Source organism: Rhodococcus sp. MPR-R1B (assembly GCF_058793255.1).
In genome coordinates this window covers 1-57,671 of record NZ_JBXAFO010000032.1, presented here as the reverse complement: position 1 = coordinate 57,671, position 57,671 = coordinate 1, and the positions used below count along the sequence as shown (strand labels likewise).

At 60.8% G+C, this 57,671-nt stretch carries 50 protein-coding genes; 30 read left to right on the top strand and 20 right to left on the bottom strand.

The window, feature by feature from the left end:
- Positions 1-130: 130 nt before the first annotated feature.
- Positions 131-619, top strand: coding sequence for a DinB family protein (locus tag AC1Q61_RS28760; protein WP_064112179.1), 489 nt, complete (start codon positions 131-133; stop codon positions 617-619).
- A gap of 75 nt (positions 620-694) precedes the next feature.
- On the opposite strand, the gene AC1Q61_RS28755 is transcribed toward AC1Q61_RS28760, so the two are convergent.
- The 3 genes from AC1Q61_RS28755 to AC1Q61_RS28745 all read right to left on the bottom strand — a co-directional run bounded on the left by AC1Q61_RS28755 (position 695) and on the right by AC1Q61_RS28745 (position 3,702).
- Positions 695-1,138 carry a hypothetical protein gene (locus AC1Q61_RS28755; protein WP_143542642.1) on the bottom strand — a complete coding sequence of 148 codons (444 nt, stop codon included), beginning with the start codon at positions 1,136-1,138 and terminating at the stop codon, positions 695-697.
- Positions 1,139-1,278: 140 nt separating this feature from the next.
- Positions 1,279-2,544, bottom strand: coding sequence for a zinc-ribbon domain-containing protein (locus AC1Q61_RS28750; RefSeq protein ID WP_075835706.1), 1,266 nt, complete (start codon positions 2,542-2,544; stop codon positions 1,279-1,281).
- Between the two features lie 66 nt (positions 2,545-2,610).
- Entirely contained in the window at positions 2,611-3,702 is a 1,092-nt protein-coding gene (locus AC1Q61_RS28745) for a hypothetical protein (RefSeq protein WP_047269110.1), read from the bottom strand.
- 1,185 nt (positions 3,703-4,887) lie between these two features.
- Here AC1Q61_RS28745 and AC1Q61_RS28740 point away from each other — a divergent pair.
- The 6 genes from AC1Q61_RS28740 (at position 4,888) to AC1Q61_RS28715 (ending at position 11,575) form a co-directional block, all read left to right on the top strand.
- Positions 4,888-5,871, top strand: coding sequence for a DUF6884 domain-containing protein (locus AC1Q61_RS28740; RefSeq protein ID WP_232354265.1), 984 nt, complete (start codon positions 4,888-4,890; stop codon positions 5,869-5,871).
- A gap of 520 nt (positions 5,872-6,391) precedes the next feature.
- The gene (locus AC1Q61_RS28735; RefSeq protein ID WP_125053040.1) at positions 6,392-7,582 is read left to right on the top strand and encodes a hypothetical protein; all 1,191 of its coding nucleotides are present in this window, start codon (positions 6,392-6,394) and stop codon (positions 7,580-7,582) included.
- A gap of 125 nt (positions 7,583-7,707) precedes the next feature.
- On the top strand, positions 7,708-8,022 hold the full coding sequence (mihF, locus tag AC1Q61_RS28730; protein WP_047269107.1) for an integration host factor, actinobacterial type: 315 nt from the start codon (positions 7,708-7,710) through the stop codon (positions 8,020-8,022).
- A 137-nt stretch (positions 8,023-8,159) separates the two neighbouring features.
- Positions 8,160-8,885: an HAD family hydrolase gene (locus AC1Q61_RS28725; protein WP_052959772.1), complete on the top strand. Its 726-nt coding sequence runs from the start codon at positions 8,160-8,162 to the stop codon at positions 8,883-8,885.
- Positions 8,886-8,970: 85 nt separating this feature from the next.
- Positions 8,971-10,767, top strand: coding sequence for a DNA primase (gene dnaG, locus AC1Q61_RS28720; protein WP_064112191.1), 1,797 nt, complete (start codon positions 8,971-8,973; stop codon positions 10,765-10,767).
- A 610-nt stretch (positions 10,768-11,377) separates the two neighbouring features.
- Positions 11,378-11,575 carry a hypothetical protein gene (locus tag AC1Q61_RS28715; RefSeq protein WP_058228286.1) on the top strand — a complete coding sequence of 66 codons (198 nt, stop codon included), beginning with the start codon at positions 11,378-11,380 and terminating at the stop codon, positions 11,573-11,575.
- Positions 11,576-11,642: 67 nt separating this feature from the next.
- Here AC1Q61_RS28715 and AC1Q61_RS28710 read toward each other — a convergent pair whose 3' ends face one another.
- Entirely contained in the window at positions 11,643-13,949 is a 2,307-nt protein-coding gene (locus AC1Q61_RS28710; protein WP_047269104.1) for a cutinase family protein, read from the bottom strand.
- A gap of 238 nt (positions 13,950-14,187) precedes the next feature.
- Here AC1Q61_RS28710 and AC1Q61_RS28705 point away from each other — a divergent pair, with 238 nt between their 5' ends.
- Complete coding sequence (locus AC1Q61_RS28705) at positions 14,188-15,273, top strand: hypothetical protein (protein WP_047269103.1); 1,086 nt, start codon at positions 14,188-14,190, stop codon at positions 15,271-15,273.
- A gap of 11 nt (positions 15,274-15,284) precedes the next feature.
- Here AC1Q61_RS28705 and AC1Q61_RS28700 read toward each other — a convergent pair whose 3' ends face one another.
- Positions 15,285-16,154 (bottom strand): DUF8176 domain-containing protein, encoded by an 870-nt coding sequence (locus AC1Q61_RS28700; protein WP_064112193.1) that lies wholly within the window; start codon positions 16,152-16,154, stop codon positions 15,285-15,287.
- 88 nt (positions 16,155-16,242) lie between these two features.
- A complete protein-coding gene (locus tag AC1Q61_RS28695; protein ID WP_052959771.1) occupies positions 16,243-17,454 on the bottom strand; it encodes a hypothetical protein in 1,212 nt (403 codons plus the stop codon).
- Between the two features lie 352 nt (positions 17,455-17,806).
- Here AC1Q61_RS28695 and AC1Q61_RS28690 point away from each other — a divergent pair, with 352 nt between their 5' ends.
- Entirely contained in the window at positions 17,807-19,993 is a 2,187-nt protein-coding gene (locus AC1Q61_RS28690; protein WP_075835708.1) for a helicase HerA domain-containing protein, read from the top strand.
- 84 nt (positions 19,994-20,077) lie between these two features.
- Positions 20,078-20,398, top strand: a complete 321-nt coding sequence (locus AC1Q61_RS28685; RefSeq protein WP_047269100.1) for a hypothetical protein — start codon at positions 20,078-20,080, stop codon at positions 20,396-20,398.
- 58 nt (positions 20,399-20,456) lie between these two features.
- Here the strand turns inward: AC1Q61_RS28685 and AC1Q61_RS28680 are convergent, their stop codons facing one another.
- Positions 20,457-21,257, bottom strand: a complete 801-nt coding sequence (locus tag AC1Q61_RS28680; protein ID WP_047269099.1) for a hypothetical protein — start codon at positions 21,255-21,257, stop codon at positions 20,457-20,459.
- A gap of 752 nt (positions 21,258-22,009) precedes the next feature.
- Between AC1Q61_RS28680 and AC1Q61_RS28675 the strand changes: the two genes are divergently transcribed.
- The 4 genes from AC1Q61_RS28675 (at position 22,010) to AC1Q61_RS28660 (ending at position 28,024) form a co-directional block, all read left to right on the top strand.
- Positions 22,010-23,359, top strand: coding sequence for a hypothetical protein (locus tag AC1Q61_RS28675; RefSeq protein ID WP_198174643.1), 1,350 nt, complete (start codon positions 22,010-22,012; stop codon positions 23,357-23,359).
- Positions 23,360-23,472: 113 nt separating this feature from the next.
- A complete protein-coding gene (locus tag AC1Q61_RS28670; protein ID WP_064112196.1) occupies positions 23,473-25,815 on the top strand; it encodes an AAA family ATPase in 2,343 nt (780 codons plus the stop codon).
- 180 nt (positions 25,816-25,995) lie between these two features.
- A complete protein-coding gene (pgfA, locus tag AC1Q61_RS28665) occupies positions 25,996-27,051 on the top strand; it encodes a cell envelope lipid trafficking protein PgfA (protein ID WP_064112197.1) in 1,056 nt (351 codons plus the stop codon).
- A 133-nt stretch (positions 27,052-27,184) separates the two neighbouring features.
- On the top strand, positions 27,185-28,024 hold the full coding sequence (locus AC1Q61_RS28660) for a class I SAM-dependent methyltransferase (protein WP_052959769.1): 840 nt from the start codon (positions 27,185-27,187) through the stop codon (positions 28,022-28,024).
- A 12-nt stretch (positions 28,025-28,036) separates the two neighbouring features.
- Here the strand turns inward: AC1Q61_RS28660 and AC1Q61_RS28655 are convergent, their stop codons facing one another.
- The 5 genes from AC1Q61_RS28655 to AC1Q61_RS28635 form a co-directional block, all read right to left on the bottom strand.
- Positions 28,037-28,984: a hypothetical protein gene (locus tag AC1Q61_RS28655; protein WP_047269096.1), complete on the bottom strand. Its 948-nt coding sequence runs from the start codon at positions 28,982-28,984 to the stop codon at positions 28,037-28,039.
- Between the two features lie 16 nt (positions 28,985-29,000).
- The gene (locus tag AC1Q61_RS28650; protein WP_492654913.1) at positions 29,001-29,555 is read right to left on the bottom strand and encodes a hypothetical protein; all 555 of its coding nucleotides are present in this window, start codon (positions 29,553-29,555) and stop codon (positions 29,001-29,003) included.
- A 2-nt stretch (positions 29,556-29,557) separates the two neighbouring features.
- Positions 29,558-29,968 carry a hypothetical protein gene (locus tag AC1Q61_RS28645; RefSeq protein ID WP_058228294.1) on the bottom strand — a complete coding sequence of 137 codons (411 nt, stop codon included), beginning with the start codon at positions 29,966-29,968 and terminating at the stop codon, positions 29,558-29,560.
- A gap of 5 nt (positions 29,969-29,973) precedes the next feature.
- A complete protein-coding gene (locus AC1Q61_RS28640) occupies positions 29,974-30,678 on the bottom strand; it encodes a hypothetical protein (RefSeq protein WP_052959768.1) in 705 nt (234 codons plus the stop codon).
- Between the two features lie 744 nt (positions 30,679-31,422).
- A complete protein-coding gene (locus tag AC1Q61_RS28635; protein ID WP_492654912.1) occupies positions 31,423-32,577 on the bottom strand; it encodes an AAA family ATPase in 1,155 nt (384 codons plus the stop codon).
- Between the two features lie 201 nt (positions 32,578-32,778).
- On the opposite strand from AC1Q61_RS28635, the gene AC1Q61_RS28630 reads away from it, so the two are divergent.
- From AC1Q61_RS28630 to AC1Q61_RS28610, 5 genes are all read left to right on the top strand, one after another.
- Positions 32,779-34,416, top strand: coding sequence for a hypothetical protein (locus AC1Q61_RS28630; protein WP_157127662.1), 1,638 nt, complete (start codon positions 32,779-32,781; stop codon positions 34,414-34,416).
- A 98-nt stretch (positions 34,417-34,514) separates the two neighbouring features.
- Positions 34,515-35,534 carry a hypothetical protein gene (locus AC1Q61_RS28625; protein ID WP_064112199.1) on the top strand — a complete coding sequence of 340 codons (1,020 nt, stop codon included), beginning with the start codon at positions 34,515-34,517 and terminating at the stop codon, positions 35,532-35,534.
- Between the two features lie 191 nt (positions 35,535-35,725).
- Positions 35,726-38,323 carry a hypothetical protein gene (locus tag AC1Q61_RS28620; RefSeq protein WP_075835716.1) on the top strand — a complete coding sequence of 866 codons (2,598 nt, stop codon included), beginning with the start codon at positions 35,726-35,728 and terminating at the stop codon, positions 38,321-38,323.
- A gap of 12 nt (positions 38,324-38,335) precedes the next feature.
- Positions 38,336-39,433 carry a hypothetical protein gene (locus AC1Q61_RS28615; protein WP_064112200.1) on the top strand — a complete coding sequence of 366 codons (1,098 nt, stop codon included), beginning with the start codon at positions 38,336-38,338 and terminating at the stop codon, positions 39,431-39,433.
- 46 nt (positions 39,434-39,479) lie between these two features.
- Positions 39,480-39,761 (top strand): WhiB family transcriptional regulator, encoded by a 282-nt coding sequence (locus tag AC1Q61_RS28610; protein ID WP_064112201.1) that lies wholly within the window; start codon positions 39,480-39,482, stop codon positions 39,759-39,761.
- A 76-nt stretch (positions 39,762-39,837) separates the two neighbouring features.
- Here the strand turns inward: AC1Q61_RS28610 and AC1Q61_RS28605 are convergent, their stop codons facing one another.
- Entirely contained in the window at positions 39,838-40,623 is a 786-nt protein-coding gene (locus tag AC1Q61_RS28605) for a metal-dependent hydrolase (protein ID WP_064112202.1), read from the bottom strand.
- A gap of 208 nt (positions 40,624-40,831) precedes the next feature.
- Complete coding sequence (locus AC1Q61_RS28600) at positions 40,832-41,464, bottom strand: hypothetical protein (protein WP_156519167.1); 633 nt, start codon at positions 41,462-41,464, stop codon at positions 40,832-40,834.
- A 270-nt stretch (positions 41,465-41,734) separates the two neighbouring features.
- Here AC1Q61_RS28600 and AC1Q61_RS28595 point away from each other — a divergent pair, with 270 nt between their 5' ends.
- A complete protein-coding gene (locus AC1Q61_RS28595) occupies positions 41,735-41,986 on the top strand; it encodes a hypothetical protein (protein WP_064112213.1) in 252 nt (83 codons plus the stop codon).
- Between the two features lie 45 nt (positions 41,987-42,031).
- On the opposite strand, the gene AC1Q61_RS28590 is transcribed toward AC1Q61_RS28595, so the two are convergent.
- The 5 genes from AC1Q61_RS28590 to AC1Q61_RS28570 form a co-directional block, all read right to left on the bottom strand.
- The gene (locus tag AC1Q61_RS28590; protein WP_075835718.1) at positions 42,032-42,247 is read right to left on the bottom strand and encodes a hypothetical protein; all 216 of its coding nucleotides are present in this window, start codon (positions 42,245-42,247) and stop codon (positions 42,032-42,034) included.
- Positions 42,244-42,501: a hypothetical protein gene (locus tag AC1Q61_RS28585; RefSeq protein ID WP_064112205.1), complete on the bottom strand. Its 258-nt coding sequence runs from the start codon at positions 42,499-42,501 to the stop codon at positions 42,244-42,246. Before AC1Q61_RS28585 ends, AC1Q61_RS28590 begins: the two co-directional genes overlap by 4 nt.
- A gap of 30 nt (positions 42,502-42,531) precedes the next feature.
- Positions 42,532-45,162, bottom strand: coding sequence for an FtsK/SpoIIIE domain-containing protein (locus AC1Q61_RS28580; protein ID WP_198174644.1), 2,631 nt, complete (start codon positions 45,160-45,162; stop codon positions 42,532-42,534).
- A gap of 149 nt (positions 45,163-45,311) precedes the next feature.
- Positions 45,312-45,839 carry a single-stranded DNA-binding protein gene (locus AC1Q61_RS28575; protein ID WP_064112208.1) on the bottom strand — a complete coding sequence of 176 codons (528 nt, stop codon included), beginning with the start codon at positions 45,837-45,839 and terminating at the stop codon, positions 45,312-45,314.
- 107 nt (positions 45,840-45,946) lie between these two features.
- Positions 45,947-47,611 carry a hypothetical protein gene (locus AC1Q61_RS28570; RefSeq protein WP_075835722.1) on the bottom strand — a complete coding sequence of 555 codons (1,665 nt, stop codon included), beginning with the start codon at positions 47,609-47,611 and terminating at the stop codon, positions 45,947-45,949.
- A gap of 242 nt (positions 47,612-47,853) precedes the next feature.
- Here AC1Q61_RS28570 and AC1Q61_RS28565 point away from each other — a divergent pair, with 242 nt between their 5' ends.
- Both AC1Q61_RS28565 and AC1Q61_RS28560 read left to right on the top strand, forming a co-directional pair.
- A complete protein-coding gene (locus tag AC1Q61_RS28565) occupies positions 47,854-48,720 on the top strand; it encodes a RusA family crossover junction endodeoxyribonuclease (protein WP_064112210.1) in 867 nt (288 codons plus the stop codon).
- A complete protein-coding gene (locus AC1Q61_RS28560; RefSeq protein WP_064112211.1) occupies positions 48,717-50,105 on the top strand; it encodes a replicative DNA helicase in 1,389 nt (462 codons plus the stop codon). Before AC1Q61_RS28565 ends, AC1Q61_RS28560 begins: the two co-directional genes overlap by 4 nt.
- A gap of 264 nt (positions 50,106-50,369) precedes the next feature.
- On the opposite strand, the gene AC1Q61_RS28555 is transcribed toward AC1Q61_RS28560, so the two are convergent.
- Positions 50,370-51,116, bottom strand: coding sequence for a hypothetical protein (locus AC1Q61_RS28555; protein WP_064112212.1), 747 nt, complete (start codon positions 51,114-51,116; stop codon positions 50,370-50,372).
- Between the two features lie 153 nt (positions 51,117-51,269).
- Between AC1Q61_RS28555 and AC1Q61_RS28550 the strand changes: the two genes are divergently transcribed.
- The 8 genes from AC1Q61_RS28550 to AC1Q61_RS28515 all read left to right on the top strand — a co-directional run.
- Positions 51,270-51,806 carry a hypothetical protein gene (locus AC1Q61_RS28550; protein ID WP_075835724.1) on the top strand — a complete coding sequence of 179 codons (537 nt, stop codon included), beginning with the start codon at positions 51,270-51,272 and terminating at the stop codon, positions 51,804-51,806.
- Complete coding sequence (locus tag AC1Q61_RS28545) at positions 51,803-52,639, top strand: hypothetical protein (protein WP_075835726.1); 837 nt, start codon at positions 51,803-51,805, stop codon at positions 52,637-52,639. Before AC1Q61_RS28550 ends, AC1Q61_RS28545 begins: the two co-directional genes overlap by 4 nt.
- Before the next feature lie 234 nt (positions 52,640-52,873).
- On the top strand, positions 52,874-53,845 hold the full coding sequence (locus tag AC1Q61_RS28540) for a DUF932 domain-containing protein (RefSeq protein ID WP_058228304.1): 972 nt from the start codon (positions 52,874-52,876) through the stop codon (positions 53,843-53,845).
- 172 nt (positions 53,846-54,017) lie between these two features.
- On the top strand, positions 54,018-54,680 hold the full coding sequence (locus tag AC1Q61_RS28535) for a hypothetical protein (protein ID WP_492651307.1): 663 nt from the start codon (positions 54,018-54,020) through the stop codon (positions 54,678-54,680).
- Positions 54,681-54,820: 140 nt separating this feature from the next.
- Positions 54,821-55,336: a hypothetical protein gene (locus AC1Q61_RS28530; RefSeq protein ID WP_157127663.1), complete on the top strand. Its 516-nt coding sequence runs from the start codon at positions 54,821-54,823 to the stop codon at positions 55,334-55,336.
- A gap of 53 nt (positions 55,337-55,389) precedes the next feature.
- Complete coding sequence (locus AC1Q61_RS28525) at positions 55,390-55,614, top strand: hypothetical protein (RefSeq protein WP_099698417.1); 225 nt, start codon at positions 55,390-55,392, stop codon at positions 55,612-55,614.
- Positions 55,611-55,895: a recombinase family protein gene (locus AC1Q61_RS28520; protein ID WP_064112217.1), complete on the top strand. Its 285-nt coding sequence runs from the start codon at positions 55,611-55,613 to the stop codon at positions 55,893-55,895. Before AC1Q61_RS28525 ends, AC1Q61_RS28520 begins: the two co-directional genes overlap by 4 nt.
- 286 nt (positions 55,896-56,181) lie before the next feature.
- The coding region (locus tag AC1Q61_RS28515; RefSeq protein ID WP_492651306.1) for a hypothetical protein at positions 56,182-57,671 on the top strand (1,490 nt) is incomplete at its 3' end.

The following is a 57,671-nucleotide window of genomic DNA, read 5'->3' as shown; positions in this document are numbered from 1 at the left end:
GGAATCCGCCCAGCCCGCCCGGGCCTTTCGCTTCTCCCGCCCAGCGAATTGCCGTTTTGCGTAACCCTCCTCGCCTGATGCCGAGCGACAGATCCTTGGCCGGCCATCTTACTGAATCGAGTGAAAGACCATGTTTAACAACATAATTACTGCCGGAACGGAGCGATCGATCATCGAGAACACGCTCGACCGGAACCGCGAAGCGCTGATCGAGACCGTGCGCGGACTCTCTGAAAGCGATGCCCGGCAACGACTCGTCGTATCGCTGACGACACCGATCTCCTTGATCAAACATGCGGCAGCCGCGGAACGGATATGGTTCCAACGGTTTTGGGCAGGACTCAGCGAATCTGAATGCGATGGTTACTCCCGACGAGACGAAGGTACCTTCGCTGTAGCTGGCGACGAGTCGCTGGCAGATGTCATCGCCGAGTTCGAGCGCGCTAGCCAACGGTCACGTGCGATCGCCTCCCGCTTCGACCTCGACGACACCATGGACACTCCCCGAGAAGGGACCGTCAGCATGCGATGGACGCTGCTTCTGATGATCCAAGAGTTCGCCAGGCACGCAGGTCACGGCGATATCCTCCGCGAACAGATCGACAAGCCGCTACTTTGACAGTCGAACGCAAGACGGATCGTCCTGTTCGCTGCTTGTGCAGTTAAGACTGCTCGGATCCATTGTGCAGGAACATCAGAGCAGAAACCCTCGCTGAGCATCCGCCACGACGGCCGCAGCTACACGCGGTGCCCAACTCTCGTGGCCGAGCAGACTCCACGTCGGATCACGACTATCGAGTGGTGTCGCTGCCAGCTGAACCCGCCGCATAAACCTTCCGACAACAGGGAAGGACAACGCGATCCACCTCCACGAACCATCATCAGAGGCGATACCGAGCCGGCTCATCACGGCAGTCGATAGCACCGACACGTCACCGCCCGCTCCCACAAAAGCGTCCGCCGAGACATTGAGAACAGCCGTCCACGACTGCACCGGCGACTTCGGTCCACGCGGTGACGACTTCAAGCCTGATCTCGCCCGCTGCGGCTTCTCCATCGCAGCTGCCGCCGACTGCGCCCACATCGCATCGTCGCCACGGCTCGCCGGCAACGGATGCGATCGAACATGCTGACGCATCTCGCTACATCCGTCAACGACCTGCACCTCACCGATGGGTTGGGTCGCGAGCAGAAACTGCAACAAAGACCCAACGTCACCTGTTCGGCGTACGTCCGAAAACGCGCCGCCATCGAGACGTCGAGTATGACTACTTCTCGTCACGAGACCTGGCCTTGATCGAACGTGCCGTGAGCCAAAGGGTTCGGCGTGTGTAGCGGATCCGGACGCCCGATCAGCGGGTGATCCGATTTCGGGGCACCGACAATGGCCAGAGCGTCACGATGAAAAGACGCACCGGAGATCGAAGCGACCAATACGACCTTTCGGTCGAAGACAACCAAGGCGGTCGATGACGCCGCGACGTAGTCAGCGCGCAGCTTCCACAGCCCGCGCGCCCGCTCCCACAGCTCTTCCGGTGCGAGGTCCGGCGCATACCCGATGTAGCTCCGTCCGAGAGGATCGTCCATGGCGGCAGGTGTGGATTCGCCCAGCGTCAGTCGCACCGCCGTAATTCGCGGCGAAAACTCCATCGGCCGGAAATGTTGCAGCGTCGCGGACGCGCCCTTTTCTCGGTCGAAGGAAACGTGGTCGAACGTGGGGTAGTGCCTGTCCTTGAGATACACAGGCGGCATCTCACCGTTCGCGGAAAAGCGCTGTTGCTCAAGGAATTGCACCCTATCCTTGATATCGCTACCCAATGGCGTGTCCAGGATATCGAACCCTGCCTTCTTCAACGCCCACTCGATCTCGTGCGGATAGACGTCAGGCATATAGTTCTGACGGAAGTGTCCAGTATCCGCCGGTACGGCCGAATACATCGCCTTCTGACAACTCTGCGGTAGTACCTTGATGATTCGGAGCATGCACGCACCGAGCACCGCTGATTCCGTCCACTTTCGCTGCTGTCGGAACTGCACCTTGTCGATCGCGACGTACAAACAGAGCATCCGAACGAAATACCCTTCTACCAGCGGGAAAATGTGCTCCCACCATTCAACGACCTCGGAGCCCCGGCTACAGAACAACGCGTACAACGCGCTGTTCTCGAGAACACCGATCGCAGTCGGCACATCGTCAGCGTGAGCGTCAAGGATCCGGCGGGCATGCTCGGTGATCTCACACTTGTCACAGGGATGCCCGAGTACCCGAAAGATGGAGTCCTTGCCGGATTGAAACCGGCGATGCCCGCAACTGTTCACTGTGCAACCAGGGGCTACGCAGTACAAGCACGCGTAAATGTCGCCCTGCTTCCACACCATGTCCGAACGACGTTGCAACGGGGTCTCTCGCCATTCGTGGCCGGCCGGGCAGATCCACCACACCATGTCGTTCGACGAGTTCGTTACTGAACCAAGATCAATCCCTGCATTGCGAGTGGGATGCAGCTGACGAAACAACTTCGGATGCTCATCCTTGAGACGCATAGTTCTCCTCCGACTCCTTGGCCCGTTCAACCACGATGAGCACGGCTATGTAGGCAGCACCGCCCGTCAAAGGAGAGTCACCTTGTCGGACGTTTTGATCGGCGCACCTTCCGGTCCCGCGATGTACGTCGAGATCCAGATCGGGTGATGCCGCTGCTCACTCGGGTACCACTGCCGCTTCCAATGGCCCCGAACTGTCCACCGGTGCGAATACACCCGCGACGGTGCTCCATCGTCACCGGTTGCGCGGGCGCCACTGCGAGATCGATACGACAAATACGTCACCAACCCCGGCTGACGACGCCGCCCACTCAATGACGACTTCGCGGTGCGAATCGTGGACGAGTCCACCAACGCTCCCTGTCGAAGCATGTGCGTGAACGAGAGAAATACGGCCAATATCTGCTCAGAACTCCAGCCCTGATAGATGCCCTTTCGGGACCAATCCGGAGCGTCATCGGGCATCCCTGGGGTGTACCCGCCGATATTCTGAAGCGACGGCGGGGAATCACTTTCAGGAGAACTCAATTCCGCCTCGGCAGTTGGGATAGGCAGATACTTGTAATCGCCGAACCTGTATCCCCAGCCCTCCCGAATCTCACCTTGATTCACAATGAAGTCCTGAGCCCCGGTAGTCGGCACCAACTGAACCGAAAGCAGATCATCGACGGTGTTCCACAGCAACACCAGATCGCCCTCCGATTGCGTCAGATAGGCGACACCAGAAGGTGAGGGCAGATCAGCGATCGTGACACCGACTTCCGCTGAGCCCTCACTTCCCGCCAGGATCAGCGCCGTCATTTCCTCGGAGGCAAAGTAAGCGTGCCGGTCCAATGTTGCTCCGCTTGTGCACCGATACCCGCAATAGATGACGATTATCTCCTGCTCGTCCACTGCTTCGTCAGACAAGGCCAGAGCGCCCTTGAACCCGAGATATCGCTCAGGGTTCGCAGAGAGCACCTCCACTGGCTGTCCATAGAATTTGCTCAACCCATTCAACGTCGGGCCGACAACTCCCGACGCGCGGAAACTACGCAACTCCCACACCGAGAAAGCAAATGGTTCCAGATGCTTCATGACCGGCGTAGCTGCCTCGTCGAACGCATCCAACAACAACGGCATCTGCGCTGGCTTCAGCTGCCCCGTCGACAACGCCATTTCTGCTCGCTGCCGAACCGCGAGTCCATGTCGCAGCTGAGCTCCCGGAGTGTGCTTCGGAGGTGCCTCCCGCACAACAACTTTCCTCTTACTCTTCGCCTTACCCATCACGACCCCCTGCGTCGGTTTCCTCTGAAGGACCAGATCCATCCGCGCCTACCGCGACGCTGTCCGGTGGTGCGAACAAGGCCTTTCCTGCCCCAAAGACCTTCCCAACATCATGCCTGATTCGCGAAACTCGAGGACTTCCGACATCGCCCCAGTAGCGTCATCACACACGCCGTGAGCACGAGACAAGGGATACACCGCGCAAGCAGTACGAGTCGCAGGTAGACCTCAACCGCTGGGCATTCTCAGGCGATGTCTGCCCTCGAAACCGGCCATGAACACTGGGCCTGCGGGATTCGCCCAGAGTCTGGCGGCATGCAGCAGGAATCCGGCGTGCAGCCCAGTAACCCACACCGGGCAGGCACCCTGCGCTAGTGCAATGCTGGCCACTCCCAACGGATCATGTCCAGGCGGCCGAGCACTCCAACAACCACGAGGGCGAGCCCACCGCCCCAGAACCGTCGATCCGACCAGTCGCGAGGTTCAGGTAGCCCGTCAATCTCTTCGTGAAATGCCTGAGCCGCAGAGAAGGGGTCGGATCGACTTGACTGGACCTGCTCAGGTAGCCAAGCGAAGTGCCCTGCTGTCGGCGTGTGGGAGGCGTTAGGCATCGCAATCATCCAATTCTTCAGAGGGGGCGCCTCGGTCGTCGAGGTCCTGACTCGATCCGAGTCGATCGAGTGACCCCAGACTGACCGGGCTGGGTGGGAGGTGCGGCACGTAAAGACATCAGCTCGACTGAACCCGAACCTGCTCCTCAGATTCAATGCCGCGCGAGCGAATCCATCCGTGCCGCAACACTTCCACTCCGTTCATAGCGTGTTGAGGACAGGTGCAAGCACATTGCACGAACCAATATCACGGGCGGACGCACCGATGGCACTCTTTACTGCGAAATATAGATACGACGACCCCACACTCACAGCGCCAACACCAGGAGCAGCGCTGATCAACGACGTCGGACTCGTCGTGTCAGTGCCCGGTATCGGTCCGAAGACCGGAGGCCGACATGCAGGGATCCCATTGGCAATTGGACCTGTTCACACCAGAATCTTCCGGCCCCATGACCGTATCGAAATGACTCTGCCGAACACCCAATTGCTTTTGTGGACCGCACCATTCGAGACGGCAGCGTTTCGTGCCGGATATCAGGGTGCACTGGCCAAGCGCGAAGGCTGGCACTGGCTGAACTGGACCATCGCGGAACATATCGCGCACGACCTCGAAGTCGAGACAACGGAACGAGCCGGTTCAGCCGACATCACCCCAGTCGTCGCCGACGGATCACCACTGGTGGTGGTTCCCTGCGGCGCCGTAAAGTCCGCCGTCGCATCACCTGCAGGCGAAATGTATCGAAGCGGATACCACCGGCTCGGGCTCAAAGCTGCACGGGCGCTGACCAGCCCAGAGTCGATCAGAATCCTCTCAGCGCTCCACGGTCTTCTCGCCCTCGACAGGATGGTGGAGCCGTACGACTTGCGGATGGGTAGCCCCGGATCGATCACCGCAGAGCTCAGGCAATCGATCAAGGGCTCTTCGATCATCGCAACGTCGTCGTCCTCGGTGGCCGCAGCTACACCCGTATCGCGCAATCCGTTTGGCCGAATGCCCGCACCCCTTTGGCTGGAACTCGAGGTATCGGAGACCAGCAACATCGCCTTGCCCGCATCGCCGAATGCGGTGCGCAGGCACTCACCTAACCCCACGATGACACCAGGAGTGACCATGACAGTGACCGAAATCCCGGAGGCCTTCGCCAAGGCATTCATCGCGTACGCCAACGACAGCAATGGCGACGCAGATGACCTGGACCTCAGCGTCTCCGAAGATCGACGTGAGCTGTACCTATCGAACGACCATCCCGGATTCTGCCCTTACCTGCAGTTGAGCTCCGACGGCGGTGATTCGGCAACTGCCGAAATCCGATCCGCAGTGAGTGTTCGCCGGACCGATGGCGGCTTCGACCGCACCGAACACCTTGACGCCCAGGTCATCGTCCCGCTCTCAGACTTGGAGGAAGCAGCCCGCCTCGCAGTCGAGTGCTGGATCACGACTCTCTGACCCACGGCCAAAGCATCGGCTATATCGCAGGCCTGCGCCGGCCGATCAAGTCGGTGCCATTGAGCGCAGTCCATTCGAGCCTGGCGCACTCGAATGGACTGCACGTAGAAATCAGCGTTGCTGTCCAACGAAAAGGCTTTCCTTGAAACACTTCCCGCAGATCGTCGAATCCACGAGCTCTGATCAGGGAGGCTCAGCTGGACACCAACGTAACCAGCGCTGAAACCGTCGTCGACGACAACATCACTAGGGTCTACCTACGCCAACGAGGACCCACGTATCCAACGATAGAACGATTCGTTGTGATTGCACCTGACCTGGCGCCATCGAAGGAATCCGAGCACTTCGGCGGATGGTGGAAAGCCACCATCTGAACGCCGCCGGTAGCAGTCAGCACCCGAGCTTCACAAACGTACGCATCTAGGTCGCAGAGAACACGGGCCGGTATGCCGCATGACCGGAAGCCATTATGCGATCCTGAGTCCATCGGAGAATGCACTACAAACACGAGGGGACTTTCGTGTCCATAGCCAACACCATTTCCACGAAGGCCGTCGTCGGCGCCATCAAGGTGATCCACGCGCTGCCTGAGAGAGTCGAAGGCGTCACCATCGCCGTCGACGGAGACACCCTGACAATCGCCGGTCGAGATGCCTGGGGATCTTCGGTGACCGTCCTGACCGCGTTACCTCAAGACGAGACCAAGAGTCCTCGCGAACGCATTGCCCCCGTGTGGGTCGTGGACAACCAAATTCGGACCATCGTAGAGACTTCAAGCTCACGTTCGGACCGAAGTGCGCTGACCTACAGCGATGGGTTCCTTAGGTTCGGCAGTCAATTCAAAGTGCGTGCCAACAAACACGACTCGTCAGACGAGAAGTTGCTCAATACTCAACCAACAGCAGCAGTTTCTCCGACGGAACTAAAACAAGCTTTGGCCGTTCTCGCGCCACACGCAGCGACCACAGGATCCAAACCTGCTGTGAATGTCCGTATTGGCACTGCGGCCGACGGCTCCATCTCTGTCGCAGTCGCCGGCGACTACTCCGCAGGGACCGTCACGCTAAACGCAATTGGCGGCACAAGCCGGCGAGCGGCGATCGGGTATACGGGGATCGGAGTACTGGCCGCGTCAGCGAAACTGCTGAAATCGAGCGCAGACCAATGGACCTTGACGGCAGCGGTCACCGACTCCACCTGCCAGACTGAGATTTCTGACGGCACGACGACGGTCATCCACAACGCTCAAACAGCGGGTATGCCCGATTTCGACGATGCACTCGCTGAGCCAGACGGCTTGCGGTGCTGGGATCTCGATATCGCAGACCTATCCGATTTCGACCGATTCCTCTCGGTACTGCCCCGAGTATTCAGTGCAGACGGAGCATTCATCCAGATCCGAAACACCGGACAATCCCACGGCGCGAAACATCCGATCGAGTTGGTCGCCCGATCGGGCAGCAACCTTGCCGTGGCTGGGGATTTGTTGCGCGGACAGAGCATCCCCATCGTCAACACCACCAGCGTGGACGACGTCGAGGTCGACGTCGCACTGCCACAGATGAGGCAGATCGTCACCAGCGCGATGAACGCAGGCGGCGGAACCGTCACGCTGCGCGGATATTCCCCTTACGAGACGATGGGGAAACTGTTCCTCAGGGGAAAGAACGTCACAGCGGTCACGATCAGTAGGATCCCGCAGCCACTCTGAGCAGCGATCGACAGTGCCGCTACGCCGTAACTGTCACTGCTACAACAGAACTACTCGGCTATACGAAAAGCCAACCAGGATCACGGCAGTGAATCGACTGCCCAACCCAGCAAAGGGAGAAGCCCATGTCGCTACCCGTACTCACCCCTGAACAGCGTGCCGAGAGCTTGAAGAAAGCCGCAGAAATGCGCAAGGCACGAGCAGATCTCAAAGCCAAACTGAAAGCTGGCACTGTGAAGGTCGAGGAAGTACTCGAGCGCGCAGACAGTGACGCCGTCGTTGGCAAAATGAGAGTCCTTCACCTGATCGAATCACTCCCCGGCCGCGGCCGCCAAGGCGCGATCAGCCTGATGGGCAGACTCGACATCTCCGAGGCGAAGCGAGTAAAGGGACTCGGACGTGTTCAGCTCGCACGGTTGCGCACCGAGTTGGTCGCATAGCTATTCAACTGATCCGGCTGTGGCGCCCACGACGAACCGACTGGGCGCCACAGCGACGTTCAGGCAACCAATCGAGAAACGCCGCACACACCCCAACTAGCAGGCGATCCTTCCTGTCCGGGATACTGTCAGATGCTATGTCACCGACCCCGCGACAGCCCGAATCACGATTCCGGCCGACACCCTGGAAGAACAAGCCGGCCACTCCCGGCGCGTTCGCAGTGATCGACATTGACGGGGTACTCGCGTCGATGGCGGAGTTCGAGCCGTTACTGAACACGGAGCGATCGCAAGATCGGGACTGGCATACTTTCCACCGGTCCTACAGCCGCGCAAAGGTGATCCGGGCTGGGCGAAAACTGGTCGAGATGTTGCAGTCCGCAGGCCTACAGATCGCATACTCGACGACCCGCCCCGAACAGTTCGCCCGAGCTACTTGGAACTGGTTGCTCAGCCACAAGTTCCCCCCGGGCCCGATCATGTTTCGGCACTTCATCAAAGACGGGTCGCGGCCTCAGGACGAGGTGAAAGTCCGGCAATGGTGGGCGTGGCAGGACGAGCACGGACCCGCGCAACCCATCATCGCCTGGTTCGACGACAGCCAGACCGCCAGCAACATGTTAAGGGCGCATGGCTGTCCGGCATGGCATCCGAAAGAATTCCTGAAGAAAGTTCGATCAGTCGGCGGCACGAAAGACGCCGTTGTCGAGGTACTCAAAGCCGGGCCGATCGACATGGCAACTCTCGACGAACGACTCTCGTCATCGCGCGGCGCCTGGCAGCAATCCGAAGACGCCTGGCAAGCGAAGCAGAAGGCCTGGTTCAAACGGCATCAACAAGCGCTACGCGATCGGAACCGATAGAACTGATTTGGCCAGTGCCACGCCCTGAACCAGCTCTTCTACGCTGAGGTGGCAACACCGAATCTGACAAGGGTAGGAGCGTGGAGTGGACCTGCAGAATCCGCGTACGCCCCGATTCTCCACGGAGTTCTTGAATGAACTGCGTTCCCGCACAAGCCTTGAACTGGTGGCCGCGGACTATCTGGACCTCAAACCTGCAGGCGTAGGCCGTGTGAAAGCGCTGTGCCCCGTCCATTCCGAGCGGACACCGTCGTTCACGATCAACATCGACTGGGGCCGATTCCACTGCTTCGGATGCGGCGCGAGCGGCGACGCCATCGACTTTCTGATGCAAGTCGACGGACTCCGCTTCGTAGAGTCGGTTTCAGAGCTGGCCAATCGTGCCGGGTTGGCAGTGCCTCAAGGTTCAGATTCCCTCGCAGACAACGATCTTCGCGCCCGAAATGAACTTCGCAGCGTCCTTGAAAAAGCGCAACAGCTCACCAGCGAATGGCTTCTCACACTCCCCGAAGGCCGAGCAGCCCGCGACTTCCTTCGAGCGAGAGGCTTCACCAGCGAGCACGCGCAGGAATGGGGTCTCGGGTACAACCCTGTCGGCGGCAATGCTCTCAGCGCTGCGCTCACCGCTGCCGGACACCCGCTCGAGATCCAACGAGATGCCGGGATCACCAAGGAAGGGGAACGTGGGCACTACGACGCGTTCCGCGGCCGATTGATGTGGCCGATCCACGACCCGCAAGGGCGCATAGTCGGATTCACCGGACGCGACCTCACCGGAACGGCGCCAGCGAAGTACCTCAACACCAGCGGCACCGACCTGTTCCATAAAGGTGATCTGCTGTTCGGCTACGACAAGGCTCGTCGTTCAATGCTCCAACGTCGTCAGGTATTCGTCGTAGAAGGTCAGACGGACGTGATGGCAATGGTCGCCTCCGGATTGGACAACACCGTCGCAGCATCCGGAAGCGCCTTCAGCAGAACCCAAGCCGAGCTGCTGGCGTCCCGCGTCGGCGACGGCGGTGAAATCATCGTGGGATTCGACAACGACACAGCTGGACGAAAAGCCGCTTGGGCACTGTTCCAAGCATGCCAGGGCTTCACGACCAACATCACCGTGCTCGATTTCACTGCCTATGGCGACAAATCAGATCCGTGCGACGTGAGAACCGTCGGAGGCGCTGATGCACTGGTGGCAGCGACCGACAAACGGCGTCCCGCACTGCGCGCCTTGCTAACCGGCGACATAGGCAACTTCGATCTCACCACTCCGGAAGGAAAGGTGAACGCCACCGAACAAGTGCGGCGCAGGCTTTCAGCTGTGCAGTCCGCTGTGCTCCGCAGGGAGTACCAACAGTGGGCGGCAACTGAGATCGGCGTCGATACCGGTGACGTGTCTCCGACACAGTCAGGTGCAAGTCAGTCCCCGGCGACAGACGCAGCGCCGCTAGATCAGCCGTTAACTGATGCAGACTGCAGTTTGGCGGCGTACTTCATCGCCTATCCGCAGACAGCCGAAACTGTATTAGCGCAACTCAAGACCGATCTCTATCAGCTGTTCTCACGCCCAGTCGCAGAGATTGTCGAGATGTCCACGGTGATGTACCCCGCCGGCAGGCCAGTATCCGGAGACGCCGCCGAGTTGTGGTCGCAGGTCATGACCGAGGCGGTCGAGCATAAACACCACAGGCTGCTGTGGCTGATCGCATTCACCGAGGTGATGGACGCTGCCAGCGCTGTCGACACTGCATCGCGGGTGCAGAGACGGACCTTGCTGCACGCACAGACTCAGCTGCAGCAGCGATTGACGGCCGGCGGTGACGATGAGGCTGAGATCCTGCAGGAACTGATGCGAGTGAACCAGCTCTTGCGTCGTCGCGTCTGACTCGACTTTGGGTGCTGGATCCGTGCCGCGCAACGCGGCAGTGGTTGTTAAACCTCTTCTATCGGACCCACACACCTAGATACCGGCCTGCGACGTGAGTAGGCGAGGGAGGCCCACAACCATGACCAACAACGCATTTGCCCGGCCAGCCAGTAAGTTCGGGCGACCCCGCTCAGGCCCGGTGCCAGTCGCTCAGCCCCGAGCGGCCACGGTACCGACAGATACGAAGGACGATACGGACATACCGCCTCAGGACGCATCTCGCGCGGTTGAAGAGACGTCGGACTCCGAGACCTCGGCTGAGCCGGAAACGTCAGCCTCTGTGGACTCTGAGGCGAAAGTGGATCCCTCGGTGGACGCAGCCACGCCTGAGCCCGGCACTACGCCGGAGTCGGGGGGTTGTGGGGCGGTGAAGCACGATCCCCTTCCATCGCCAGTCTCCACACCTGAGCCGAGTCCCACGTCAGAGCCGGGTACACCTGAACCGGGGAAGCGAGATCCCGCACCCACGCCAGAGGACTCACAGCAGGTGAAGTCAGGAACCAAAAGAACTACGCGAACCAACAATCGACCGCGCAAAGACGTAGCCCCTCCAAACGCGATCCCATTGGTGGTGATCTCCGAAGGCACGGCCGCCACATCTGACGAAGTCCACATCCTCGACCTCGACAAGACGACCGACCTCGACGACGTCGATCTCCTCGAAATCGTGAGAGGACTGCGACCCGTCGCCGATAGCGAACTCAAGACCAAGACCGTCAGAACCCTCATGGCCATGATCGAGCAGAAGGCACTTGCAGACGGTTAGGCACGCTCAACGAAACGACTGTGGCCCACCCTCTTTGCCAGAGAGTGGGCCACAGTCGTCGTAAAAGCTACGCAGTGACAGAGATTCGCTTGAACCAATCATCTACCCACTGGTACGGATCCTGATTGCCGGCAATCTGAATGGTGTCGAAAGCTACGTGAAGGCTGTTGCCCGAGTGCACGGCCGGATTGGTTGCCAACTGCAGCAAACCTTGGTTGTCCTGAGCCAACGCCTCGAGAACCCGGGGGATCGCTATCGGCAACTTGTCGAATTGAAGGGGACTGGTCATACCGGCTTCCGCGAAGGCCTGCGAGATCCTGTCCACGACCTTGTCCAACCCGAGGTTCTTCATCGCGGTGTCCCCTGCATTAGGGAGCTGAGCGAGAATCGCTGGAATATCCGCGATTTGAGCGAAAACCTCAGGTAGCGCGTTCGGCAGAGCCGATACACCCTTCGCCAACAACGCCGCGCCAGCGGGATTGCCCATACTTGTCATGGCTGAACCCGCAATCATTTCAACCATCGACTGCAGCGTCTCCGCGGACAACTTCGACCGTGGCATACCCGTGATGTCGGCAACGGTGTTGACCGCCTGCAGCGAGAGCAAGCCCACCATACGATTCGCGCCATCGACAGTCGCGAGCTCACCTAGATTGCCGGAAACGTTCTTCCCCACCTGGACAAGCTGACGTGCCAGCTCTGAGTTTTCAGGGAGTGAGCACACAACGTCTCCGGGAACGCAGATTTCTGCGACGACCCCGGACAAAGCACCGAAGTCTGAATCGCGTTGCCCTGACAAGCCGCCACCCGATACCGCTCCCATGGTCACTGGTGCGACATCAACTTTACGGTTCTCGTTGACGTTGACCGCAATTCGGGCTTCTGGCTTTACTCCGTCCCCCGCCAACGACTTGGCGAAGTTGCTTGCGAGCCCACCATCTGCCGTGTTGTTCGTCTCGCTACCGGCCGCCGCAGTCTTACTCGAGGAAGGTGCAGCTTTGGACGTCGTGGGTGCCTTTGGCGATGTCGACGGCTTCGCCGCCGGCGCATTGTTGATTCCGTCGCGATTAGTTCCGTCGTCGAGGGGCTGCATCAGCGGATCATCGGTGACCGACGGGGCGCGAGTTGAAGCAGCGCCGGGGGACTCAGCGGATGAACTCTTACTGCTCGACGTCGTGGTCGGGCTGTGAGAGGTGGTCGTGGATCCGGACTGACCGGCAGCTGGACGCTTGGTCGTCGTCTCTGCCGAGTTGGTGCTGCTACCTGCAACAGAGGCGGTTTCCTCCGGGGCGGTCGTCGTTGCGACAGCCTGACTATCCGAGTCGGGGACGGCAGCGTGGGTAGTCGTGGTTGTCGTTGACTTCTGCGTCGACGACGTGGGTGCAGTTGCATCAGCAACAGCACGTCCAGTGTCGCTGACCTGTGTCGCGACTTGGTTTACCAGCGACCGGAATCCGTCGGTGAGCTGCAACTGCATCTGCGCGAAGGACGGAGATTCGACGATCTCTTTGATCTTCTCCTGAAGACTCGTGGGCAACGCCGGTTGGGTCTGAGTCGTGTCCGCCAAAACATTCGAGGTTTCTGGACGCTTCGGATCTGAGAACAATCCGACAGCGACCACACTGTCCGGGTTGATGCTCGTGCGCCGCTGTCCAATTGCCGTGGCCACGTCGCCACCGATTTCGGCACCCTGTGAGAATCCCAGCAAGATCTGCTGTGCCTCTGGGCAGCGATTCGCCACATCCTCCATCGTTGCCAACGTCGCTTGAACGCCAGTCGAGACGCTCCGGAGGTAACTGGTGCCGTTGACCGAGGCATCAGAGGCGTACGGGATGAATGTCGCTGACACCTGGTTTCCCAGAGCAGCTGTCAAAGGTTCCACCACCTGAGCGAGAAGGCCGACAGGAGCATTCGGATCAGCGGTAGGACCCGTCTCGAATGTGCCAGGCACAGCTGTGATCACGGTAGCTGCACACCGCGGTGCGGTGGAACCGGTCAGCATTCCGTCAGTTCCCTTGGAACCAGGGATGATTGCGCCCGGCGGTAGTGCTCCGGCGATCAGATTCACACCCTCCCTGACGGGCGCTGTGACGGCTTTGTCCGTGATCGCATCTCCCGTCACGTTTGGCGTCGACGCGGTAGCCTGTCCGTTCCCGCTCGCTGCGGCTGCGGTGTTGGCTGCAGCGGTGGCCGCTGCCGTCCAGTCGACGGTTCCAGCTAGGTCTCCCAGGTCAGGAATCGCCGAAGTTATAGCGGCGACCGTCGTGGTGGTTGGATCCGCCGAAGCGGACGCCGTTGCCGTGACACCGATTGTCACCAGCGACAAGGCGGTGCCGGCCGAGACCAGGCCCAGTATTCGTCTGCTTCGCTTCATCAGTTCCCCTTGTTGTGGCGGGCCAGCCGACTTGAATCAGGAGTTGATTATTCGATAGCTGTCCCATGCTGCTTCTCCGATACATGCAGGGTAACAGAGCGGTCACTGGTCTTCGTGGTTCCTCCGCAGCGCATCAGCGCACGTCAGAGTTCATTTCGGGATGGCGTCCGATGCTGCCGCTCTGCGTAGTTGAGCCTCATACGCTGGCTGTGCACGATCATCTTGAGTGAGGAGGCCTATGCAATTCGACACGGTGCTCGATACAGCCAGCCAACTACTGGCAGCGATCGACCCACAACAGCAGCACAGTGATTTGCTATCGCACCTACAACGAACGCAGGCCATTCGCATTGCACCCACGCGTGGACCTGCGAACGAACCCGATCTTGTGTGCGTAGACGGAGGTGTAGCGCACGAGCAAACTGATGCCCTGACGTGGATCGCCGCCGTTGGAGTCAGCAGTGATCTCCGTTCGAGTGTCCCCGCGACGATGGTCATGCCAGTTTCGTCGGAAACCGATCGGGCGCGGTCGATGTTGATGGCATTGTGTGAGCTCGCCGCAGCCCTTGACACCGCCGATCGAAGTCACGTCGTTTGGATGGACGGGTCGCTGGCCACCCCACTGATTTCGATCGCCACAGGGCTCTTGACCTCCGATCCGACGACTGCGGAGTTGGTCTGTGCAACATTGGCCGACTGCAACACCGACACCCTGATAGGTGACTACGTCCACTACGGACTGCAAGGACGTCTGCGAGCGCTTCCTAAGCAAGACACAGCATCTGGCTATTGCAAGTTGTGGGCGGCGCAACTCGGTGAGGGCAGTGGGGCTTGGTTGAACATGCAGCGCGACCGCATCGCGGCCACCTCAGTATTGCAATCGGGGGAGTACCTACGACCTCGCCGAGCCGATGAAGCACTGCGAGTGACAGCGAAGGCGACGGCCGATGCCCCGAAACCGGTGCGAGAGTGGGCACACGTAATCGATGAATTACTAGGTCACTGGCGTGAAGAGCTACCCGTCTTCGTTACTTACGTTCTTCCCCGAGGAATGCCATTGCGAGCCGTAAAGATCGAGTACACGCTCTCGGCCGACGTCGACGATGCCGACATTGACGATGTCGCGGACTCCGTGGCGGCCGACTTGTGCGCCAAAGTCAGTGAGACGATCATCGGAACCCGAGTGATCGAGCCGTTCCCTCAACACCAGGCCGACACCTTCGCCAAACGAGAAGTGACATCATTGATTACACAATTGATGGGCGCAGCATCGAGAACATTCAGTGAGACGCATCCTGCCGGGATCCGGCACTACCGGACCTGACAATTCTCCTGTCAGGCCGGCACGATCTGGGTGATCATCCATCCGCCCGGACCGGGGGCCACAGAAATCAGCATCGGGTCGACCTGCTCAATTCGCATCGAGTTCGAAGGCTTCAACGCGACGGACACCCGATATTTGTCCGGTGAATCAGTAGGCTCAATTGTGGTGCAGTGCAAGGTATCAGAGGCAATCTTGTCGATGTAGGGCTGAATGCCTGCCGGATCCATCTGCAAGGAAGGGTCGTAAGTAGATGCCACCTTCGTCCCATCGCGATCCACGTAATAGTGGTATTCGAATGCGGCGATCGTGCCTGGTCCGGTTGCTCTGTCGCCGACGCTATTAGTCACCGCAACGATGTCCCCCGGGCTCGGATCGGTGCAGAAGGGCGGTGTGACAGCGGTGGGTGGGGGCGTCGTGGACGGTGCTGGAGGGATGGTGGCAACCTCGCTGCTCGTCTCGGGGAAGGCCTCCGCCAAGGGAGTGCTGTCTTGCGGAAAAGCATTTGTGAGAGCGAAAGTTCCAGCGCCCACAACAGCGAGCGCGGCAACAACCAGAGATCCCACAATTACTGCAGTCTTGCGGTCGCGGAGCTTGGACGGCAGCGTGCCCTGGCGGATACCGGCGGATACCGGCGGATCGACACGGGGCTTGCGTGGAGCTCGCTGGTACAAGGATTTGTTCGGCGGGGGAACATATGGCCCTGATGATTCGGACTCGGCGGTGTTGGAGTCGAAAAGCTCAGCGTGAGTGGGTGCGGTGAATGTCACTGGCTCCGTGTGCGGAGAGGGGAGCGGACCGGACGTACTGTCGTCGACGTCGCTGCCGAGCTGCGGATCGAGATAGTCGTCGTCTGTTGATCCCCGAGTGTCCCAGTCGTTCATGCAGATTACCTACCGATACCGATCGGGCCGGGGAGGGTGCTGGGCCTCAGCGCCCTCCCCGGCAGGATGTGATGAAATCGTGGTTCGACTACGGAGCGATGACCTGATCAATGCCCTGCTGAGCAGCGCCGACCGCAGTATTGATGCGGTCAGTGAATGGCGTCAGCATTGCGTTGATCGGCGCAACAGCCTCGGCATGCGCCGTAGCCGCCTGGTCGATCACGTCCAGCGCAGGCTGTCCCGCGACGTTGACGACTGTCTGCCGGAACTGCTCGTTGGCGTGCTCGAAATTCGCCGGAGCATCGGCAATTGCCTGAACGACGCCCGCACCGGCCGGGGTGCTCGCAAGGCCTTGAGCCGAGTTCGACACGTCCTTCGTGATCTGGACAGGGTCCGGATCCGGCAGCTGAGGAAGCTCGGTAAGGACGAGTTCGTCATCGGTGGCCTCGCCACCACCGATGAGCCCGCCAGTGATCGCCCCACCGACGCCGCCGACTACGAGGCCGATTGCACCGCCCAATGCAGCACCACCTGCAGCGCCCGCTGTGTAGCCCACTGTGGCACCCGGAACGGCCGCGATACCGGGGGCGAATGGCAGAATTGCCTGTGTAACAGCGGCGCCGAAGGGAACACCCACCGGGCCGCCGAGAGCGCCTCCTGCGATTGCGAACGGCACTGCAGTGACGACGGCGCCGACCGCTGCTCCGGAGACCATCGACGCGGCAACTCGATCAGAGCGGTTGTCGTCGACACCAACGGAACGCCAGAACCCGGACGCATCCGATTCCCAACCCGCGAGTGTGTAGTTCGTCGTGTCGAGGACCTGATCGGTCATCCAATTCGGTTTCTTCGCAATGCGGTCACCGGCGCGGAGCAGTTGCTCACCCTTTTCGTCGACAGGGGCTTCGATTGGTGCGACTGTGGGAACTGCGGTCGGCGGCCGGAACGTTTGCTGCTGCAACGGGGGTGAGTAGTCCGCATCAGGACTGGTCGTCGGGATCGGGCGTGACGGTGCCTGCTGTGCCTGCTGTGACGGCGGAACCCAATAGGTGCGCTCTTCCGGTGGTGTCGGTGCCGGATTTGGTTTCGGCGTCGAAACACCGGCCTGTCCACCACCGTTGTTCTGCGTCTGGGTTCCCTGCTCGCCGCCGGCACCGGGAGTGGTCACGCCACCCTGGGGGGCCGCGTAAGCCACCCCGGTGGGGAGAGCTGCGAGAGCAAGCACGCTCACTGTCGCGGCCGTGGCGATCGTGCGTTGGCGGTTAGTGACCCGCCGGTGGTTTCCCTTTGATTTGCCCATTCGCTTCGTCGGGCGCAGTAGCGCCCTGCTCCTTTCTGCTGCGTAGCAGGACATTGGTGCAGTCCAACTACGTTCACGCATGGGCCTGAGCCCCTACGGGATGTGTGAGTTTCTCCGACGATGGAAATCGTAAACTGGGCGGTTCCGGTGCTCCTCCCCTTGACGCGGACACACCTGCTGAGTGCAGGGTCAAACACCACTCCACACCTCAATAACCTGTTGTTTTCTCACTTTCCGGCAACAGCGCCAGTGGCTTTCGGCGGCCCCGCCTACACAGAAGACAGGTGCCGCACAGGGCAATCGCCGCAGATACCGTCGCTCTCACCGCACCAACGAACCGAAATGAGGAACTGTGGACATTGGTGGCCTTGCCGTTATCGGCTCACCCTCAACATGCGATTCGGCGGTCCTCAATCTGAGCAGTCGCTCCTACCACCTCGCGCTACTCGGATCGATGCTTGCCTTCACGATCGTCTTCGACAACGGCTCCGAGGAGTTGGCGCTTGGGACGGTCACGAAAGTCGAAACGATCAATCCTGTGCACACCGCCAACGCACGAGAAGCTATGCACGTAGCGACGAACGGCGCCATCGAACACCAGTCAGGTGACAGCGGAGACACCCGCGCTGTCACCATCAAGGTCGAAGCGGTCTTCCGGAACTGGGATGGAAAGTGGCGGAAACACGCTGCGGTGTTGTCAAATTCGCCGGCGACAGGCACTCCAGTCGCGCTCTTGGACCAACAGACCGCAGACGAACTGATGGCAGATACCGATCAGCCGGCATACATCGGGACTCTGCGCGGCTCTTCCGTCCGAATCCCGTTCACATTGCCGGACTTCTCCGGTCCCCGCGGATCTCGGCATCTGGCCGTTCTCGGTGCAACAGGATCCGGAAAGTCCGTCTGCTTCGAATACGTGCTCGCATCACAACTTCGCTGGCCAGGGATGGGACAGATCATCCTGGACCCGCAGGGGCAGTGGGCAACAGAACACGGACTGCCGTTTTCGCTGCAAGGCCTCGCAACAGCCTGCGGCCGCTCCGTTTTCGTGGCCCGATTGTCTCAATCGTTGCGACTCCGAAAGGACGCGCCACTCTTCTTACGGCTCCTCGAGGAATCGAAATGGTTTCGGAACCTTGCCTTCGGTGCAGGTGCAGACGAGAACGTCGCTCAAGCCCGCGACATGCTGCACGCGGCACTGCAGGACAAGAAAGCGCTCAAAGCAGCTTGCGGGACTGATGATTGGACCGAATCGGCACCAGAGGCGGTAATGACATACCTCCTCGACAGCCTCCACGGGATTCTTCCCGCCGGCACAATCTACGCGGGAACCGAGCAACAGAATCGCGTGGCGCGCACCATCTATCGACCCACTTCCGACTCCGAGGGCGAACCGATCGCCGAACACATCCTCGATCGACTTCCGCCCGGAGCGCTCGACCCCTCTGGGCATCAAAAGTTTCAGCAACTGCTGGCTGTATTTTCCGCCCTGCACTCTCTGTGGTCGCCGTACTCCCCCACCGGTGCCATGAAGATCGCGGCCGGCGCGGATCCAGAATCGCTCGGGGCCACGGATCGTCGGCGTGACGCCTGGGGATTGATGAGGCAGGTCATGGCCCCGAAAGCAGGACAACCTGCGCCCTGGCTGGTGCTTGACCTTTCCGCCGACCTGTCACAACTGAACCTCGACGGCAACGATGCCGATACAACGGGCGACGTAATGGCGGCGACTCGGCTGTTGGACTCCGCGGAGGTGAAAGCCCGCATCATGTCGCAATTGCTCAACACGCTCAAACTGGCAGGCCAACAGCAGTTCACGGCTGGCGGAAGCTTGAACGTGCAGGTCGTCGTCGACGAAGCATGGCAATACGCGGGACCTGCCGATAGCACGCAACCAGACGCATTGGTGTCGCTCTCGAACCAGTTCGCAGGCGACTGCCGTGATGTGCGAAAGTTCGGCATCGGATTCGCATTCATCCTGCAATCCGCGACAGGCCTACGCGACGACATTTGGCGCCAACTCGCGGTGCTCTTAGTTGGATACGGACTTCACGACCAATCCGACATCAAACGCATGGCCGGCAGGGTCTCCGACTCCCACCTGGCGCTGTACCGGGCCGCACCACCGCCAGAGGCGACAGGTCGCTACACCTGGATGTGCGTGGGTGGCGCAGTGACAGGTCTGTCGTTCGGCGCGAACCCAGTGTTCTTGGAAAGTGTCACCGACCCGATGGCGTGGCTGAACTGGAATGACGCGTGGATAACCAGGATTCGGCGCGAGTTCTCCCAGCATCTCCCCGCTGGGGATACGGGCGGCAGACTCACCCACTTGCCGTCGAGACCAGGGTACGACGATCCAGCGATGGAGGTGCACGCTCGGCGCCGAGCAGTTGTGGATGGTCGCGCCAGCGCAACCGGTGTCGCCTCAGTGGCAGATGCGCTCGCAGGACGGCCTCAACGCCGTGACCGGAATTCTCTTGCCCACAACACCACAAGTACATGGACGAACCGCCTAGATGACGACCCCCCGCCGTTCTGATTGTCTCGGGCACCACGATCACCGGAACCGGGCTTTCTACACTGACCGCACACGTTGTTCCGCCTCACATTAAGGAGATGCGCTGTGGCGCAAATAAGGACGCAGACACTGCTGGTGCTCGACGACAGCGAGAAGGAGGTGTTCAAGGATGCGAGTACGGGCAAACTGCTGCAGAACGCAGTCAAACCGCTCCAGGAGTCGCTGAAAGAGCACGCGAAGTCGCTAGCCGCGATGAGCAAGGGATCACCGAACGAGGATGATCTCAAGGCTGCTGACGCCGCGGTCACCGAATTGAAGGGGCTGCTGACGAGTCTCCCTCAGAGCGAGGCCCGCAAGGAGGCGGACGAGCAGCTCGATAGCGCTCAGGCGATCATCGACGAGGCGCGCGGAATTCTCCCGTCTTGACCTTTGATCGACGAAAAGCGGTCCACGCCAATGGCGTGGACCGCTTTTCGGTTCTAAATCAGGCAGACATGCGGTGACTGCCAGTAGAGTTCATTGCGGCCTGCGCATCCCTGATCCGCTGCTTGCGTGCCGCTGTGTCGCGCTCGCGGGCTGCGAAAAGATCGCGATGGCGAGCGGCCTGCGGGCCAGGGGTGTAGTCCTGCACTTCACCGCCGTACGCGCACAACAGATCTGCAGCCCGATCCCATCCGCAACCGAGGATCGTAGCCAACGTATTCGGAACCATCTGCTGTTTGACCGCGCGACGAACGATCTCGCGCTCCTCACCGTAAGTGATCACAGCTCGGCCGTCAGCCGAAACCTTTGGCTTCCGGTCGAGAAGGGACTGCGTGACGAACCGCTTAGGAAGCTCTTTGAGTGCTGCCTCGGACTTGTAGCGATGCAGTACATCACTGACGAGATGTTCGTCGATGGTAGGTACCGGATCGAGATCCGCTGGAATCCAACTGATGTCGGGAATATTTCGGTACAGCTTGGTTCCAGCGAGGACATCGAGGGTGTGGTGTTCGAGTTCAGCGTTGCTTCCTGGATCATGGATGTGCATGTCGGGCAAGCCTCGCGAGTTCCATGCGGTGGCAGCGACCACGGTGTTCGTCGGTTGCCTACCCAACTTCACCTCCTCAAGGACCTCGCGTCGGCACTGCTGCAGAAGCGGGCATTCGTGGCAGGCCGCGATCGCTGACTTCGCCACTCGGATACGGGCTTTGACAAACCGACGTTCTGCAGCCAATTCCGCGAAGGTGGCGGCGGGGACCCGTTCCTCGGTGCTTGCAGCGAGACTCGGGGGATCTGGAAGCATGAAGGAATCCGGATCATCTTGGCACAGGAGAGTTTTCGACACACGAGTCGCTGCCTGTCTCCACGCGTCCTGCGTAGCCCTGTTGGTAGCAGGAGAAGCGATGGGTCGACCAGTGCGACGGCGATGAGCGACCTGCAATGCGTGCCGAGCACGCAGACGCTCAAGCTCGCTGGCGACGTTCCGCTGAGAGGAAGGGGCGGAAGATCCCGCGTTGACGCCGGCCGGCCGGATCTGGCCTGGCGTAGAGGTAGGCAAAACTGTGGATGACATGGTCCCTCCAAATGGTGCCCGAAACGAGTTCAAGCGTGTACAACATCTCCGATAAGGAAAAAATAGCACGTCCGGCGGGTGTGTTGCGGTATCAAGCCCGAGATTTCACCACGAGATGTGGGCTACGAAACAGGCATACCAGCGGCCAGAACTGATCCCCGATAGCCCAATCCCATCAACAGCAGCCGCAGAATGCCAGAAATACGCGCCCCGAACTGGTCGAGCACGACGGGGCAGACGATCGGGCCCTCTGCCCCAACCGATTCATAAATCGAGACGCGAACGTCACCGGTAGATAGAACCAGTCTGGGCGTAACTACCCGGCCCCACCGAGACGCACCAATGGGTGACAACGCTGTCCGGCGACAACGATGACCAGCGAAATCCTGCCCCGAACTGCGCAGACGGACCGTGAGCCACCGCCGGGTTGCTCCCTCGACGAGCGTGCCGCACACATACAACCCCACCGCGAGACTGTGCGCATGACCAACGACGTGATTCTGAAAGCTGGATTCTTCGGGTGCGCACATGCCGGATACGGGATGCGTGGAATGGCCCGAAAACATCCCGCCGGCCCGAACATCCGCGAAGTTGACGGATACGTCACCTACGAACTGGTACAGCGCGACATGATCAGCAAAGGGGTGGACTGCCAGATCAACGGGGGCGACGGATTCCATGTGCACCACCCATCGGTGCGGGCAGTGAACGAGGAACGCCGCGTCGACGCCCTGCGAATCGCTGCAGGTATCCCCGCTGTCGTCAACACCGGCAACCATGACGCCGGCGCCGGGACTTCGGTCTCGGCAGCCGCGTTGCTGCACCAACCCGACCTGGGTCGTTTGGCGGTTTTTCCCGATCCGGGACGAGCAGTAGACGACCTGATCGGCCCGCAGCCCGGCTACTACGAAGTGCACCAACCGATCCCCGATGTGCCGTTCTACTTGCATGTTGTCTCACACAACGGACTGGATCCGCGACTACCAGAACGCGGCATCATCGTCGACCCACAACCGATCGAAGGTGGGGTAAACATCCTTGTGTCGCACGGTATTTTCTCTGCGGATGGGCGATTGTTCGGTGCAGATGACCGCCACGGCGCCGAGCGAGTGATCCCGGAGGAATGGGTCAACCGAGGCTGGGATCAGAGCATCCTGTCGGACTACCACACCCCGGGTCCGATCCCCGGTTTCGGACCGGATGACGGACGCGAACGCGGGCAAGTCTGGATGACGGGTTCGCTCATCGGACGAGGATTCTCTGACGAGATATGCGCGCGAGGTTGGCTGTTGCTCGAACTGACCACCGACGGCAGGGTCACCGTCACCCCTCAGTACGTGTGGCGTCGTCCCCAGATCGATTTCGACACGATAGACGCACGTGGAAAGACGATCGAACAGATCAACACGATCATTCGAGAACGCCTCGCCGAAAGCGACTGGTGGGATGATGAATCCGCCGAGATCAGTGGCGACGGAGGATACATTCTCCGGCAGAAGATTTCGTACACAACCTGCGGGCAGCGACATGGCCTGCGTGCACTGGCAGGGGAGTGGGCGGCAGCCGCCGGCCGCGCCGCCTACTGGGCGTTCGCGTGGGAACACCCGCTACCCGGTGACGGTGGTCTACGCCTGGCAACCGAACCAGAAACCCGAACTGGCAGCGACCACCGGCGCCGAACAGTTGATCTAGCCCAAGCCTTTACCGACCGCACCGACGAAGGCAGGCTCGGCGCGATGCTCAGGGCAATGGCCGAAGACATCCGAACCCCCGTCATCGCCCATGCGCATCGTGCACTGGCCGAGCTGGCCCCTGCCGAAGAATCAGCCTGACAAGAGTCAACCAACCCCGATCACGAGGCGTGCCGCACGCCTGACCGCCCACTTTTAGGTTCGGTCTATCAAATTCGCTCCACCCGCACGCGGACAAGACGAGGACGTAGACCATGCAGATCACCAGCGGACATATCTATAACTACCGATCGATTAAAGACTTGCAGATCGACTTCGATACCAACGGAATTCACGCACTGATTGGCCCTCCTGGCTCCGGAAAGTCGTCCTTCCTCGGAGCCCTCGGATTCGCACTGTACGGAGACCCCGGTCCGGGTATCGACCTGATCGACCTCCGGCATGACAAAGCCGACGACAAGGAATTGGCCGGAGCAGACGTGACCTGGCGCCACGGACAGGACACCTACCGAACCGTGCGAGAGATGCGCAGAGGTAATCGTGGCGGCAAGCCAGTGGAGAAGACCAGTGCCCGCATGTGGCGCAACGGTGTCGAGATCGAAGGCATGAGTCCGACATTGATGACGAGTGAGGTCACCAAGATTCTGGGTATGTCAGGCCGTGCATTTCGCGGCGCGAACATGATCGCGCAAGGCGAGGTCGACGCCCTGGCCACGGCCACGCCCACCGAAGTAACCGCACTCGTCGAAGAACACACCGGTGTATCGCAGGTAACCAAACTCCGTGAACAGGCACGCAAGTCCGCGAACGACAAACAGGCGGTCGCCGACGGCACGGTGGGATCGCCGGAGGCAGTGACCACTGCCGAGGAGCTTGAGATGGAGGCCGGCAAGGTGTTCGGTGAGGCCGAAGCTGCTCATGGTGCAGCGGACGCGAAGGCAAAGCGGGCGCGCAGAGACTGGGAAGAATGCAACGCAAGGGCACACGAGTTGCGAACCGCGGAGCGAAGCGCACAACAGTCTCGTGACGCCGTAGTCGCAGCCAAAGCACTCGCGGACAACGCTCGAGATCGATGGGAACGACTACACGTAACTGTCACGGATCGAAACCTCACTGGCGTAGATCCGGATCAGCTGCAGCACAGGATCACCGGGCTACAGACTTCGTTGCGCAGGATCACGGAAGCAGGCGCGAGTCTTGCTGGCGCAGCAGAGGCAGTTGCTGTAGCCATCACTGACACTGCACGGGCACAGAAGGCAGCTGACAGTTTCGATGTCGTCGCCGCCCAATCACGACTGGAACGGGCAGATACTGAACTAGCTGCAGTTGTCGATTCGATACGCACTGCAAATGGAGACGAGGCCGCCGCCCGCAAGGATGCGGTAACGCTCACGAAGTCGCTGCACACGTTGCGCCAGTCGATTGGCCAAGCCCATTGCCCGACGTGCCGTCAATCGATCAACGATCTCGATGCGCTCATCACCGACTTGGAGGCGAAACTAACCGCCGCGCAGTCGGCCGAAGCGAAAGCGGTGGAACAGGCTGCTGCACTAGCCGGAAAGCGAAGGGAGATCGACGCTCAGGTTGCCTCAGCACGACAAGAACTCACCGGCGCTGAACAAGCCGAACACCATGCCGAACAGGTTCGAGAACGCGGCGAAGCAGCTTTCCAGAACGAAACCGAGAAGCTCGATGCACTGGTAGAACTGCTTGCCAGCCTGGACAACGACATAGCCCCGGAACTGACGGACCGCACGAACGTCCAATCCTGCCTACAGGCCGCACGGGTCGTCCACGGCACCGTAGACAGCCGATCGACAGAGCTACGGGCAGAACACCGGCTGCTCATCGACGAGCACAAAGCAGCCCACGATCTTCAGGCAGCGAACGGCGCAGTCGACAACGCAGAATCCGCAATTGTCGACGCCCCGGATCCACAGATCGTTCACGCGGCCGAAACGGCAGCCAGCGATGCACGGACCCGGCTCGACGAAGCAGAGAGGACCGTGAGCGAGGCATGGGCAGTGCTCTCGAGCGCGCGCACCGGACTTGCGCAGGTGGCGAACGAAGCAGATATCGCCCGCGATCAGTGGGCACGCAAGTGCGAAGCGCTACGGGTCGCCGAAGTCGCACGCGGAGTTGCGGATGCTCTCACCGCTCTGCGGTCAGACTTGCTCGCCGAATGCACCCAACAGATTTCGGAAGCCGCGACAGAACTGCTGCAACGTTTCGGTGGAGAACACGTCGCCTTCCACCTCGGTACAGATTTTGTTCCCTGCGTGGAACTTGCCGATGGCCGACTCCGCAAGACGAAACTGCTCTCCGGAGGCGAAAAAGCGCGGGCCGGGCTTGCCTTCCGATTGGGAATCTCGATGCAGGTCACAGACGGCGGGTTGCCCGATCAGATATTCGGCGACGAGATCACCCAGTATCTCGATGACGAAGGTCGTCGGGCGATCGTAGAAACCATAAGCGATCTGTTCGCAGCGCCAATCCTGATCTCGCACACCGACGAGGTTCTCGACTATGCGACAACGGTGCACCAGCTGAATCGCAATCCATTGGGCGTTACGGAACTTCTCCCGCTCGCCAGCTAGCCACGATGCTGCGGCGGAGTGATCGTCCTCCGCCGCAGCATCGGAATGCGGATTCGATCGCAGGTTCCGCGCGGGAGAAGGTCGCAGATGTTCGCGAATCGTGGCCTCGATAGGCTTGCCCGGCGCGGATCTGCACATGACGATCGAGACGCTCAAGATCCGTTGGGGGAGGCAAGTGAAATGGCAACTGTTAGAACGAAGCGTGCTGCTGCTCTTGGTTTGATCGGATTGGGAGCTGGTTTCACTACCGTGGCCGTGCTGATTCCGACCTATGCTGCACCGAAACTCGTGAAAACGCCGCTGTCGATCGATGCGCCCACCGTGGCCACAGACAACAACGCGACCCTGTTGGATATGGGCGCGATCGACACCGGGAAAGTGGTGATCAACTCCGGCGTGGCTGTGACAGTCCAGCAATACGTCACGGGCGAGGAACCTTCGAATTCCGACATCGTGACGATCCAGTCGACACAGAAAGTAACTCGTGACGACCGCGAAGGCGACGCTGCTGTTGTCAGCGCAAACGTCTATCGCGTCACTGTGGACAGGGCAACAGCAATGCCGGTCCAGGATCCGCCGGCGACCATCCAGAGATACGCAGACAAACCGGGAGAGGAAGTCGTCGCGGAAGGCGTCAACTTCAAGTTCCCCTTCCACCTGCAGAAGCAGTCCTACCCATATTTCGACACGTTGGCCCGCGAAACGTATCCGATCGACTTCGTCGAAACGACCCAGATCGACGGCACCGAGGTCTTCCACTTCTCCCACACGATCGACCCCATGGACACTGGAGGCAAACTCACCCTCCCCGCGTCCGTGTGGGGGCTGTCCGGTGATCCGGACGCGCAGGTGCTGATGCACCGCTTCTACACCGCGAAGAGGGACTTGTGGGTTGAGCCCGTCACCGGGGCAATCGTTGCCGGCAATCAGTACGCGCGGCAGTACTACGCCCGCACGGCGGACGATCCGGAGTCGGTGACGATTGTGGAGATGGCCCCGGCGTTGGATGCGCAGACGAAGTCCGAGCAGCTTGCACAAGCCGTCCGATACAAGAGGCTGATCGTGTGGGGAACTCAGTACGCGCCCATGGGGTTAGGTGCAGTCGGCGTGATCGCGTTGCTCGGTGGTGCGGCAATGTTGTGGCGAAACCGTCAGATCGATTCGACGGCAGGATCGGATGTGCAGGTGGCAGCGCCACACGAGGACTACGACCGCATCTCGACGGCTACTCACTGAGATGGCCGGCCGGTGTCGCCTTCGCGATGCCAGCTGATCTCTCGTACCCTGCCGAATAGTTCGCTCACGGAAGAGGGTGCCGCGCGAATGGCGCTCACGACCAAAACATACGAAAGGCTCAGGCACACTACACATGAGTGCATTCAACGCAACCGGAGATGTCTCCTCAACGTCGGTTCTGATCGCGCACTTCCGGGCTCTTGAATCGACTCGCGACGATGCCCTGTTCGAAGATCCGCTGGCATCCGCGCTCGTGGAGGCATCAGGGCTGCCAGTCGGACAAGCCAAGCTCGAGCACGTCATCACCAGTCGCGTATACGAATCGGTTGCGGCGCGTACCCGCTACCTGGACGACCGAATCGAAGCTGCAGTGTCACGAGGTGCCCGCCAGGTCGTGCTGCCCGCGGCCGGCCTCGACACAAGGGCATACCGCCTGGGCCTACCCGACGACGTCGCGTTCTTCGAGGTTGACTTGGAGAACGTCTTCGCATTCAAAGAACCGGTTCTCGAACAGTCCAATGCGAAGGCGACAGGCCCGCGCTCAGTGGTCCCCGCAGATCTGACCGGCGATTGGGTAAAACAACTGACCGCAGCGGGATTCGACGCCGACGTTCCGACAGTGTGGGTTTTGGAGGGCATTCTGATGTACCTCACCGACGAGCAGAACGATCAGATTCTCGATGAACTGTCCGCGGTAAGCGCGCCTGGATCCGAGTTGCTGTTCGTCTCGTTTGCGCCCGGAATGATCGCCGAAGAGCAGACCAAGGAACTTGCCGGGATGGCGACAGCGGCGGGCATCGGATTCAAATCGCATGTCGCAGACCCGGTTGCGTGGGTAGGAGCACGCGGGTGGGTGATCGCGGACCAAACCACGATCAAGGAATTCGGAGCGACAATCGGCCGTGACGTTCCTTACGACGAGGCACAGTTCGGGCCGGTTACCTGGCTTGTCCATGCAATTCGCGCCGAGTAACTGACAACTCGACTACGCCGAGACTGGGCCCTTCGCAGCGTCGGACAACACAACCATCATGCGGTGCGTAGCAACAGGTGTTCGGCTGCCTTTCCACGCGGCGCGGCGGGTGCTGTACACGGCCGCGTCGCGTGGGATGAGCATGTTTGTTCCTGTGGCAACGATCTTTTCGTATTCCGCGCTGTAGGCGCGGATCGCTTGATAGCGCCGCAACCGGTCCGGAAGTATCGCGGTCGCAAACACGAGAAGTGCGTAGCCCGCGATGATCATCGGGCCAAGGACAAGTACCAATGTGATCGTCTGGGCATGATCGGTGTACCAGTTCTCGACGCCAGCGGCTTGGAGAACTAGATACAGCAATTTGTTGATCCCGTAGAGAAACCCGAGAGAACATGCTGCGGCGAGAACGGCCACTATTCGACCGAGCGGCCCGCTGCGCACTCTGCGTTCCCTGAGCAACCCGAAGAGGTAGTACAGCGCGAACACCAACGCGTAAAGCAATGTCCCCAGATACGCGCCCCAGTAGAGCAAAAGTGGTCCAGTGGGCGGGAAATCACGCGAGACGAAGTTCGTCGGCGTGTCAGTCGCTGGCGACAGCAGGAACCCGACGCCGGCAACGGTGACCATAGTTGCTGTGAACAGTCGGTGGCGTGTCTTGTTGAATGACGGGCTTTGAACGACAGTTGCCACGGCTTCGCCGATGCAGCAGAAGGCGAAAGTTCCGAGCAGAACCGCAGTGGCGTCCGGAATGTTCCAGATACCTGTCAGGTCGTGAAGCCAAACATCGACGTAGTCGTCGGAGAGTACGGGGATGCGCGCGGCTTGACCTAAACCGAGGGCGGCCAACACTTTTGTGAGGGGCCGACTGTCCGGGTTCCGTTTCCACATCGGGATTCTGAACGCGACAAACGTCAAGAGCGCGATCGGGACGAGTGTGCCTGCGAAGTTGTAAAGAGTCACTGCACTTGCCAACCCATCATCCCTGCGAGACGTAGGAGGAGGTTCTTCTGCGTCTCCGGCAGATCGTCTGGGTAGAGGGGGCACGCATCTCGTCGGCCTTAGCCATGATCAGTGTCGCCAGCTCCTCAGCCTCTACTTCGACCGGGTGGAGTGTGTGGGTGGAACGGGTGAAGCAGACCTGTGACAACGCAAGTCGGTGGATCATGTAGTCCGGCAGCTGCGGTGAGACCCGGCGAATATTCGTGCGTAGGTACTCGAGGAAGTCCTGTTTGTTGCTCTTCTGATGAGCCATGACGATGTGTGCGAGTTCATGGCAGATGATGTGCTCGCGGTATTTGCCTTCGGCGTCATGTCGGACGTAGATCACGTCCCGTCGTTTGGCGGGTATCCAGAGCCCGGTGATCTCACTGTGAAGATCGATCGGAAGATCCTCGACGATGATCAGGCGGTTGATGCGAAGCCCGAGCTCGGCGATGAACGATTCGATTGACCACGGCCGCGAGAAGGGGAGGGTTGCGAGCGCCCTGCGGGCAAGCTCCTCGGGGGTGGGAGCGTCTTCGAGAGCATCCATGTCTACGAGACTTGGCCGTTAGGGTCGCCGTACTTTTCGTGAGTTTCGTTGATCAGATTGGTCAACGCGTTGACCGCCGCAGACGGCATGTTCGCGTTGCGCGCGCGTAGCGCAATGGTGGAGAGCTGGCTGGTGGTCAAACTGAAGTAGAAGTCCAGCTGTGCGTCGTAGTCGGCCTGTTCCTCGGGAGTGCCGGTCAGATAGGAGGCCGGCGCCTCGAAGTGGGCAGCGACGGTGGCCAGGACTTCGTTGTCTGGTGTGTCTGCACCGTCGAGCAACGCCTGTATGTCTGCCCTGCTGAGGGTTCGGCTCAGCGCGGCGCCAACTGCGGCTGCGACCGATTCTGCTGTGTCGGTACGTCCAGCCGAATTGGCTGCGTCGAACAGCTTCTGCACTCGCGCGGATAGACTCATGGCGCTCATTCTCCACCGCTCTCTGATGTGAACGGCTGGCTGATGTTCGATGGTTGTAGTGGTTGGTGATCGAACCACCGTTGCCGGAACCGATGTTCGGTGGCTGCATCTATGTTGACGCGGCGATGGGCCAACCAGCGTAGGTACAGGCGGTCTTCGAGATCTGTCGGATCTGCACCTTGTCGTTCCGCGGGTTGGTTGAGATGAGTGCCGAAGATGAGATCCAGATTCGGCGGCGGTGGATGATCGGGGCCCGCGTTCCGCTCGAACAAGTCGATGACTTTGATCAGGGTGAGTCTGGAAACGACGGCGGAGAGCTCCGCGAAGGAACTCTTGACGTCGTCCGAAGGGGAGTCGAGATCGAGTAGCGCCATGTTGAGTGTGTCCGTGGCACGTATCAGGGACGTGAGATCGACGATCGGCACCGCGACCTCGTTGGGGCCAAAACGTAAGGCTTCCCCTTGGGAGGAGAGCGGTGTTGGCTCACCGCCGCTGAGTGCTCGCGATGCGCTGCCTGGCACCCATTGCAGTGCGGTGTCGAGCTTTTCAAGCGTTGAGCTGTGCATTCGGGCGTCCGAGTCGCCTGATTCGATCGCTGCGAGTTTGGTGTCGGAGGGGCCACCGTTCTGCTGCACTTGCTTGCGATTGAGCCCGAGAGCTGACCGTCGCTTGGCGACGATGTCTCCGAATCGCTTCTCAGGGCTGGTCACCGCCGAAACTTTACCTTGCGGGCCAACTTATCCCAACCGGAATCGCCCATCTTTGGCCGCGGGCGTCGTCAGGGTGGTGGGGTGAATTCTAAAATTGTTGGGTGACGGCATAATTCGACGTAGATTTAATGCAAGGTTTAAGCACATAAGTTGTAGATTTGTTGGCTTGCAAACCCAATTTTGTTCGGCTAGGTTTTCGAGACATCGGAGATGCGCACCGCGGCGGCAAACGCCAACTGCATCTAGCCACGTACTCGGCACGCCGAATACGAGTGTTATTGCAGGTAGAAGTGAAGCGGTCGGGCCCAGCCAGGAAACTGGCGGGCCCGACCGCTTTTCTGCGTCTAATTCTGAAGGGAGTGCCCACTCATCAATTGGGCTAGATGTCTCATCAAAAAGTACTAGGACCTTAGTCCTCACTTCAAAAGGATGTAACGCTCCTTTAGACGGCTCATCACGGCTTGGGCCCCGCCGAGCCAAACGAACACCGACACCAGATTCAAGCGGTCGTACGAACCAGAGATCGTGCGACACCGACGCCGACTGCCCTACGATGGTGTTGCAGCACGATGGCACCTTTCGGTGCTGGTGCGCACGACAGATCGACGCAAACCCTCCGCGTCGTCGGTCGTGGCTCGTTGTAGTCGCACGTGGTCGGTGTGAGGCCCGGCCACGGATCGCGGACTCTTCGATGCACCTCGGGGCGCTGCGGGGAGCATTCCCTGCAGCGCCCTGCCGGCTTTCTTAGAGTGACCGTGCCTGCAACGGTTCAGGGACATCAATACCCAGTCCGAGTTCTGTCGTGAGCAGAGACTGCAACTTCATCCGCTGTTCCCCATCCGGGCATTCGCCCAACATTGCGCACGCAGCGAAATGCTCATCGAACACCATCGTGAGATCACGCGCTTTGATCAGAGATCGCATCGACGGAACCCAACGGCGAATGCCATTGGCGGCTTCGCCGTCAGCCAGAGTGTGCAGATGCTGAGCCACCTCGATGAACCCTGCGGGAATATCGAGTTTCGAGGCGGCCTTGAGGTCCACAGGTACGTGCAGTTCAAACGCCGACCTGTCCCGGATTGGGCTGGTCACCCCGAACCCGATACCGGGATTGAGGTTGATGATCACGCAGAATCCTTCTGCCGCCGTAATAACCTGCTCGTCGGGGCGGTCGAGCACCGTCAAGGTCCGTCGGTGATCGAGAACAGGGAGCAGCGTGGCCTGCACGCCCGACGGCATCCACCCGAAATCATCGAGCAATAGTGGTCGGCCAGTGAGCATCGCTGTCACCAGAGCGCCGTCGACGTACCGGAACACGCCTGCCTCGCCAGGCACTGGGAGGTACTGCCCGACCAAGTCTTGGAAAGTCATTCCGTCGTAGCAGGCGATGGTAAGGAGATGGTCGCCGTGCGCAGCGGTCGCTGACGTTGACTTCCCGGTCCCCGGCGGACCGGATTGGATGACGTGCATCCCGTATGTGCGGGCTTGCCGCAAGATCTCAATGTCAGTGTGGACGCCGTCAACGCTGCGAGGGATGTAGCCGTCGACAAAGGTGGGGGTGGTGGGGCCTTCCGAGTTCTGTTCAACTTCCCTTCTGGCCCATTGGGCCTTTTCCACGAATTCCTCGACGCTGCCGTATTGGCCGCCCATTCCCGCGTATCGGTCAGCCAGACGCAGCGCGATCGCATGCCAGGCTTGGGCGTTGTCATCGGGGATCGCGTCGCTGTCTCCTGGCATCGAGGTGATCATCGGCTGGTACGGAACACCGCCGGGCACATTCCGTTCAGCATCAGCTGCAGCCTTCTCCGCGGCTTCCTGCACCCGGAACCCGAGAGCGGTCAATGCCTCAACAGTCGGTTCAGTCCTCGCGATCACCAGGTCGTCGACGTGACCGGACACATACACTCCGGCATCCGTAGCGAAGGCGACATGCGCCTCTTTGACCTCATGCGCAAATCGGTCCGTGGTGTATGAGATCCCGTAGACAATCACACGAAGCCCTTTCTCAGTCCACCGAGTAGATCCGGCAGTTGCCTGTACCGGAACCGGTCCAGACACAATGTTGACGATGCCCGCGGTCGAGACATTGGAGTGATCATATTGAGCACAGTTCCGGACATCTGGATTCGTACGGTGCAGTCCATCCGAGCAGCTTCACGCGAACTCGTGGACACCACCGTCGATGTCCACCTGTTCGGCATCGACGGCACCGCGTTGCTCGAAACGCCAGTGCTGTCAGCCTTCTCCCCGAACCGTTTGCTCATCGACGTCGCGCGGATGGGCGCTGTTATCAGTCCTGATACACGCATGGATTCGATGGTGCATCGCATGGCGCATCCAGAGGCGTCGGGCTTGATCGTCTCCCGACTCAGTGTCTTCGCAGTGGACGGATGGTGGCAGAACCCCGAGCACGGAGGAACCGAGGCATGGGCGGCCGCGCGAGACCTGGCGCAGATCGTTTGTGAGTCGAAGCTGGCAGTAGCGAGGGACGGAGAGCGCACCATCCTGCACGCTGCACTCGGAATGCTTGCTCCCATGCCACCTTTGCTGACTCAGAGGGAGTTGGCGCGTGTCCTACTCGCCGGTGTTCTCCCGCGAGTGGATTTACTTGTGGTGCCGGGCTTGATGATACGGCGAGCGAAACAGTGGATCGTGCACCATTGCGGGCACGACAGGTTAGCCAATTGTGTGAAAATCTGGCGTACGGCAACGCGTCTCGACGCTCACGACCACGCTCGATGGGAATCAGTCGGCGCAGATTTCAGCGCAGCAGTCGACGCTGCAGTTGAAGGTATTCCAAACACGGCCCTCACAGCCGAAGTAGTGCAACAGATCATCGAGCCGATCGAGACCGCCATCAAGGCCGCTGTCGCCGAAGCGCTCGATATCGCAGCGCGTTTCAACGGGACCGGACTCGAAATCGTTGGAAACCGGTCGGGGCTGGTGGAAGAACCTCTCGACGCCGCTGGGATCGGATTGCCGCGTAGTCGAATGCTCAGCTACTCCGACCCCACGGATGCCGAGCGCACAGCACGGGACCTGTTCGCCGACAAGCTGTCTGAAGCAAGCTACCGATCGCCGGGTGTGCGCTCGGTGGCCGTGGCGTATCCAGCTGGTCGCCTCAACCCCCGGGAACTGGTCCGCTACAGCGCGCAAACCCAATTGGGATTGCAAGCGACCGCGAAGCCATGGACTCAGCAGAGGATCGCACCTCGAGCGCGGGTGCAGTTGACCTTCGCGATGGTCTTCGACGCGTCACTGACAATGGCGCGGTGGGCGAACTACGCCGGACCTTTGGGCTGGGCGACAGCGTCCGCAGTGCATCAACTCGGCGGTACCTGCACGGTGCGAGGGTTCGGCGGTGGCACTTTCGACGTCATCAAGGCCGGAACGGCCCCCGCCCAGGTGCCCCGTGTCGTCGACAGCGGATCCGGATCCGACGGCTGCGACATCGCGCTGACCGAGGTGATCGCAGACAGTGACATTCTCAACAGGACCGGGGCACGGATCGTCGTCGTTCTGACGGACGGGAAGCTGCCGGCCGACGACGCCGCAGCCATTGACAACGCGATCGACCTGCTTCGAGACTCCGGAACGATCGTGTTGTGGGTGCTGCCCTCAGCGAAGGTGACGGCCCCTGTGATCCCTGAGCGCACAACGGTCCTCACCTCGGTGACACCGGAATCATTCATCGCCGTCGTTTCCCAGGCAGTGATCGACGAGCTCGAACGAGCCTGAGAATGGGGCTGTTTGTGAGCCATCAATGACCGGAACACCCACCTCTACCGTGATCTGTACTCACGGTTGCCGGCATCGCCGGCAGGAAGGTGTCACCCATGACTCACACACCACCCCGCATCACCCCGATCAGTCGCCAGGACGCTGCGGCCGCGGATCCGACCAAGACATGCGGACCGCTCGTCATCGACGACGGACACGTTCACGCGGTCGGCGAAGCACATGGGCGATTGGTCCCGATGGTCGGTCAGATTCGACCGTTCTTGTACGACGCAGCTTTCGAAGGTGTCCGCGTCTATGCCGACCGAGTCGATGATGTCCTGGCGGTGATGCTCGGTGACCGATATGCCGAACTGACTGCAGCCCTAGACGAACTCGATCTGCACCCAGTCCCTGCACCCGACGAGTCCGACCTCGAACCCGTCGACGAGATCGCAGCAGTCGCCGGCTTGCCGCCAGGCGACGACCTTGGTGAATCTGTGTCGGAAGCTGAGCTGGCTGTGTTCGCCGCTCACATGGCATACAAGGACAAGCAAGCTCGCATCAAGTACGAGATGGCGCTGATCCGCCGGCGTCATGCGGATGGTCAACGCGTCCGTCTGCAAAGCGCTATCAACGACGAGGCCCATGCCGATGGCAGCTGGCTTGTCATGACTGATGAGCAGCGCGCACTTCTCCTGTCCGCCGGAGACCCGAATGGTCAGTCACCGGCCGGTGTCATCGAAGAAGTACCGATCTCTATCGACGGAGTCGACGGCACCCTCATACAGACGACCGTGGAACGAGGGGTCTGGACAGCTGACACACGCCTTGTCGTCAACACTGGTGACTACTCACCCTGGGAGCCGATCCCTTTCCCAGAGTCAGCAATCATCCGACTGGACGAGCACGACGAAGAGGTCGAGGTTCAGACCCGGAGCAACCTGGTGATCCTTCGTATCGACACGCCGGACGACTACCTCGAATCGCTCAGTGACGCAGGACTCGTACACCTGAAAGTCACCCCGACCGAACAACCGGACGACTTCTTTCGAGGCGCCGAATCGATCCTTGTCGAAGCGGCAAACGAGGCGCGTTTGGCCGAAGGATCCCCAGCACAATCGCACCATGATTCATGAGGTACTCACTGGCACACGAAGTGTCTGCGATATCTGTACTACACATACAACACAGCACCCGCCACGTCTCAGAAACAAGGGCCTGGCCTGCAGTTATAGCCGGACAGGGTGCTGGCGCACTCGCGCCAAAGGCGGCATGATGTCACCTATCGGAGATCTCCACATCCACCACCTCACAGGGAGGTAACGGCATGGTTTGCCGCGAAAACAAGGGCCGCTCGTTCACCATCGGATTCACGAAAGCACTGCAACGGCAGATGGGCGGAAGCGCCTTCCACGACGCCGAGGTTCAGTCGACCCAGCACGAGTTCACACACCAACTCGAAGACATGAATCGGCAGTTCACACAAGACCCCGAACAGTGGCGCCAAACCCAGATCAAGGTCTGGGAGGCCGTCCGTCAAGACGTCGCCGACTCCACTGCGTTCTCCGACGAGTCGAAGTACCGTGTCTCCCCGGGCCGCGGAGGACAGCCGGGATACATCACACGGATCGACCAAGAACTCGACCGGCTGAAAACAGGGAAAGACGAACACGGTAAGCCGTTGGGGCCGGAACAACAGAACACCCCGGCACAGCTGGCATCAGTCATGCGCATGGGTGGAATCCTCGAACGCATCGGACCCGCGAAAGACAATTTCCTCGAAATGAACGCCCGCCACCGAGGAATCAGCATGGGAGAAGCTCAACGCGAGTGGAACACTCTGATGAACCGCAAGGGTGACTTCTCGAACATCAGCCTCACCGACGACTACCGCAACAGCCTGAAGGGCGCCGGCATCACGGCCCGCGACCAGTCCGACCTGGGTATTTCCGGTCGTGCTCGCGACACCATGCGACAGATGGAACAACGCCGACTTGCCGCTGTCCACTCGCATGAGACCAGACCAGCGATCCGCCCCGAGCACAAACTGCGCTCCTTCATTGATCCCAAATCCGAAGGCGCACAGATACGTTGCGAACAGTGTGGCCAATTCGGGCACCTCGGCGCGGCCTGCCCCAACGGCGACATCGTCAGCAAGAAGAAGTCACTCCAGCAGCAGACCGAAATCATCAACCGCACAGCGGAAGCCGGACGAATCCGCAAGATGCTCTCGCGTTCCGACAAGGAACTGCAGGCCGGCATGGATACCCACTTTCCCGGCCAGTACGAGGACGTCGCCGCTTTCAGGGCCGCCAATGAACAGCGCCTCAGCGGAGTACTCGCCGGAAACCCCGAGATGGACGATGCGGAGCTGCGCGACGCACAACGCCAGATCAGCCGTCAGGAGAAGCGACTCGACAAGGAGCTCGAAGCACGCGGGGGATCCGCGTCATGGATCAAAGACGTCTCCTACAACCCCGAGAACGGGCTTCTGGTCGTACGCCCACATGACTACACCACCAAGTCCGGTGAACGGCGGACAGCGAGACCCTTCATGCGGCGAGTATCTCCAGAGAACGTGCAGGCAATGCTCGACAGCGATGAAGCATTCGGGCAGGCCATCAACGATCTCGGCATGATCAGGGGAGCGAAACTCGACAACTACGGTTTCGAGAACGAAGACGATTACGCCGAATCTCTCGTACAGCGAAAGTGCCCTTCCTGCGGTCAATTCGCATCCCTCAACAGCGGGCACCGCTGCCCTGTCCCGGGTAGCCCAAGCGAGGAATACAAGGCCCGCGAACTCGCAGCGAGCAGCGCTTATCGGACCCTTCTGGCGAAGACGAAAGGCAACGACGGCGGACAGGTCGCGAAGCCGATGCACCGTCGACAGTCTTTCACCACCGAAAGTCGTACCATCCGGGTTCGCGGAGAAAACAACGAGCCCGTTGAAGGCACCATCGTCACCGCGCGCGCAGCCGACGTCCTCAGCACGTCCAACGGCGGACACATCGCCAACCCACCCGTCCGCGCCAGCTATCCAGACGCCACAGTGTCCGGCACCGTCGCAGTGTGGGAAGACCTCGACGGCCGTCGAGTGTTCTCCCCACACTCCGCTGCGGGCGGACGCGGCCTGAAATGCAGCTGCGAGGACTACTCCAAACGATCCTGGTGCCGCCACATCGCGGCAACCAGCAACGTCCTCGCACGCCGATACGAAGCCGGGAACGCCGGAAAATCGCAGCCAGGTGGCCCCACCGTTGCGGACAACGTCGCCGCCGACGCACCGATCGGGGCCCAGGAACGACTGTCCTACGGGAAGATTCAGAAGATGAGGGCCAGCGCGAACGCGGAGTTCGCCGAAGCCTACAAAGCCCGACCCAGCAGCGGCGCCAGCATGGCAGCGCCCGCCGCATTGCCTCCCCGCGACACCAACGGAAACCCGATCCCCGAACCAACACAATGGGATCGGTCACTGGAGCAGTCCAAGCGCACCGGTAAGCCTGTAGACCTCGACGACACTAAACAGGTCACCTACCGAGTCCGTAAGCTCCTCGCCGGCCGACCACCGCGTGTTTCATTCTCGGTGCGCCCAGACAAGGACGGCGGCATCACCGTCGATATTCCGCCTAAGCACCGCGGAACGAGCCAGGAAAGCTACTACCGCCAAGAGCTGGCAACACTCCTCGGCACACCTGCGCTCAAGGGCCGACGTGGCTTCTACATCGCGCCCACTCCGTCCGCCCGCCATTCAGCTCTCGAACGGGCAGCAGGCGACCCCGAACGGATCCGGCCCTCCGAATGGGTCACCCGCATCGATCCGGAACGCGCAGAAGCGAACCGGGAACGCCAGACAGCCACTCGTGGACAGAACAACCAGGGCGCTGACCCGGCAATCGCCGGCCAAAGCGCTGCAGCACGGTAGCGGGGAACGATCATGTCCATGACAGACGAGATCGACGCGGCCGTCGCCGCAGCAGCTGGTGGGCTCGATATCGCGGAAGGTGACGTACGGGCCGCCGGTGAGGGCCCATGCAGCCCTGATGAAGCGCGCGAGCTGATCAGCAAGGCGATCCACGCAGCCGACACGTTTCAGTCGACGATGCGACAACTGTTCGTACGGCGTGCCCACGAGGCATTGGGGTACCCGACGCCACGAGAGATGCTGCTCAGCGAGTTCCGCGGATCGTTAATCAATCCGCGGACCGGTGCGCCATACGGGGACTCGCACGTTCACCGGATGGCGCGTGTCGCCTGGTTGACATGGGCGGTCGCCGAGCGCACCGGTGTCGACATGACTGAACTCGAAATCCCGGAGCGGCCACTGCGAGAAATCTCGCCAGGCGTCGATCGAGCAGGGGACCGCGATCTGGTCGATCAGATCGCCGACCGAGTCGACCAAATCGCACGAGGAAAGCACGCGACGGCCGACGACGTCAGCGGTGTAATCGACGACGTCATCAACGAGAACGCAGGACGTAAACCGAGAGCACAACCGGACCCCGACGATGTGCCGCCCGAAGCACCATCAGGCGACTTCGATTCCATCCAAGGCGAAGGCGAATTCGGGGGGAGAGCAGTCTCACCACGCAAACCTGCAACCTCCAACGATGAAGACGTCGACGGTTCTTACTCTCCGGACAGCGGCCCTCAACCAGCTCACGGCGGCGGGCAAAATGGAGCAGCGACAGCAGCATTCGAGGGCGGAGGCAATGAAAATCTGCCGCCGGTACCGCCAGGGGCCCACGACGGCACTCACCTGGACATGAAGTCGGCGATGACTGCGCTCCGGGAGCACGGAGACTTCGTCCGCCACCTGCAGGACATCAACTCGATCGGCGAACGCCTACCCGACGTTGCTGCCGTCCGAAGCAAACTGCCGGACTTCCTCGACGCCGTGGACGACACCGAACTCCATGCGTTCCGCAGCCAAGTCGCGACTGCGAAAGATTTCCTCGAAGAGGCCATAGCAGCGAAGTCGGCGCTCGACGCGGTGCTCGAGGAATCAGATTTCCGCATCGACGATATGTACTAACCGCTACCTCCGACTGGCCTCACCGGACGAGAAAGGAGCCAAAACCATGAAACTCAAGCAAATTCCAACGACGTACAGCGACCTGGTCTCCGGCGAAGACAGTCAGCCCGCACCGCTGTGCCGAGATGCAGCCAACCCCGATCTCTGGTTTCCGCGAAACAACGAAGCAATCGCCATCGCGAAGCAGGTGTGCGCACAGTGCCCCCTCACAAGTCGATGTCTGCAATTCGCCCAGCAATCCCGCGAAACAGGGGTCTGGGGCGGACAACTCCTCGAACACGGCAAGGTCCGGATAAGGCCACTCCGCGACCTCGCCGCAGAACTGTAGGAACGGAAACCAGCTGAAAGCGAAAGAACGAAAGCATCACCCCGGCAGCGCAAATGCAGCCGGGGTGATGCCGCTTCTACGACCAGCCCATCCCGACCGATGCCGGGGAGAACACAACCACGTACGCCAAGGCGACCGCAATGCATGTGAAGGCACCGAGCAGAATTTTGTCCGCTGGACCCGACGCCTTGATACGCACCGCTGCCGGCGGAGCGACATCCCACCAACGCTTTCCGTTGATCTTCACGAACGGCGCCAGCATCGGCACACCCATCTTCGTGCCGGCATCACCGAGCAAATGTGTGATCACACCGACCGTTACGGCCGCGCCCAGCGCTACCCCCGACACAGACTCCGGTGCCGCCACCCAGGTCAATACCGATAGCCCCGCTGCTGCACCGGTCACAGCCAGCCAATCGTTCTTCTTCACCCATTGAGGGAACAGCCCTCGGATCGCCAACCCCAGCATCAGGAACAAAACGCCGATCGTCGCAGGTTTCCCAAACGCTGTCACCAGCGCTGTCACCGCCATGCCGGCAAGCACAGCGAACCCGAGAGTGTGAGTGGTGGTGCGATGGCCGTTCTCCCGATTGTCGTCACGCTTCGTCGACGTCAAAGAGTGGAATGCCAACGAGATCCGTTCCACCACATGAGCGACTGCCTGGCTGAGTGGTCCGAAACTACGGGCAATTGTGGCCTGTGGGCTGTCCAAGTCCGGGAGGAGGGCAGCGCCGGCTGTAATGCCGGCGAATATGAATGCGCCAGGAATGGACGTCGGACCTCCCCACTCGGGCGGTAATACCGCAGCTATCGCCAATCCTGTGGCTGCGCCGCTCATTGCGTGCGTGGGCCCCATCACCATGTCGTGTGCCTCTCGTCATCTCCGATGGAGACAGCCTAGAAACCGGACTTCCGGTGATCGGCGAACTACGACCAGAATCCGGGGCTGCGAACCTCACGGCCTTGATGAATAGCCGCTTTCATGACGATCGGTATTGGCCACCAAGGAAATGGCCGGTGCCCCGATCGCAAACTTTGGGGGCACCGACAATTTCGTCGAGTCCTTGGTGTTAGACCTGCGATTGGTCACCCGATAGGCGAGTGAAACTTCCACCCTGCCCACCGAAGACGCGTCCTCCGAGGACACGGCGTGCTATTTCCGCCATGGGATGTCCCTCTGTGCCTTCTTCCACTTCGATGTGTCCTGCGTAGGCATCTCTGCAGCGAGCGATGAGTGCAGCGTCGTACCAAACCTTGCCTGTGTCGTCGATTTCGCGAGGGTCGGTGCCGATGCTGAACGCTCCGACGAGCCATCCGCCGTGCGCGACAAGCAGACCACCTGCGGCCGAGACCATCTCGATTTTCGGCCACCAACGATCACACGAGGCTGTGAATGCGTCGTTACTCATGCGCGAGTGGTATCCGATGTTGTCCCGGTCCGGGTCTGATGATTGCTGAAGTTCCCCCAGACGAAGAACTGGGACGGGTTTGCCGTCGAGGAGCACCGATTCGACGACCGGAGTGTCTGCGAGCTTGCTGACGACTTCGAATGTGTTCGGAGACGGAATGATCCCTGCGCGCACAGCTTTTCTTGTTGTCGCTGGGGCCGTTCCGAGAATCCTCGCCGCGAGGTTGGCTGGTATGTCGGTGTCATATCCATACCCGAATTCCAGTGAGGTGTGGATTCTCTGCGTGATGGCCATTGCCAGTTTCCTCTCGTTGCCGCTGCGGTCGTACTGAGTAAGACCCTGCATATGCGGTGTGGAACAAGAGAAGTATAGCACCCATTTAGTGAACTGGGTCGAGGTGCCTCCCGTGTGTTCTGAACCCGACACGAGGGCTGACACGCCGAAAGGCGAGTGCAATTCTGTAGGATCGAGCGGAGACCCAGCCGAAGACTGCAATGTCACCGCTTATCTGTGAGCCGTAATTCCGCTGCGGTGCAAAGAGTTTCCACCGGTAGTGTGGTCGGCATGACTGATCTACTGGAACAATCCGTCCGTTATCTCGAAGCCCTCTCTGACGCTATCGCCGACCATGCACCAGCATCGTCCGGCGTCGACTTCGTTTCAGAACTCGTTGAGTCTCTTCGTGAGTGCGCAGGCGCCGTCCAGATAGCCCACGAGGAAGGGTATGTCGCATCGCCGGTCTATTCGCATCCCGGCGATGGCGATACTCGCGCTGAACTTGCCAACAGGATCGCTGAACAACTCTTCCCGAGGTAGGTACCATCCGTCACTGCACCTACCTCGGTAGCCTTGCGGGTGGGCCTAAGCTGGAAGCTCTTTCGCGTCAGGAATCTGATCTACCAGGCTAGTTACCCACGAAATAAGTTTCGGGATGAGCATGACCGTCGTATCACGGATGCCACCGAGGATGCTGCCAGCGATGTCAGCGACTGACTGGCTTCCATCGCCAAGATCGATGGTGCCCTTGACAATTCCAATCACAACGAGGATTGCGACGGCATACCCAATCAGCTTCATGACGGCACCGCCGAAGGCTCGACGTCCTCAGATTCGGATGGAGCGAATCCATCCGGGGGTGGAAGTTCGACAGTGAAGTTCGGTTCAGGAAGCTTGTCTCGAACAGTGTCCTCGCTCTTGTTTACGAATCCGGACACTTTCTGATTCGTAGCCTGAAACCAGCTAGGCGAGAACATCAGTTGCCCGTCCCCGAACCACGTACCCACCCCCCACAGCACTCCCAGCGTGACGACAACCGCGATTATCCGTTTCATGTCCTGCCCTCCTTCAATGTGGTTTGCTCGCTACTGATTCCACGGATCGACATCATCAGATTCGTTCAATTCCTGGTCGCCGAGACCGGCACCAAAATCCAGTTCAGGCTTCGTGTCTGAGGATTCGGAGTCGCGCTCCGCGTTGGTGGGAACGTCAATTGATGGCCACGCATCGTCGTTTTCCACCCTGATCCACCGCGGCTCGATACCGCCATCGGAGTTGGTGATCGATGTCTGCGCAAACCCGAGCTCAATCAGGCGATCCCGCGCCAACTCTTTCGACCCCGTCAACATGATGGAGGCATCCCACGGGCACACCATCGAGTCGTCGGGCAGGAACATGACCTGAACTTGCCTATAGCCGTTCTTGGGGTCGTACGCCCACGATCGACCCTTCGGTGTTCCCTCTTCCGGGAAACGGGTGCCATGGTCGGAGTTGAGGATTTGCTGTGATTCGTACTGGTCGAGAGGACCGACACCGAGCCTGAAGCCGAGCTGGGAACGCAGCTGTGTGGAGATGATCTTGGCGTCCGGCTTCTGAGCGGCCGCAACGATGTTCACTTCGATCGCCCTGCCCAATCGAGCAATGGACTCCAGGTTGGCGCGTGCTTCGTCCTTCAGCTCTTCGACGTCGCTGTTCGCGCCCTTCGCGAGGAAGTCGGCGAGCTCGTCGAAGAAAAGGATCAGGCGGCGAGGTACAGGTCCGTGCGCCTTCTCGAGCTCTGGATCCGCAGCGTACTTCTCTCGTAGCCAGGACAGCTTCCGGACTTGTAGCTTGTTCAATAGCGTTTGGCCGGCATCCATCCTCCGTTTGGCTCGCGCCACGGCGTCGACGATCTCGGTGTCGGTCGCAGCGAAGTGGACGACACTGGGGAATTCTGGAGTCCAGGTGAAGTCTGTGCGCTTCGGATCACAGACGATAACTTCGTAGACGTCCGGCAAGAGCATCGCGTAGAACAAGACGATCGACAGAGCTACAGATTTTCCCTGGCCGGTTTTTCCTCCCACTAATCCGTGCGGTGTTTCGTTGAGGTCCCAGTCGAGCCAGCCGCCGCCCTTCTGCGGGCCGAAACGTAGAACTCCCTTGCGGGCCAGCGTAATCGCTTCGTCGAATGCGGTCGTGCCAGGCATCGGAAATGCCAGCTGATCTGGTAGTCGCGGGACCGCGGTCATCGTGACTATTCCATCTGCGGTGGACCATGAGTATGCCCAGTCGTTGTTCGTAGTGAGGGAGTCCCAGTGATCTTGGAACTCGTCCCTGGTTTCGCGTTTGTTGACGTCGATGGATCCGAAGTTCACTCGCGCTCGCTGGGGGAGGGCTTCGCCGGTGGGCGATAGGCCTTCCTGCCATTCGATGATGTCGCAGTCGACTGGCGTACTGGCTTTTCCGAACTTCGACTCCACAACATTGCGGAGTTTCTTTTCGACCGATTTCTGTTTCGCTCGGACGTCGTTGTGATCGACAGACATGATTGCCAGTTGCGTCGAACCGCCCTCGAACTTCCAGTCGAACAGCAAGCGGACGTCAGGCCACCGCGTGTGTATCGAGGTATCGAGGCTGTCTTCGAGCTTGTCGCGGAGGCGGCGTTCACCGAGGGGGAGTGTTCCGAAGTCCACGTCTATAGTTGCCGGCTGGTCCGATTCGTCGTCGGCCCACGTCTCGACGACAGCGACGACAGGGTCTTTGCCTGGTTTTGTTATAGCGGAGCGGATTTCGTCGGCAAACTTTCGTTCGTTGAGCTTCCTGCGAGCTTCCAGAGATCCTTTGGCGGCCCTGCTGATTTCGAGGGCCTGCTCGTCTTTGTTCCACAGGTAGATCCACTCGCCCGGGCACGACACAGATCGGTCGAAGCTGCGCTCGAGGGTGTCTCGAAAGCCCGGATCAGTCAGGTCTTGGCTTCCAGCTGCGAAACGAAGCTGCGTCGGTATCGGAACGACTGCTCCGTCTGCGCGAGTTTCGTCGGCCCATTCGGCGATGTCGAGGGCGTATCCATCTGCTGCGTTCCGGTCGGTGATCTTGAAGAGGGACCGCAGCGTCGCAGTGATCTTTCGGGCCATCAATTGTTTCGCCACTCGTGGATCGTCACCGTTGACCGCTTCGAACTCGACGGTGTTCGACTTAGTCCAGTTGAACACCCACTCCATGTCGGCCGGTGCAGGAACGCTCTGCTCAATGGCCTTCTCGACGATCAGTCGTCGCATTGGTGCCCCCACAGAGGCACTGCTGGCACCAACGGACAGCTGGGCTGCGCGAATGGCCTGTGATGACGACCATCGAATTGAGGTGATGTGTTTGGAGGGGGTCGTAGGTCGGCTGACGGTCCCTGATGGAAGCCCAGCCGGTTTCTGCAGGCCGGAGTAGATCGCTTCAAGTGTGTTGCGGCGCCGTGGCATCACGATGCTGGCACGCACGATGGTCACCACCAACCACGCGGCCGAGGCGACGCCGATCCACATCAAGTGCCCGTTGGTCAGGAACCCGAATGTCGAGATGCCGATGAGGAAAAGCCAGTTCAGTGCCGTGACGGTGACGGGACCGACACGGGCGCTGTCAGCTGTCCAGGTCAACACCGCCCAGTCGTTCAATAGTCGTCTTGCCCATGCAGCCAGTTGCTGTTGCAGTTGGGCAGAGAAGGCGGTTCCGCGGCGTGTGCGTGGCACCCTTCCCCCTTTCGTGGTCTCCGATAGGGGAATGATTGCAGTGACGGTTCCGGTGTCCATGGCTGTCGTGACAGCTCGTCGGGGGGTTGGGTTCGGCAATGTGCTGTGGCCCCGACGGATGATGTCGGGGCCACAGTGAGTTTCGTAAGTCAGAAGGGCGGTTCGTCGCTCGCGGCGGATGTGGCGGCACCGGCACCCCACGGATCTTCGTTGGGGGCGCCGCTTCCCCAGGGATCGTTTCCGGCGTTCGGCGGGCGTGATGTGGACTGGGTTGTGGTGCTGCCGTTGTTGGTCTGGCCACTGTTACCACCCCGGCTCGCTTTGGCGACTTTGGCGGTGGCGTACTTGAGGCTGGGGCCGATCTCGTCGACTTCGAGTTCGATGACGGTACGCTTTTCGCCCTCACGAGTTTCGTACGAGCGTTGCTTTAAACGGCCGCTGACGATGACACGTGAACCACGGGTCAAGCTCTCGGTGGCGTTCTCGGCTGCCTCACGCCACAGATTGCAACGCATAAACAGTGCATCGCCGTCTTTCCACTCGTTGGAGTTGCGGTCGAACGTGCGGGGCGTCGAGGCAACGGTGAACGAGGCGACGGCTGCGCCGGCCGGAGTGAAGCGAAGTTCGGGAGCTGCGGTCAGATTGCCGATCACGGTGATTACGGTGTCGCCTGCCATGGGACTACCTTTCTGTAAACGCTGGGTGGGTTGGTGCTAATGGGTTCGTAGTCGACGCTGTCACAGACGATTTCGGTGCGCGGCACGGTGAGCGCGTCGCGCCGTGGTCACGCTGACTGTCGTGCGACGGGCTGAGATGCCCGGTAGGCGCCGGCGGCGGCTTCTACGAACCGCTGGGGTTCGGCCTCCCACGCTGAGAGTCGTTCGCTGAACAATTGCGCCGGGATCTGTGCGAGATCAGCGGTTCCGCAGGCAGCGGCGAGGAACGGCTTGACGCGGTCCTCGTGACCGGTCAGCTTGCACTGCTGCAGGAAAGCGTTCCAACGCTGCATGAGTGCGTCGTCTCCGGTGGCCGCATCGCCGATGACAGCATTCGTCGACGTCATCTGAGCGCCGGACGTCGAGGTAGCAGCGTTCCCCTGTTGCGCCTGCCGCCCGGCCTGCTCCCGGGCCTTACGGGAAGCATCGTTGATCGGCGTCGGCTGGTCATACTGCCCGTCAAGGTAGCTTTCGACCGAATGCAAGGCGCCTGCGAACACTGCAGTCGCCTGAGCGATCACTGTCTTGCGCCACATCTCGCGCTGTTCCGAGTGCTCTTCGCTAAGCATCTCGAGGGTGATCGGGACCAGACGAGAAGCGATCTGGTGGACCCACTTTCCGGCCTCACCGTGTGAACGATCCATCCGGTTGATCCGGCCGACAACGGCGGTCTGAACCTGATCGGCCATGGAGAGAAGTACTTCGGTCAGATCAGTAGCCGTCGATGCGAGGGCAGAGCTTTCCAGCAGGCGAGGTTCCCTACCGGCGCGCTCGGCTGCGTCCTGTTCCTCATATGCGGCTGTGGTCAGCAGGATCATGGCGCCAGACCAAGTGTTTCGCCAGCTTGCGGTCAGGTAGGAACCTGCGTTGGCGCGGCCGTCGGAGTTGTACGGCTCCCATGGCTTTGCTTCCACCGAGTGCGCTTCCCTCAGCGCAGGACGTCGAGCCGCTCCGGATGAGGCGGGCGTTCCATTGGTGGGAGCGGCGCCGTGCAGACGAGCAGCGACGGCTTCGGCGAGGGCATCGACGTCGACCGATGCCGGCGCGGCGGCTGGTGCGCTCTCGGCGGCGGTGATCGCACCAGTCGGATCACCTTCGGGTGTGTTCACGCGTACGAACCCCGAAGGCACCTGAGTGCCATCGTGATTGCTCCGGAACGTGGCCCACTTCGACGGGTCGCTGGTCACTTCGTCGGAGATCAAGTTGGTCGTGGGAGCGTCAGCAGGGCCGATCGCTGCGATCACGTTTGCGCAGTTTTCACGGGTCGCGGACGCCGAGCCGCCCTTTCCGTCTTTCGTCGCGCCACGCAGTTCGTTGATCGGCGTCAAGTACGAGATAATCTCACCAGAGCTGTTCTTGTAACGCCGCTTCGTTTCGATCGCCACGTACACCGCTTTTCCTGCGGTGAGTGCATGCCGAACTGCTTTCTCGAGGTCTCCACCTGCTTGGATCGACGCACCGAAATTCTCTCTGAGACCGACGGACTCACCGTCTGGGTTCTTCGCGGATCGGGCATTGAACTTGACGTAAAGAGTCGGCTGGCGCTGACTGGTCGCCCGAGCGTCGTCGATGCTGTCGATCTCGATGGAGACGAATTCGCGAATCAGAACCTGCGAGTGCACAGGCACCGTCGAATCCTGACCAGCAACCTGGACCTGAATGGGCTTCGACGCCGACTTGCTGTACGCGACATAAGAGGTGTTGTGCGTCTGTCGGGTGAACGTGCTCTGCATGGCTTTCTCCTGATTCGCTGCGCCGTAGGTGCCTTGGCGTGGTGATCTCCGATGACCAAATACTGACGCCACCGACTGACAAGTGCGGCACGAAGCAACATCCGAGCAGTTCAACCGCACATTCTGACTCCGATCCAACACCAGCCAGTTACGGTCACCGGCCCGCCACGTCGCCTCTGCGGCGACGTCGAACCCATCAATCCCGCCCGAACACCGGAACCGGCAGTCATAGGGTCCGCATCATGAGCATCAACGCCGACGCGCTGTTGTCCAGTGGATCGCACCGATACTGCCCGGCATGTCGGGCCGCACTCATCCCGATCAGCCGGACGCGGTGCAGCAGCTGCACACACGTCCCGGAGAACGCCCTCGCTGCGGTACCGGTCGCGGTGCAAACATCGTCGTCGTCGAAGACCCCCGAGGACTCTGTCGTGCGCGAAAGCCACCGTGGAGGCCTCGCGTGCCTGCCTGACCACACGATGTGGCTTGTCGCTGAGGGGAAGCCAATCACCCAAGGATCAATGAGAGCTGTCGCGGCCGGCGTGATCAAACACGACAAAGGCCCAGCATTGCGTGCCTGGCGTGACACCATCACCCGGGAAGCACTCCGGATCGGCGGAACCGAGTGGGTACCCATCGACGGTCCGGTTCGACTGCATGTCGCGCTGACTGTGCCGAAGCCCGATCGCATCGGGACCTCCGCGGTTATTCCCGTCTCGGAGCGGACCACGCCCCGATGCCCGCCTATGACGAAACCCGACGTCGACAAGCTGCTGCGCGCTGTCCAAGATGCGCTGTCGCCGGCTGAACACAAGTCCGGAAGCTCGGCGTCGCGTCGGTTCAAACTCCTAACCGACGACTCCCGGATCGTCGACTCGTTGGCCGCGAAAACGTATCCGACTCCGTGGCACACACATCCGTGGGCATTGCCGTGGCCAGGAGCCGTCATCAGGATCTCGTCGCTCGACGTCGACACCCCGATGTTTCCCAACTCGACGCTCCGGATGCCCGGAGCATTCCCCTCTGATGTCGGTGACCTGGTGGAGATGGTGGGTACGCGACTATCCGTGCCGCAAGCGCGCACCTGCGGGAGCAAGGTGAAGGTGTGATCGAAAACAACTCTGCCGCAGAACAAGTCCTACTTGGACGTCTCCTCGAAGGCGACGACGAGGCATTCGTGGCGTCGACCGTCTCTGCGCTGTCACCGCATGCATTCTCGACAGACAAACACAAAGCTGTCTTCGCAGCGATCAGCACGCTGGTCTCCACAGGCCACCCCGTGGACCTCACCTCAGTGGTGACGGAGTTGAGAAGGCGAGACCAGCTCGACGTCGCAGGTGGTCCCAGCGGCCTCTCCGCGATGACCCACGCCTCCCTGTCAGCGTCTGCACGGGCCCCGCAGCTTCATCTCGAGGCGATGGCAGGTCGAGAACAACTGCGCCGCTTGGAATCAGAGATGGAACTCGCCCTCGATCTGATTCGGGATGGTCAACTCTCATCTGTCGACGAAGCCCGCTCACGACTTGCGAAACTGTTCGATGCCCAATCATTTCAGTCGACGACGCTGCCCGACATCCGATCTCAAATCGAGGAGCTGAAACACTCACTCGACGTCCGACTGGTCAACGGGGTCGACGGCATCGACGGCGTACCGACCGGATGGAGAGACTTAGACGGAGGCAAAGACTCGATGGCTCTGGTCAAGGGCCTGAAAGACGGACGGCTGACCGTCCTCGCGGCGAGACCCGGAACAGGAAAAACGACCGCGATCATCGACTGGGTGAGAGCCGCCTGCGATTCCGGTGCCGGTGTCGTCCTCTTCTCCCTCGAACAGCCTGCCGAAGAGATCACCGAACTACTCGTCGTCGCAGAATGCGGAAACATGCACCGCAACAAACTGCAAAACCCGACCGAACTAACAGATCTCGGGTGGGACAAAGTTTCCGAAGCCATGGCACGGGTCGCCTCGTGGCACCTCGTCATCGACGACACGGCACGTACCCTGCCTCAGATGCGTCGGGTCGCGGCTGCAGCGCGCACCAAGTTTCAGGCCGAAGGCACAGACTTGCGCATCGTTTTCGAGGATTACATCCAGCTCACGGAGGCCGGCGATCAACAACAGGCATCTCTCAATCAGGCCCAACGGCTCTCCGAGATCGCGAACGGTTTTAAGGCGATGGCCAAGGACATGAGCATCGCCGTGGTCGTTGCAGCTCAGTTCAACCGTGGTCCCACTGAAGGCGACCGGCCTCCGAAACTGAGCGATATGAAGGGTTCTGGCGGCCTGGAGGAAGCCGCGGACCTCGTCATCGGTTTGCACCGGCCGTACGCGATCGATCCGCAGGGATCATCCGAGACCCCAGACGATTTGCATGTACTCATTTTGAAGCATCGTCAGGGGCGTGCTGGTGGCATTTTGTCGCGCTCCTTCCTTGGAGAGTTTGCCCGTACATCGGAGCCGAGAAGCCGCCAAATCGCCTCTTCCGGTGCATGAGTCAGCGACCTATTCCGTTTTCGTCAGATGGTGGGATCGCGACTGCGATCCCACCATCGCGAGCACTGGCCAGTCAATCCACGACGCCATGGGGGGTCGGCAAAGGTTCAGTTCAGGCGCGCACCGAGTACGTCATTTGCGAGTTTCGCAGATGGAAAGATCGGCGGCAGGGTATTCAGGCTTCGCGAAAGAGTTCCTGCGCACTTCGGCAAACGATGCGACTGTCGAAGTGCGCTCGTCGATCTGACCGTCGATGACGATTTGCTAGAGAACCCCGGCCTCTTGCATACCAACGAGCTTGCCTGCCTGCGCTCGCCACACCACGTCGAACTGTGCAATCGCTTCGTCGCTGGGTTGTCCGACAAAGGTGAAATCGACCTGCACGGTGATCCCGTCAGCGACTCCCCATCCGGTCATCGTCGTCATTGTTCGGTCGCCCTCAAGCGTGGCGGTATAGACCCTGGCGTCGTCGAGTCGGTAGAACTCGGGTGTAACGGGAAGCGATGCTAAACGCAGTTCCTGATCACCGGCGCCGTCCACCACCAAGTGGGTCTGCGCGCAGGAAGACAACCAATCATCGATTACATCGGGGTTGGTGTTGGGGGAGTTCGACAACTGCACATTCATGATCTGCGCTCCGCCAGGATTGACGAACTTGTTTCCCGACCAGCGCGATCCCGACAACACCATGGACTGAACAGCGGTCTGCAGTTTCCCACCGGGCACACACTGTCCGTTGTCTGGAGCGCTCATCCTCTCCGGCACCGGAGAGTTCTGCGGTCGAACGTCTACGGCCTGCTGAGACCAGCCGATGAACTCCCGGGCAGGGATGTCGTTGATCGAGACGATTGGCACAGCGTAAGCCTGCATGTCGACAGGGTCCTCGCGCTGAGCGACGACGGAGACGATGCCGATGATCAGAGCCGCTACCGCGACAACGACACCGCCGATTGTCAGCGGCCTCCGATGTTCGCTGACCCACCTCCCTGCAGTTGAGGCCAACTCGCTCATGCTGTTCCCTTCTCCCGCTTACTAGTTCAGGACGGTGTGCACTCGTCACCTTGCGGCGCCCGAGGAACTTCTCTTGCACCGTCAGTGAAGACGGCGAAGCCTTCGCAGACATCGTGGCAGGCGGGGTTCCGGTCATCGACGCGGAAAGTGAGCATGAGCACCGGAACCGGGGTCTGCATGATGACGATGCGCGTCATTACGGAGAAGGGACAGCGAGTGAATGTACAACAGAACCCGCAGATTCGGGACCGCTCCGGATCTGCAGGTCAAGGCCGTACCGCCGCCCTGGCGACCCGCGCTGAACTCATCGCTGCCGCCAACATTGTCGACGTGAGTGTGCCGGCGATGTCGCTGCCCCGCCTGATCCGTCTCTCGACCGCGCATTACAACGAACTCAACCCTGGTAAGCGTGCAGCAGATTTCGCCTCGGACGAGGCCTTCATGACCCGAATTTGCGTGAACTACCTCAGGCACGCATGCAGTGGCTACGACAGCCACCGAGATTTCATTCGCCAGATGGCTAGCCCGAAGGACCGCGCCGAGATCGGTGCCGTGATCAAGGGCCGCGTTCTCCGATCCATCGCCAACACCTACCCGATGCTGATCGAAGAAGCCCGTCGCCAAGCGCGTCGTGAAGACACACCACCACATCGGAAACCACTACACGGGAAGGGGAACAGTCGCAGATGAACCGAACCCACACCTGGAACGTCCTGGTGAACCCGGACCGCGTCGACCACCCCATCGACCGCCGATACGCACGGCTGTCCGGAGTACATGACAGGTTCGACACCTATCTATTTACTGCCGCTGTCATATGGGCTGCCATCAGCGCGGGCATACTCTCCCTGCTCGTGCCCGCCGTGGTGGCCGCCCCGATCATGGCGATCATCACCATCGCCGCAGTACACGCAGCACGCGTGAAGTACCGAGCGAAACTCGGCGAAGCCCGCGCCGCCGCCAGAGAACTCGACGACACAACCGGGCCGATCGAGATCACACGCAGCAGCATCCTCGACCCTGTCCTGCGATCGCACGCGGACCGGGCCGTCACCGCACAGAGTCGGATCATCGGCTCGGTGGCCTTCCAACACGGCAGTCTCGGAGATCAGGAACCGATTGCGAGGAACGTCGCCGTAACGACGTGGCGAGCAGTGTCGACGGCCGCCGCGCTAGACAAAACGCTGATCGCTAGAGCGAATCTGTCAGCGACACTGAACGATCGACAGATTCCAATGGAATCGGTGGAACTCGAATCGCGAAACGCCGAGCTGTCGATTACCGCCCGACAGACATCGATCGACACGGCAACCAGCGAATTAGTGATCCTCGCCGAGAAAGTCACCGAACTCGACAGTCGACTCCTCACTCCCGCAGCGCGCGAACACCTTCGAAGCCTCGTCGACACACCACCCACGACGGCTAGCGGAGGCGATGAACTCGCCGCTCGCATCTCCGCTGCACACCAAGTGCTCGACGCTGGCGGTTCCACCCCACAATCCCTACCGCTGCGCCAACAGTAAAAGGCCCGCTCAACACTGTTATCGCTGGTCGTCGCCGGGCTGACCGCACACGCCAGCCCTGCAAAAAAACCGCGAGCCTGTCCGGCTCAGTCGCCGCCGGCCAAAGGATCCCACCTGCGGATTGTCGACGCTATTCGATTGCGCCCGTGCCGCACTCACTACGAGATCTCAATAACTTCATGGCATCGGAGCTGCACACACCGCCCCCACCGGGGCCGATCCTTGGAGGACATCATGACCGCATCGACCACCCTTCCCCGCCCCGCTCACCGCCTGCCCGCTCAGGCCGTGCTCGGCACCGATGTCGCCGGATCCCGCGACACTGCAGAAGCGTTGCGCACCGCCGGACTGGACTGGGGCCTGACCGTGCACAACACCGACCACCTGACCCTGATGGGCGAGTCTGGCCTGATCAACACCTCCCTTCCGGGGCAGCGACTGATCATGCGTGACGACACGTACCAGGGGCTTGCCGTCGTCGGTTCCCGCTACACGCCGGTGACCAACGCCGACGCGTTCGCAATCGCCGACAACGCAAGGGATCTCGGCGCCACCTTCGCCCACGCAGGGTCACTCGACCACAGTCGTAAGACGTTTCTGACGATGGATCTCCCGGAGGCACGCGTTCGTATCGGAGGAAAGGACGTCGTGGACTTCGGGATCGTTATCCGGACTTCGCACGACGGGTCAGGTTCCATCTCCGGTGAGATCAGCGGAAAACGGCTGGTGTGCATGAACGGCATGACAGTCGGTATCGGCGAAGCGCAGCGCTGGTCCATCCCGCATACCGCCTCCGCGCACAGCCGCATGGCCGAAATCCTGCTGCAGGGCGCGTTTCGATACGCGAAGAGTTTCGCGGCGGTCGGCGAAATGCTGATCTCTCAGCCGATGACCAGTCGAGAGTTCGCGGACTACATCGATGCCCTCTACCCGAAGCCGGAAGAGTCGCAGAAAGCCGCACGCACCCGGTGGGAGAACCGTCGAGGCGAACTCATGCAGTTGTTCAACATCGCCAACACCCAATCCGAAGGCCGCGCGACGCGGTGGGGCGCACTGAACGCAGTAGTGGAGTGGGAAGACTGGGGGCGCGGCGTCCGCACCAGCACCGGTGAAAGCGTCGACCAGGCTCGAGCCGCCCGCCAGTTCACCAACACTGACTCGGCGGGAACGAAACAGGCCGCTTATCGCATGCTCACGCACGCATAGGCTCGAGAACACCAACCCACCCCGGGCATAGTCGCCGGGGTGGGTTTCTTGCGTTCACGACCCTTACTGCTGCGACCAGCGCAGGCACCAGAAGCGGCCGAACCCGAGAACGGACGAAACCCGGGCCATAAGGTGAGACGCACCGACGCCCGCCGCACCTCGAAAGTTGCCGATGCCAGCACTCGACACATCCGCCGACGACGACAACGCGCACGCGCTGGCAGCACTGGACCAGGAAATCGCCGAAACCCGGGAACGAATACAGAACCGATCCCGCGACATCGCCGACGCCAACACACGCAGTCAGCGACTAGCCGAAGCCCACACCGCCGCACTCGCAGAACAACGTGCCACCCCCGAAGGCCTGTCCACCTCCATGCGAACACTCGAGCTCGCGCTACTGCACCGCCGCCCTCCCGCCGAACTGCGGAAGCTCCAACGCCTCCACGTACAAGCAGAGATCGACGCAGCAGCCGAATACCGTGCGCGCGTCGCCCGCTGGGGCCACAGCCCCGGTGACGGCCCCCTGCAGGCCTGCCGTCTCGGAGGCTGCGAGTCGTTCGTCTCCTGGGCCCTGCACCTGAATATCCTCGGTACCTACCGTTACAGCATCGACCACCCATCGGATTCCGTGGCCGTTCGACTCACCCGCCCCGGCGACGGAAGCCGAAATCTACGAACGAAGATCAACGTCCGAACAGCTCTGATCGATGCAGAAGGGTTGACCTTGGCAGTCGTAATCGCGGCAGCATTTGCCAACCCGATCGAAGACGCGAAGCTGCGTCGCTGGCTCGACGAGCACTACAACCCGATCAAACGGAGCCTGTCCGCCTGACCCGATCTGCCGGCTGGGAGGAGCACCGTCACCGCGGTCCTAAGTTCGACCGCGGTGACGGCGGAGCTGCGGTGCCTGCGAGGTGGCTGATGGAATCGCGTCAATATACGGACATTTCGCGGAAGCAGTATCGTGGAGGCATGGCAACACTAGTGACAGCAGTCAGCACGGGCTACCCCGTGCTGACTGCTGCTCACTATCGGGCCTTCGATTCCGCGGAGCGGGCACTGCGTATACCTGCAGTCGCTGAGGTCCAGCGGAGGATGAGCCAACAGCTCTTGAATCCTTTCCGCGACGCGTACCGTTCTGTGTCTCAAGCTCGCGAAGATGCGATCCGTGCTGTGTCGCCGTTGCGCCAGGTTTTCGATCAGCTCATGGAAACCCGACGGCAAGTCGGATCGTGGTTGTCCAAGTACAACCCATTCCAGCCGCCGAAAGTCACCGGCCTTGACGAACACCTCTCTCAGTTCAGACGCCGGAACGTCCGAACCGAGACCGCAAGAATTGCCCGCTTGAGATCCTTATTGGTTCGCCGTGCGCAGCAGGGTGAAGCACCAGGCCGGACAGTCACTACCAAGCCGCAGGTCACTCGCGGCCCCAACAACACCCGTAAGTCGATTGTTTCCAATCCACTTACGGGCCTTCTGGACGTCTAAACGACGGAGACAAGGCCCGCCAATCACGCAATCTGCGTGGAAGGTAGTTCTCCGTGAAATTTCTCACTACACTGGCCGAAGCTATGCCCAATTCGCCTGCGGCCTTGATCATCTGGGCAGTTGCGTTTCTCTTGACGCGGTGGCGAGGCATCATCATGCTCACCGTGGTCCCCTGCACGCTGCTCCTTGCCCTACTCGGGTCCGCGGATCGCTCCGAGCGCGCCTTCCGGCTCTTGGACGTCCTGCTCAACCGCCTCGGGGGAGGTGGCGAGCAGTGAGCGGCCGTGTCGGGCGGCCGATGCTCTGCCCTCTGCCCGTACTCCGCAGAATTCTGGTGCTGCGAAACGAGGGGAAAACCATGCAATACATCTGCGACGAACTCAACGACGAGGGGATTCCCACGCCGGCAGGAAAAGTGGTGTGGGGGCGGAACAACATCTCTCGACTGCTCAAGACAGCTGTTGCAGAGGAGATCCGCCAGGAACCGCGAATGACTGAGGTCACAAGCATCTTTGGCGAAGAAGTGTTCCGGGAAAGCGGTGAGCGCCGAGCTGCCTAGCTCGAGGACGGTGACAGCGGCCCAGCCCGGTCAAGCGGCTGTCACCGTCTGGGCGGAGGCCGCCCTCCATCCCGCCCCCGTCCGGCGCAGATCGTGAGAGGCAGATTCCATCGCCGCGCACACCCCGCTGTCTCACGCATAGTCGCCTTCCATCCCAGCACCTCGATGACCGGAACCGTGCAAGTTACGTTTTCACCTATCGGAGGAGCGACACAATCCGCGTCCAGATCAGACCGCCCCAAGCGAGGCGGTCTGATCAGGGCGCCGAATTGGGGGTGAGGTCAGAGTGTGCATCGGAGCCAACCAACCGGGAGGTCCACGTCGGTGCTCGGCAGATGCAGCTGCCCGCTGCAGCCGCACCGGTAGAGCCGCCAACCACGCGGCCGCGTATGCCGATGCGCTGTCCGCCGAATCGGTCTATGACACCGAGCATCTGGAACTTTTAGAACTGCAGCGCAAAGCCGTGATGGGGGAGACCCTGACCGCCGCCGAACAAGCCCAGCTCCGTGCAGGCGCTCAGCCACCCGCATCGGCGATCCCCGATGGAAGCGAGTTCGGCCGCGACTACGCCGCGGAGTACCCGAAGCATCGCCAGGACATGATCGACGCAGGCTTCGCGCCGAGCACCCTCGCCGAGTACGCGAGCTCCGAAGACGCTGCCGAAGCAGCATACGAAGAATGGCGAGATGACCAGTTCGAAGAAGAAATGCAGGCGTCGTATCGCGAATGGACCGCGGACACCGCCTCCGGTTACTACCTGCGACGTCAACGATCCGACGAGCTGGACCAGGCACGCGAACACGCCGCCACTCTCGACGTGGACGAAGCCCGCGCAGTCCTCGACGAACGTGCCCAATCGGCAGAGCATCAACAGCTCCTCAAAGCACGCGACTACGCCCACGCCGCGGAACACGACGCCGAAAGGGGCTGGGAAGCGGCGAAAACCAGCACAAACATCGAAACGGTATCCGTGGCCCGCGACAGCCTTCACGACGCGCACTGTGACCGTCTCATCGCCGACGACGACCTGAACGCCTACGCCAACGAGAGCGCGCAATACGCGGCCAGAGTCAGCGAACTCTCCACCCCGCCCGCATATTCCGGGACCACCATCGGCGACAGCATCAATATCGGCACACACGTTCCCGGCAGTGAAGCTGAACTGCGCGCCCGGCAAGACGGAATCCCCGGCACCCACATCGGTGCCGCCGCCGGCGTCAAGGACCCCAACAGCCCCCACACCGCGACAAGTGCGAAGCTGTCCGCGATCAACGCTGTCACCGACGACGACATCAGCCGCGCTCACCTCGCCCACACACAGCACACCGGACGTGAAGGCCGGGCCGCAGCTTGGGAACACACCACCGCAGCGGACTTCGCGGCCGCCAACCCCGGACTGTCGGTCCAATCAACCCCCGGGATCTGGCGAAACAGTGAACGCCCCTGGCAGCAGGCAGAACTGACAGCCGTGACCAGCAGCGACGGAAACACCCCCGATGGTGCGTTGATCGTCAAACATGCCACGGCAAATGACGGCTACGGAGCGGATATCCCACCACACGTGCGCGCCGAAGCTGCGAACGCGCTCGACGCAACCGGGCTCAAACACGCCGACATCGCCGTCAACATCGACGGTCACACCTACCGGCAGTACCGAATCCACGCCGATGAACCCCTCACCGGCCTCACACAACCCGCCACCATGCCCGAGCTACGCGAAAAACTCGACAACCGTTGGAACAGTTGGCAGACCGAGAAGACAAACCCACCCCAACC

Coding starts and splice junctions, on each gene's coding strand:
- AC1Q61_RS28595 (WP_064112213.1), top strand. CDS start 41,735: ATGACTGATCTACTGGAACAATCCGTCCGTTATCTCGAAGCCCTCTCT.
- AC1Q61_RS28675 (WP_198174643.1), top strand. CDS start 22,010: ATGACCAACGACGTGATTCTGAAAGCTGGATTCTTCGGGTGCGCACAT.
- AC1Q61_RS28625 (WP_064112199.1), top strand. CDS start 34,515: ATGACTCACACACCACCCCGCATCACCCCGATCAGTCGCCAGGACGCT.
- AC1Q61_RS28545 (WP_075835726.1), top strand. CDS start 51,803: ATGAACCGAACCCACACCTGGAACGTCCTGGTGAACCCGGACCGCGTC.
- AC1Q61_RS28575 (WP_064112208.1), bottom strand. CDS start 45,839: ATGGCAGGCGACACCGTAATCACCGTGATCGGCAATCTGACCGCAGCT.
- AC1Q61_RS28695 (WP_052959771.1), bottom strand. CDS start 17,454: ATGGGCAAATCAAAGGGAAACCACCGGCGGGTCACTAACCGCCAACGC.
- AC1Q61_RS28585 (WP_064112205.1), bottom strand. CDS start 42,501: ATGAAACGGATAATCGCGGTTGTCGTCACGCTGGGAGTGCTGTGGGGG.
- AC1Q61_RS28600 (WP_156519167.1), bottom strand. CDS start 41,464: ATGGCCATCACGCAGAGAATCCACACCTCACTGGAATTCGGGTATGGA.
- AC1Q61_RS28645 (WP_058228294.1), bottom strand. CDS start 29,968: ATGAGTCTATCCGCGCGAGTGCAGAAGCTGTTCGACGCAGCCAATTCG.
- AC1Q61_RS28680 (WP_047269099.1), bottom strand. CDS start 21,257: ATGCTTCCAGATCCCCCGAGTCTCGCTGCAAGCACCGAGGAACGGGTC.
- AC1Q61_RS28555 (WP_064112212.1), bottom strand. CDS start 51,116: ATGAGCGAGTTGGCCTCAACTGCAGGGAGGTGGGTCAGCGAACATCGG.
- AC1Q61_RS28700 (WP_064112193.1), bottom strand. CDS start 16,154: ATGAACGACTGGGACACTCGGGGATCAACAGACGACGACTATCTCGAT.
- AC1Q61_RS28650 (WP_492654913.1), bottom strand. CDS start 29,555: ATGGATGCTCTCGAAGACGCTCCCACCCCCGAGGAGCTTGCCCGCAGG.
- AC1Q61_RS28565 (WP_064112210.1), top strand. CDS start 47,854: ATGAGCATCAACGCCGACGCGCTGTTGTCCAGTGGATCGCACCGATAC.
- AC1Q61_RS28660 (WP_052959769.1), top strand. CDS start 27,185: ATGAGTGCATTCAACGCAACCGGAGATGTCTCCTCAACGTCGGTTCTG.
- AC1Q61_RS28755 (WP_143542642.1), bottom strand. CDS start 1,138: ATGCGTCAGCATGTTCGATCGCATCCGTTGCCGGCGAGCCGTGGCGAC.
- AC1Q61_RS28570 (WP_075835722.1), bottom strand. CDS start 47,611: ATGCAGAGCACGTTCACCCGACAGACGCACAACACCTCTTATGTCGCG.
- AC1Q61_RS28705 (WP_047269103.1), top strand. CDS start 14,188: ATGCAATTCGACACGGTGCTCGATACAGCCAGCCAACTACTGGCAGCG.
- AC1Q61_RS28590 (WP_075835718.1), bottom strand. CDS start 42,247: ATGAAGCTGATTGGGTATGCCGTCGCAATCCTCGTTGTGATTGGAATT.
- AC1Q61_RS28615 (WP_064112200.1), top strand. CDS start 38,336: ATGTCCATGACAGACGAGATCGACGCGGCCGTCGCCGCAGCAGCTGGT.
- AC1Q61_RS28550 (WP_075835724.1), top strand. CDS start 51,270: ATGAGCACCGGAACCGGGGTCTGCATGATGACGATGCGCGTCATTACG.
- mihF (WP_047269107.1), top strand. CDS start 7,708: ATGTCGCTACCCGTACTCACCCCTGAACAGCGTGCCGAGAGCTTGAAG.
- AC1Q61_RS28760 (WP_064112179.1), top strand. CDS start 131: ATGTTTAACAACATAATTACTGCCGGAACGGAGCGATCGATCATCGAG.
- AC1Q61_RS28725 (WP_052959772.1), top strand. CDS start 8,160: ATGTCACCGACCCCGCGACAGCCCGAATCACGATTCCGGCCGACACCC.
- pgfA (WP_064112197.1), top strand. CDS start 25,996: ATGGCAACTGTTAGAACGAAGCGTGCTGCTGCTCTTGGTTTGATCGGA.
- AC1Q61_RS28610 (WP_064112201.1), top strand. CDS start 39,480: ATGAAACTCAAGCAAATTCCAACGACGTACAGCGACCTGGTCTCCGGC.
- AC1Q61_RS28540 (WP_058228304.1), top strand. CDS start 52,874: ATGACCGCATCGACCACCCTTCCCCGCCCCGCTCACCGCCTGCCCGCT.
- AC1Q61_RS28745 (WP_047269110.1), bottom strand. CDS start 3,702: ATGGCGTTGTCGACGGGGCAGCTGAAGCCAGCGCAGATGCCGTTGTTG.
- AC1Q61_RS28535 (WP_492651307.1), top strand. CDS start 54,018: ATGCCAGCACTCGACACATCCGCCGACGACGACAACGCGCACGCGCTG.
- AC1Q61_RS28670 (WP_064112196.1), top strand. CDS start 23,473: ATGCAGATCACCAGCGGACATATCTATAACTACCGATCGATTAAAGAC.
- AC1Q61_RS28710 (WP_047269104.1), bottom strand. CDS start 13,949: ATGAAGCGAAGCAGACGAATACTGGGCCTGGTCTCGGCCGGCACCGCC.
- AC1Q61_RS28530 (WP_157127663.1), top strand. CDS start 54,821: ATGGCAACACTAGTGACAGCAGTCAGCACGGGCTACCCCGTGCTGACT.
- AC1Q61_RS28620 (WP_075835716.1), top strand. CDS start 35,726: ATGGTTTGCCGCGAAAACAAGGGCCGCTCGTTCACCATCGGATTCACG.
- AC1Q61_RS28740 (WP_232354265.1), top strand. CDS start 4,888: ATGACTCTGCCGAACACCCAATTGCTTTTGTGGACCGCACCATTCGAG.
- AC1Q61_RS28605 (WP_064112202.1), bottom strand. CDS start 40,623: ATGGTGATGGGGCCCACGCACGCAATGAGCGGCGCAGCCACAGGATTG.
- AC1Q61_RS28750 (WP_075835706.1), bottom strand. CDS start 2,544: ATGCGTCTCAAGGATGAGCATCCGAAGTTGTTTCGTCAGCTGCATCCC.